41 protein-coding genes and 1 pseudogene (1 of these 42 cut by a window edge) are annotated in these 57,671 nt (G+C 41.6%); 36 read left to right on the top strand and 6 right to left on the bottom strand.

The window, feature by feature from the left end; all coding sequences use genetic code 11:
- Window positions 1–534 precede the first annotated feature (534 nt).
- The 3 genes from ACWATR_RS23995 to ACWATR_RS23985 all read left to right on the top strand — a co-directional run bounded on the left by ACWATR_RS23995 (window position 535) and on the right by ACWATR_RS23985 (window position 6,884).
- The gene (locus ACWATR_RS23995; RefSeq protein ID WP_460338007.1) at window positions 535–1,779 is read left to right on the top strand and encodes a glycosyltransferase; all 1,245 of its coding nucleotides are present in this window, start codon (window positions 535–537) and stop codon (window positions 1,777–1,779) included.
- Window positions 1,780–1,973: 194 nt separating this feature from the next.
- Entirely contained in the window at window positions 1,974–3,848 is a 1,875-nt protein-coding gene (locus tag ACWATR_RS23990) for a glycosyltransferase family 39 protein (RefSeq protein WP_460338004.1), read from the top strand.
- A gap of 507 nt (window positions 3,849–4,355) precedes the next feature.
- Window positions 4,356–6,884 (top strand): sugar phosphate nucleotidyltransferase, encoded by a 2,529-nt coding sequence (locus ACWATR_RS23985; protein WP_460338001.1) that lies wholly within the window; start codon window positions 4,356–4,358, stop codon window positions 6,882–6,884.
- Between the two features lie 72 nt (window positions 6,885–6,956).
- Here the strand turns inward: ACWATR_RS23985 and ACWATR_RS23980 are convergent, their stop codons facing one another.
- Both ACWATR_RS23980 and ACWATR_RS23975 read right to left on the bottom strand, forming a co-directional pair.
- Window positions 6,957–7,259 carry a hypothetical protein gene (locus ACWATR_RS23980; RefSeq protein WP_460337998.1) on the bottom strand — a complete coding sequence of 101 codons (303 nt, stop codon included), beginning with the start codon at window positions 7,257–7,259 and terminating at the stop codon, window positions 6,957–6,959.
- Between the two features lie 477 nt (window positions 7,260–7,736).
- Window positions 7,737–8,081 carry a hypothetical protein gene (locus ACWATR_RS23975; RefSeq protein WP_460337995.1) on the bottom strand — a complete coding sequence of 115 codons (345 nt, stop codon included), beginning with the start codon at window positions 8,079–8,081 and terminating at the stop codon, window positions 7,737–7,739.
- An 18-nt stretch (window positions 8,082–8,099) separates the two neighbouring features.
- Between ACWATR_RS23975 and fldA the strand changes: the two genes are divergently transcribed.
- From fldA to cydB, 4 genes are all read left to right on the top strand, one after another.
- Window positions 8,100–8,612, top strand: coding sequence for a flavodoxin FldA (gene fldA / locus ACWATR_RS23970; RefSeq protein WP_460337992.1), 513 nt, complete (start codon window positions 8,100–8,102; stop codon window positions 8,610–8,612).
- Window positions 8,613–8,838: 226 nt separating this feature from the next.
- Window positions 8,839–9,594, top strand: coding sequence for an alpha/beta fold hydrolase (locus tag ACWATR_RS23965; RefSeq protein ID WP_460337989.1), 756 nt, complete (start codon window positions 8,839–8,841; stop codon window positions 9,592–9,594).
- Window positions 9,595–9,906: 312 nt separating this feature from the next.
- Window positions 9,907–11,349, top strand: a complete 1,443-nt coding sequence (locus ACWATR_RS23960) for a cytochrome ubiquinol oxidase subunit I (protein ID WP_460337986.1) — start codon at window positions 9,907–9,909, stop codon at window positions 11,347–11,349.
- Between the two features lie 281 nt (window positions 11,350–11,630).
- Window positions 11,631–12,644 (top strand): cytochrome d ubiquinol oxidase subunit II, encoded by a 1,014-nt coding sequence (gene cydB / locus ACWATR_RS23955; protein ID WP_460337983.1) that lies wholly within the window; start codon window positions 11,631–11,633, stop codon window positions 12,642–12,644.
- A 182-nt stretch (window positions 12,645–12,826) separates the two neighbouring features.
- Here cydB and ACWATR_RS23950 read toward each other — a convergent pair whose 3' ends face one another.
- A complete protein-coding gene (locus ACWATR_RS23950) occupies window positions 12,827–14,137 on the bottom strand; it encodes an ABC transporter ATP-binding protein (RefSeq protein ID WP_460337980.1) in 1,311 nt (436 codons plus the stop codon).
- A gap of 57 nt (window positions 14,138–14,194) precedes the next feature.
- Between ACWATR_RS23950 and ACWATR_RS23945 the strand changes: the two genes are divergently transcribed.
- The 3 genes from ACWATR_RS23945 to ACWATR_RS23935 all read left to right on the top strand — a co-directional run bounded on the left by ACWATR_RS23945 (window position 14,195) and on the right by ACWATR_RS23935 (window position 16,885).
- On the top strand, window positions 14,195–14,320 hold the full coding sequence (locus ACWATR_RS23945) for a hypothetical protein (RefSeq protein ID WP_460337977.1): 126 nt from the start codon (window positions 14,195–14,197) through the stop codon (window positions 14,318–14,320).
- A gap of 186 nt (window positions 14,321–14,506) precedes the next feature.
- Window positions 14,507–15,763, top strand: coding sequence for an FAD-dependent oxidoreductase (locus ACWATR_RS23940; protein WP_460337974.1), 1,257 nt, complete (start codon window positions 14,507–14,509; stop codon window positions 15,761–15,763).
- Window positions 15,764–16,309: 546 nt separating this feature from the next.
- Window positions 16,310–16,885 carry a single-stranded DNA-binding protein gene (locus tag ACWATR_RS23935; RefSeq protein WP_460337971.1) on the top strand — a complete coding sequence of 192 codons (576 nt, stop codon included), beginning with the start codon at window positions 16,310–16,312 and terminating at the stop codon, window positions 16,883–16,885.
- Between the two features lie 258 nt (window positions 16,886–17,143).
- Here ACWATR_RS23935 and ACWATR_RS23930 read toward each other — a convergent pair whose 3' ends face one another.
- Entirely contained in the window at window positions 17,144–18,028 is an 885-nt protein-coding gene (locus ACWATR_RS23930) for a LysR family transcriptional regulator (protein ID WP_460337968.1), read from the bottom strand.
- A 105-nt stretch (window positions 18,029–18,133) separates the two neighbouring features.
- On the opposite strand from ACWATR_RS23930, the gene ilvD reads away from it, so the two are divergent.
- On the top strand, window positions 18,134–19,825 hold the full coding sequence (gene ilvD / locus ACWATR_RS23925; protein WP_460337965.1) for a dihydroxy-acid dehydratase: 1,692 nt from the start codon (window positions 18,134–18,136) through the stop codon (window positions 19,823–19,825).
- A gap of 125 nt (window positions 19,826–19,950) precedes the next feature.
- On the opposite strand, the gene ACWATR_RS23920 is transcribed toward ilvD, so the two are convergent.
- Complete coding sequence (locus ACWATR_RS23920; protein WP_460337962.1) at window positions 19,951–20,787, bottom strand: glycosyltransferase family 2 protein; 837 nt, start codon at window positions 20,785–20,787, stop codon at window positions 19,951–19,953.
- 17 nt (window positions 20,788–20,804) lie between these two features.
- On the opposite strand from ACWATR_RS23920, the pseudogene ACWATR_RS23915 reads away from it, so the two are divergent.
- Window positions 20,805–20,948 (top strand): annotated as a pseudogene (locus tag ACWATR_RS23915) (ISKra4 family transposase); the annotation flags it as partial.
- Here the strand turns inward: ACWATR_RS23915 and ACWATR_RS23910 are convergent.
- Complete coding sequence (locus ACWATR_RS23910; RefSeq protein WP_460337959.1) at window positions 20,926–21,132, bottom strand: transposase family protein; 207 nt, start codon at window positions 21,130–21,132, stop codon at window positions 20,926–20,928. The pseudogene ACWATR_RS23915 and the gene ACWATR_RS23910 sit on opposite strands and share 23 nt — an antisense overlap.
- A gap of 345 nt (window positions 21,133–21,477) precedes the next feature.
- Between ACWATR_RS23910 and ACWATR_RS23905 the strand changes: the two genes are divergently transcribed.
- The 24 genes from ACWATR_RS23905 to ACWATR_RS23790 form a co-directional block, all read left to right on the top strand.
- Window positions 21,478–30,228 carry an amino acid adenylation domain-containing protein gene (locus tag ACWATR_RS23905; RefSeq protein ID WP_460337956.1) on the top strand — a complete coding sequence of 2,917 codons (8,751 nt, stop codon included), beginning with the start codon at window positions 21,478–21,480 and terminating at the stop codon, window positions 30,226–30,228.
- An 89-nt stretch (window positions 30,229–30,317) separates the two neighbouring features.
- Entirely contained in the window at window positions 30,318–31,142 is an 825-nt protein-coding gene (locus ACWATR_RS23900; protein ID WP_460337953.1) for a hypothetical protein, read from the top strand.
- Between the two features lie 196 nt (window positions 31,143–31,338).
- Complete coding sequence (cysC, locus tag ACWATR_RS23895) at window positions 31,339–31,917, top strand: adenylyl-sulfate kinase (RefSeq protein WP_460337950.1); 579 nt, start codon at window positions 31,339–31,341, stop codon at window positions 31,915–31,917.
- A gap of 22 nt (window positions 31,918–31,939) precedes the next feature.
- The gene (locus ACWATR_RS23890) at window positions 31,940–34,102 is read left to right on the top strand and encodes a Rieske 2Fe-2S domain-containing protein (RefSeq protein ID WP_460337947.1); all 2,163 of its coding nucleotides are present in this window, start codon (window positions 31,940–31,942) and stop codon (window positions 34,100–34,102) included.
- Complete coding sequence (gene fni, locus ACWATR_RS23885; RefSeq protein WP_460337944.1) at window positions 34,099–35,154, top strand: type 2 isopentenyl-diphosphate Delta-isomerase; 1,056 nt, start codon at window positions 34,099–34,101, stop codon at window positions 35,152–35,154. Before ACWATR_RS23890 ends, fni begins: the two co-directional genes overlap by 4 nt.
- A 60-nt stretch (window positions 35,155–35,214) precedes the next feature.
- Window positions 35,215–36,120, top strand: a complete 906-nt coding sequence (locus tag ACWATR_RS23880; RefSeq protein ID WP_460337941.1) for a DMT family transporter — start codon at window positions 35,215–35,217, stop codon at window positions 36,118–36,120.
- A 52-nt stretch (window positions 36,121–36,172) separates the two neighbouring features.
- Complete coding sequence (locus ACWATR_RS23875; protein WP_460337938.1) at window positions 36,173–36,781, top strand: LysR family transcriptional regulator; 609 nt, start codon at window positions 36,173–36,175, stop codon at window positions 36,779–36,781.
- Window positions 36,774–37,481 carry a cupin domain-containing protein gene (locus ACWATR_RS23870; RefSeq protein ID WP_460337935.1) on the top strand — a complete coding sequence of 236 codons (708 nt, stop codon included), beginning with the start codon at window positions 36,774–36,776 and terminating at the stop codon, window positions 37,479–37,481. The genes ACWATR_RS23875 and ACWATR_RS23870 overlap by 8 nt, the downstream gene beginning before the upstream one ends.
- A gap of 13 nt (window positions 37,482–37,494) precedes the next feature.
- Window positions 37,495–38,289 carry an SDR family oxidoreductase gene (locus tag ACWATR_RS23865; protein ID WP_460337932.1) on the top strand — a complete coding sequence of 265 codons (795 nt, stop codon included), beginning with the start codon at window positions 37,495–37,497 and terminating at the stop codon, window positions 38,287–38,289.
- Between the two features lie 82 nt (window positions 38,290–38,371).
- Entirely contained in the window at window positions 38,372–43,219 is a 4,848-nt protein-coding gene (locus ACWATR_RS23860) for an amino acid adenylation domain-containing protein (protein ID WP_460337929.1), read from the top strand.
- A gap of 62 nt (window positions 43,220–43,281) precedes the next feature.
- Entirely contained in the window at window positions 43,282–44,058 is a 777-nt protein-coding gene (locus ACWATR_RS23855; RefSeq protein ID WP_460337926.1) for an SDR family NAD(P)-dependent oxidoreductase, read from the top strand.
- Between the two features lie 32 nt (window positions 44,059–44,090).
- On the top strand, window positions 44,091–45,878 hold the full coding sequence (locus ACWATR_RS23850; RefSeq protein WP_460337923.1) for an ABC transporter substrate-binding protein: 1,788 nt from the start codon (window positions 44,091–44,093) through the stop codon (window positions 45,876–45,878).
- Window positions 45,879–45,957: 79 nt separating this feature from the next.
- On the top strand, window positions 45,958–46,932 hold the full coding sequence (locus ACWATR_RS23845; protein WP_460337920.1) for an isopenicillin N synthase family dioxygenase: 975 nt from the start codon (window positions 45,958–45,960) through the stop codon (window positions 46,930–46,932).
- A 40-nt stretch (window positions 46,933–46,972) separates the two neighbouring features.
- Entirely contained in the window at window positions 46,973–47,962 is a 990-nt protein-coding gene (locus tag ACWATR_RS23840; protein ID WP_460337917.1) for an isopenicillin N synthase family dioxygenase, read from the top strand.
- A gap of 59 nt (window positions 47,963–48,021) precedes the next feature.
- Window positions 48,022–49,203: a hypothetical protein gene (locus ACWATR_RS23835; protein WP_460337914.1), complete on the top strand. Its 1,182-nt coding sequence runs from the start codon at window positions 48,022–48,024 to the stop codon at window positions 49,201–49,203.
- A gap of 59 nt (window positions 49,204–49,262) precedes the next feature.
- Window positions 49,263–50,771 carry an MBOAT family O-acyltransferase gene (locus ACWATR_RS23830; RefSeq protein WP_460337911.1) on the top strand — a complete coding sequence of 503 codons (1,509 nt, stop codon included), beginning with the start codon at window positions 49,263–49,265 and terminating at the stop codon, window positions 50,769–50,771.
- Between the two features lie 30 nt (window positions 50,772–50,801).
- A complete protein-coding gene (locus ACWATR_RS23825) occupies window positions 50,802–51,512 on the top strand; it encodes a class I SAM-dependent methyltransferase (protein WP_460337908.1) in 711 nt (236 codons plus the stop codon).
- 45 nt (window positions 51,513–51,557) lie between these two features.
- Window positions 51,558–53,396: a carbamoyltransferase family protein gene (locus tag ACWATR_RS23820; protein ID WP_460337905.1), complete on the top strand. Its 1,839-nt coding sequence runs from the start codon at window positions 51,558–51,560 to the stop codon at window positions 53,394–53,396.
- Window positions 53,397–53,401: 5 nt separating this feature from the next.
- Entirely contained in the window at window positions 53,402–53,809 is a 408-nt protein-coding gene (locus tag ACWATR_RS23815) for an SxtJ family membrane protein (protein ID WP_460337902.1), read from the top strand.
- Window positions 53,809–53,973, top strand: coding sequence for a DUF5989 family protein (locus ACWATR_RS23810; RefSeq protein ID WP_190233927.1), 165 nt, complete (start codon window positions 53,809–53,811; stop codon window positions 53,971–53,973). The genes ACWATR_RS23815 and ACWATR_RS23810 overlap by 1 nt, the downstream gene beginning before the upstream one ends.
- 10 nt (window positions 53,974–53,983) lie before the next feature.
- Window positions 53,984–55,273, top strand: a complete 1,290-nt coding sequence (locus ACWATR_RS23805) for an SGNH/GDSL hydrolase family protein (protein ID WP_460337898.1) — start codon at window positions 53,984–53,986, stop codon at window positions 55,271–55,273.
- Window positions 55,274–55,358: 85 nt separating this feature from the next.
- A complete protein-coding gene (locus ACWATR_RS23800; RefSeq protein WP_460337895.1) occupies window positions 55,359–56,447 on the top strand; it encodes an SGNH/GDSL hydrolase family protein in 1,089 nt (362 codons plus the stop codon).
- A 64-nt stretch (window positions 56,448–56,511) separates the two neighbouring features.
- Window positions 56,512–57,477 (top strand): PLL family lectin, encoded by a 966-nt coding sequence (locus ACWATR_RS23795; protein ID WP_460337892.1) that lies wholly within the window; start codon window positions 56,512–56,514, stop codon window positions 57,475–57,477.
- Window positions 57,478–57,555: 78 nt separating this feature from the next.
- Window positions 57,556–57,671, top strand: the beginning of a protein-coding gene (locus tag ACWATR_RS23790; RefSeq protein WP_460337889.1) for a PLL family lectin. Its footprint extends 811 nt past the window's final position; only the first 116 of its 927 coding nucleotides appear in the window; the start codon lies at window positions 57,556–57,558; the stop codon falls past the right edge of the window.

The raw sequence follows: 57,671 nt of genomic DNA, 5'->3' as shown, positions 1-57,671 counted from the left end.
CTGTGATCAAAAAAAATATCTCCTAACGAAATTCTTTATTGATAAAATTATTAATAATGATGTACAAGTATATTACCAAATCTTAGGATACTTCATACTCCTTCAAGATTACCCCTAGTACCGCAAGGCTGAATTAAAAATTAAAAATTAAAAATGAATACAGCATAAGGGTTTCGTTGATTTGGAATTATTGGTTTATTTTCGCCGTGTTGTACTAGTAGTACTAAAAATCATCAAAACACGCTTGTTCAACTGTATATTTGCTGACTTAGTTGACTTGATGGTACAGTATACTTTTGTAAAAATCTATATAGTAATACATATATATCATAGTAAGTGGCTAAATGTAAAATTTAGATGAATTTTGAAAAAATACTGTGAATCGAAGTACGGTAATTACTAAACTTTCAGAACAGCTAACTGTAGCAAAAGTATTTCTCAAGTTTTGAGTAACTAGATTCAGTAAATAAAGTCAGCAGATGTTTGGCTCTATTTTCTACGGACTTTAAATATCCTCGTTCTGCAATTTGGAATATGAAGACAAACTCATCCAACTCACTTTTAACAGTACCAACTGGCCCATTAAAGATTTCAGAGTTGCCTCCTAGCCGTGTAGGTACAAGTGGTGAATCTATTCATCTTTCTTTAGTAATTCCTACCTATAAAGAGCGTGACAACATCAAGAATGTAGTCAGGATATTGAGCCAGTTACTGGATGAATCTATTCCAGGAAACTATGAACTAATAGTGGTAGATGATGATAGTCCAGACCGAACTTGGGAAATAGCGGAATCCTTGACGACAGAATACCCTCAGTTGCGGGTGATGCGACGCCAACAGGAACGGGGACTGTCCTCAGCGGTGATTCGTGGGTGGCAAGTAGGTACGGGGAGTGTGTTGGGAGTGATTGATGGAGATTTACAGCATCCACCAGAGGTGCTGATGGAATTGTTGCGTAGTGTTGAGCAGGGAGCAGATTTGGCAGTAGCCAGCCGTCATGTCGAAGGAGGTGGTGTTAGTAGCTGGAGTGTTGTTAGGCGTTTATTGTCTCGTGGCGCTCAGTTGTTAGGCTTGGTAATCTTACCGGGAGTACTGGGAAGAGTTTCCGACCCCATGAGTGGTTATTTTATGGTGCGCCGGAGTGCGATCGCCAATGCAACACTCAATCCAGTCGGATACAAAATTCTCCTAGAAGTAATCGGCCGGGGAAACGTAGGCGAAGTTGCCGAAGTTGGCTATGTCTTCTGCGAACGCAAAGAGGGTGAGAGTAAGGTTACATGGAAGCAATATATAGATTACATCCACCACTTAGTGCGGTTGCGGCTTTCCACAGGACGGGTAGGACGATTGAGTAGAAAAGTCAATTTTCCCTTTGGTCGATTTCTCCGCTTTGGGTTAGTTGGCTTTAGCGGTGTATTTGTCGATATGGGAGTGCTTTACTTGCTCAGTGATCCGACTACCTTGGCTTGGCAACTGACGCGCAGTAAAATAATTGCTGGTGAAATTGCGATTTTAAATAATTTCTTATGGAATGACGCTTGGACATTTGCCGATGTCAGCGCCAGACAGCAAGAATGGCATCAACGCCTAAAACGGTTTTTAAAATTCAACGCCATTTGCCTTGGTGGACTTGTATTGAATGTACTGATATTAAATCTGGTATTCAATTTTCTTATTCCTAACCGTTATATTGCCAACTTTATTGCGATCGCAATTGCTACTATTTGGAATTTCTGGATTAACTTGAAACTTAGCTGGCGTGTCACCGATGTTAAATAATCACAATCAGGGAATAGCAATCTGATTTGATTTCTGAATCACTCGTAGAGGTAAGGGATTGGGGACTGGGGATTGGGAAGAAGGAATAAAGGTGTACTGAGTTTTGTTCAAAAATCAAATATGAGTCCTATAGTTTAGAACGAACTTAAATCTGAAGTGTCAAACCTACAAATCAATTCGTGTGAGATCGGGCAATGAGAGTTTTTTTCCAAGGTGCATTTTATTTTTACAAAAAAATTATCTCGTTGCTACCTATACCTGCCAGCCATTTTCTGTCTTTGACAGACACAACCTCTGGCTCACAACACAAGCATTGGTATAATTGGCAGACTCGCCTCCCTTCTTTCTGGCTTCATCCCTTACTGAACTTGATGTGGTTGATCATCGGTATCAGCTTGCGCCTAGCCAACTTGACTGCAAAGCCTCCTTGGACTGATGAGTTTTCCACCTTGGTGTTTAGCTTAGGGAATACTTTTTTAGCAGTACCTCTAGATCAAGCGATCGCACCTGATATCCTATTGCAACCACTACAACTAAACCCAGCGGCTAGTATTGGTGATGTGGTTCATAACTTAGCTACACAAGATAGTCATCCACCACTGTATTTTGTGTTGGCTCACTTGTGGATGAAATTATTTCCCAGCGACGGAGGATTAGTATCGCTGTTTGCGGCGCGATTGCTACCAGCTATCATCGGCGCTGCCTCAATTCCATGTTTTTACGTATTAGGTAGCGTAGCCTTTCGTTCGCCATTAGTGGGACACTTGACTGCTGCCATGATCGCAGTATCTCCTTACGGCATATTTGTAGCACAAGAAGCACGTCATTACACTTTGGCAATCTTATGGGTAACTGCTTCCCTCACCTGCTTAGTAATTGCCACACGTCATATTCAAAACCGCACACCTTTACCGATATGGGTAGCACTTTTCTGGGTAGGAGTTAATGCTTTAGGTATTGCTACTCATTATTTCTTCACCCTCACCCTCTGCACAGAAGTTGTAGTTTTGATTTTTCTTGCTTGGCTTCAATTGCAGAGTAGCAGCAAATTTTCTCTCCTCTTCTCTCCTCCCTGGCGGCGCATCTATGGCGTTGCTACAGGTACTTTGGTGGCGGGTTTAATTTGGATACCAATCTTATTAGAGAATAGAAACCGTGATAATTTGACCGAGTGGATTCGAGGTTCACGCGTTGGACTAGATTGGTTAAGCCCAATTTTTCAAGCTTTAGGAACATGGATGGCAATGATTTGCCTGTTACCAGTTGAATCTTCACAGCTATTGGTTGTGATTCCTTCTGGACTGGTGACGCTGATTTTCTTTATTTGGGCGGTACCAATCGTGCTGCGGGGGATCAAGATTCAACTACAGCAACCAGAAAGCCGGATTATGATTCAGGTGCTTGGTGGAGTCGTGATCAGTGCGATCGCTTTATTCTTTATTTTTACCTACTTTTTGGGAATCGATCTGACCAGAGGTGCTAGATATAACTTTGTTTACTTTCCCGCGATCGTTGTTTTACTAGGGGCAAGTCTCGCAGTTTGTTGGCATCCTCCCAAGGAATTGATGGGGAGAGAACACGAAAAAAACGGCATAAAAAGCATAGGCAAATGGGGAATCAACGGAAAAAAAGCCGTGATGTTAATTTGGTTAACGGGATTTGTCAGTGCAGTTACAGTATTTTGTAATCTTGGCTATCAAAAATATTATCGCCCTGACCTTTTTGTGCAACTAATCCAACAAGTATCGCCAGTACCAGTACTGATTGCCACCACCCATAAAACTTACATCCACACTGGGGAAATGATGGGTGTAGCGAGAGAGATTAAACTTGCCAATTCACCCCAAAATTTTTTGTTTCTCCTTGCCCATCAAGATCAAGATCCGAATCTTTCCACCATTGCTCTAGAAAATACTTTAAAGAAGTTACCACGACCTTTTGACTTGTGGCTGGTAAACTTTCACGCCCCTGTAGCAGAAGCCGTCAAAACATGCGTGATATCTGATACTAAGTCTTTGCCAAACGTAGATGGCTATGAATATGAACTTTATCATTGCCAGCAGAGTTAATAGGCTAGGGAACTGCGATACGTACAAGTACTGAATGGCACTAAGAAAAGATACAGCCCTTGTTCTGGCTGGTTCCCAGCCTAGAGGCTGGGAATCCATTCTGGGAGGCTCCGCCTCCGGTAGCTTGAATTGAGGCAGAGCCTCTTTTAAATGCATTCCCAGCCTGGAGGCTGGGAACGAGACGACACCACAAGCTTTTGGGCTTTTATTAGTGCCATTCGTAGAAGTACCCCATAACCCAATACGGTTCGGATAAGCACTCTTCACTTGCTTTATGTTCTAGGAAAAGGTTAAGGGGTAAAGGATGTATTTAAAACCTTTCCCCTTTCCCCTTTCACCTTTAACCGAACCATATTGCCTCATAACTAATCCTTAATACCCCAATCCAGATGCATCTTATGGAAGTTCCTCAAATATCGATATCCATAGGAGACTAGAGAAAGAAGAACAAAATATATCTCAATGGTTATTGAAGCAGCGAAGGCTGTAACTAGTTAAGGAGGATTTATGCGTGCAGTACTGATGGCAGGCGGTTCGGGAACGCGGCTTCGCCCGTTAACTTGCGATCTCCCCAAACCGATGGTGCCGATTCTAAATCGACCAATTGCCGAACATATTATCAATCTCCTCAAACGACATCAAATCACAGAAGTTATTGCGACATTGCATTATTTACCTGATGTCTTGCGAGATTATTTTCAAGATGGCAGCGAATTTGGCGTGCAGATGACTTATGCCGTTGAAGAAGATCAGCCTTTGGGTACAGCCGGCTGTGTAAAAAACATAGCCGAACTCCTTGATGAAACCTTTTTAGTCATTAGCGGCGATAGCATAACAGATTTTGACCTCACCGCAGCGATCGCATTTCACAAACAAAATAAGTCAAAAGCGACTTTGATTTTAACCAGGGTTCCTAACCCGATTGAATTTGGAGTGGTGATTACCGATGAGGAAGCACGGATTCGGCGATTTTTAGAAAAACCCTCTAGTAGTGAAATTTTTTCTGATACCGTCAACACTGGTACTTACATTCTCGAACCAGAAGTTTTGGAATATCTGCCAGCAAACGTTGAATGTGACTTTTCCAAAGACTTATTTCCCTTACTACTAGCAAAAGATGAGCCAATGTATGGTTACATTGCTCAAGGTTACTGGTGTGATGTTGGTCACTTAGACGCCTATCGTGAGGCTCAGTATGATGCCTTGGATCGGAAGGTAAATCTCGATTTTGCCTACAAAGAAGTTTCTCATGAGTTATGGGTGGGTCAAAATACTTACATTGACCAGACGGCTATAATTGAAACCCCAGCAGTGATTGGTGACAATTGCCGCATCGGAGCAAGAGTACAAATTGAAGCAGGAACCGTAATTGGTGATAATGTCACTATTGGCGCTGATGCGAATCTCAAACGTCCCATAGTGTGGAATGGGGCATTCATTGGTGATGAAGCACACCTTTCCGCCTGTGTAATTTCCCGTGGCGCTCGTGTAGACCGCCGCGCCCATGTATTAGAAGCTGCTGTTGTAGGTTCGCTTTCCACGGTGGGAGAAGAAGCCCAAATTAGCCCTGGCGTGCGCGTTTGGCCGAGTAAAAAGATTGAGTCAGGGGCAGTTTTAAACATTAACTTGATTTGGGGGAACACCGCCCAACGGAATTTATTCGGTCAACGTGGTGTCCAAGGATTAGCTAATATCGACATCACCCCAGAATTCGCCGTGAAATTGGGATCTGCTTACGGTTCTACTTTAAAACCTGGTTCTAAGGTAACGGTTTCTCGTGACCAGCGTAATATCTCTCGGATGGTGACGCGATCGCTGATTGCTGGTTTAATGTCAGTAGGTATTGATATTCAAAACCTCGATGCTACAGCTATCCCCATCGCCCGCACAGTTATACCCACAATGTCGGTAGCTGGTGGTATCCATGTGCGGGTACACCCCGATCGTCCTGACTACATTCTGATTGAATTCATGGATGCTAAGGGTATTAATATCACCAAAGCCCTGGAAAAGAAAATTGAAGGGGCTTACTTTAAGGAGGATATGCGGCGGGCGCTAATTCATGAAATTGGCGATGTATCTTATCCTAGCCAAGTCATGGAGCGCTACTGCACTGCTTTTGAGAAATTGTTGCATGTTCATACACTCCGCAACAGCCGCGCCAAAGTGGTGATTGACTATGTTTATGCAGTATCGGGGGCAGTTTTACCCCAAATGTTGGATAAATTTGGTGCTGATGCCGTGGTATTGAATGCCAGTGTCAATAAAAGTGCGATGTCAATCACTGATCGCGAAGGACTGCTAACTCAGTTAGGTCATGTAGTGGAGGCATTAAAAGCTAACTTTGGTGTGCAAGTATCCGCTAATGGGGAACAGCTAATTTTAGTTGATGAATCAGGCTACCCAATTCGTGGCGAAACTTTAACAGCACTGATGGTAGACATGATTTTGACGGCTAACCCCAGAGGAACAGTAGTTGTACCAGTTCATGCTTCCAGTGCTATTGAACAAGTCGCCCGTCGCCATGATGGTAGAGTGATTCGCACTAAAGCCAACCCCACAGCTTTAATGGAAGCTTGTCAGAAAAACCCGAATGTGGTACTGGGAGGTAGTGGAGAGACTGGTTTTATTTTCCCGCAACTGCATCCGGGATTTGATTCTATGTTCTGTATTGCCAAGATCATTGAGATGTTGACTATACAGGAGCGATCGCTTGCGGCGGCGCGATCGGAATTGCCCCGCGTAATTCACAAAACTTATACAGTCCGCTGTCCGTGGACAGCCAAGGGTGCTTTGATGCGTTACTTAGTCGAAACTCACCCAGCCCAAAACCTAGAATTAATCGATGGAGTGAAAATTTGTCAACCCTACGATGACAGTTGGCTGTTAGTTTTACCAGATGCCAGCGAACCACTGGTGCATTTGTATGCAAATAGCAACGATCGCGAATGGGTAGATGAGACTGTGAGAAACTACCGCACCCGTGTTCAGTCGTTTGTGGAAAGACAACAAGAATATCAACCCGCAGAAGTGTAATTCGTAATTCGTAATTCGTAATTCGTAATTGAATTTTTTAATTACGAATTACGAATTAGCAATTACGAATTATTAATTAGGGCATTCTGGCAAACTTCTCTCAGCGTAACTGCAATCAAAATAAATTAAAGCTTCCCTACTAGAGGTAAAACTTCTAGTTGTGGTATATGAGTCACTGTTTGGACTTGCTTCATATAGCCAAACTTTCAAATAGTAACTGCTATTATCATCGCTAGACCATAATTCATAACGGTAATCACCTCCTGAACCCTGACTATTTAAGTAGTCGGCTAGTGCTATGTTTGATGCAGACACAAAGCTAAATACAGTCAAAACAGGAATTACAGCTACTTTTAGTATTTGGATTAATTTCATAAATGCACAAAAAACTTACTTCCTCTAGCTTCCTTTACCGAAGTAATTTTTGTAACTAGTAATCATCAGGAACATTTTGTGAGGATATCGTAAGGCACTTAGTCTTTCAAGACGCGATAAATCGCGTCTCTACAAGCGTTATCGATATTTTTAGCAGCGATCGCACTATTTATCAATCAATTTTCTTGATTAAATACCTGAAAACTGCTCTTGCAGAGTGCGTTATTAATATAAAAGTACGGTAATTCGATAAAGTTACTGCACTTGTTTTGTCATTGGATATCACCATATAACTCCACCAAAATCAAGTTTCATCTCGCTATTAGTCTAGTTTTCGGCTTGTTTACTGAAATACTTTACAAAAGTTTATTTGTATTAATGAAAAGAATTTTCAATAAGTCTGATAGGATATTTTCAGGCTTATTGAGATAGATATTCATTAAGCTAATTGTATATCTCAGCGATTTGAAAACTTTCTCAGGAGGTAACGCCATGACAAAGATGGCTGTTCAAACAGCTGTTAATTTTATCGATTTGTTTGTGGCTGTATGGCAACGTGTCATTCCAAGGGCGCAAACCTGCCCAAGGGAAGCTACCGGAAAACCTTAAAACAGCTAAGTCTTGGAGTGAATTCAATGCTGGGTGGACAGTAGGTAGCTGTGGAGGAGCTTTGTTTGCTTTCCTGCTGCTAACTAATAGCAGTTTGTTTTTCTGAGTTGCACGAACTAGGCAAATAAGTATCCTTGCGTCAATTATTGCGATCGCATCTGGCGGGTGCTTTGCACCATCGCGCAGCATCTCCAAAGAAGAATCACACATCATAATATATCAGGTGAAAATATGTCGAAGAAAATTGGTCTGTTTTACGGTACTCAAACTGGCAACACTGAATCTGATGCTGAAAAAATTCGGGATGAGTTTGGTGGTGATCTTGTAACATTACATCCCATTTACGAGGCGGATACTACCACTTTTGATGAGTATGAATTGCTGATTATTGGCTCTCCCACTTGGGATATTGGTCAACTTCAGAGCGATTGGAAAAGCTTTTTGCCTGATCTGGATGAAATAGATTTTAGTGGTAAGTTGGTTGCCTATTTTGGTGATGGAGATCAGTATGGCTATGCCGATAATTTCCAGGATGCAATGGGAATTTTGGAAGAAAAGATTTCCCAGCGGGGTGGTAAAACTGTTGGCTATTGGCCAACTGAGGGATATGACTTTGAGAATTCTAGAGCTTTGAAAAATGGCAAGTTTGTCGGATTGGCACTTGATGAAGGTAGTCAATCTGATTTAACAGATGAGCGAATTAAAACTTGGGTTGCTCAGTTGAAGACAGAATTTGGTTTGTAGAAAGCCTTGGGTGCGGGAGATCCCCGACTTCTTATAGAAGTCGGGGATCTGACAACTAGTGAAATTGCAATACTACTCGGTTAAGCATTTTGAACCCAAAGTTTGGTTTGGGGAAAGGGTTAAAGGGAAAGGGTTAAAGGTTTTTAATTTCCCTTTCCCCCTTCCCCTTTCCCCCTTAACCGACAAGTATTGAGTGAAATTGATAATTTAGAAGTTATAGGTATTTATGTCTAATTCATTTGATGTTCTGTGGTTAAGTGCCAGTCCTGCTTTACAGCGTTTTGATAAACCATTACTTGAATATTTATCTGGGTATATAAGCATCGCCCAGTGGGAATACCAGCAAACCAAAGATGAAGCCAGTTCCATAGATCAAGCTGTGGAGTTGTTGTATGACTTTTTAGAATGGCGCGGCCCCGTGCATTTAGTCGGACATGGGATGGGTGGTGCGATCGCCTTAATCTTTGCTCGTCGATTTCCTAAAAAAGTGCGATCGCTAACTCTGCTAGCTGTAGCTGCTCAACCTGCAAACAATTGGCACGCTCACTATTACTTTCAACGACAACTTTTTAGCATCAGCCGTGAGCTAGTTTTGGCAAGTAGCGTTCGCAGCCTATTTGGAAATCAACCACCTCATACTACTAAAAAATTAGTAGCCGCCTTAGATAAAGATTTAGAACAATCTCCCTCATCCCACTCTTTATTTAAGTTGGTTTATTTACCCAAGGGTGGAGTTTCTATGCCAATGATGGTATGTGGTAGTAAGAGTGATCCGGTAGTCAACTCAACTGTATTACATGACTGGTTGAATTGGTTCAAGCCAGAAGATAAGCTCTGGGAATGCCCACAAGGATATCATTTTTTTCACTACTTCTATCCTCAACAGGTTGGCGAACAGATTTTGAGTTTCTGGCAACACCACCATCCCCATTTACTGGAAGCATCTGCACTATCTTTTAGCACTTCTACAAGTTATTCATGAAGGCAGAAAGCAGAATAACCCACGCTTAAAAAGTAATATTTCCTTAGTAGTTTGAGCGGTGATAGTTAGTATTGTCGCTCCGCTTGCGTTGCCCATTTTTTCTCCAGTTTTAATGATTACATTTTGTGGCGATCGCTGTGTCAAGTAAAGACGCAATGAATCGCGTCTCTACAAATTGTCTTTTTCAAATTGGTATTACCTTAATTAACTTTCGTACTCCTCTTTTCTTTCCCAGTGGTATCTTTAATGCATTCGGCTATAACCCAAAGATGCTGTGCAAGTAAAGATTTAAACGAATTCAGAGGTTAGTTCATGGATTTTCTCTCCGACACCGTTGCCCTCTCACGGATGCAGTTTGCACTGACGGCGATCTTTCACATGCTATGGCCTGTTCTCACCACTGGGATGGGGATTTATCTGGTCATTGTCGAAGGAATGTGGCTCAAAACACGCAATCCCGATTACTACCACCATGCTCGTTTCTGGGCAAAGTTATATGTGTTGAACTTCGGTATTGGTGTAGCATCCGGTTTGCCGATGGAGTTTCAATTTGGCACGAACTGGGCCCCATTTTCCGAAGCGGTAGGTGACTTTTTTGGCAGCATTTTAGGCTTTGAGGCTTCAATGGCATTCATGCTTGAAGCCGGATTTCTGGGGATTATGCTGTTTGGCTGGGAACGAGTAAACCCAGTGATTCACTATTTCGCCACGATTATGGTTGCCTTTGGCGCAAACCTATCTACCTTCTGGATTTTAGCGGCAAATTCTTGGTTACAGACTCCGGCTGGCGGAGAAATGGTGAATGGAAAGTTTGTTGTAGATGATTACTTTCAGGCAATTTTAAATCCTTTCATGCTCAACAGCGTCTCGCACATGTTTTTGGCGACGCTGGAAACTTCGCTGTTTGTGATTGGGGGAATTAGCGCCTGGTATATTCTCAACAAGCGTCATCAGGCTTTCTTTGCGCGATCGCTTAAAATTGTCTTAGCAACTGCGATCGCAGTCACCCCATTACAAATCTATGTAGGACACCTCAGCGCCGAACAAGTAGCTGATTATCAACCTACCAAACTCGCGGCGATGGAAGCCAAATGGGAAACCTCTCCTGCCGGCCAACCCGCGCCCTGGAGTGTGGTGGCATTGCCCAATAACCAGACTGAGCAAAATGATTGGGAAATCTCAATTCCCAACGGCTTAGGCTATATTTTGGAATTTAAAAAGAACCTCTCTAAACCCGTTCTCGGACTGAAACATTGGAAGCCTGAAGATCGCCCCCGGATGGTGGGTTTGATTTATTATTCCTTCCGTATTATGAGCGGTATTGGCTTCTTCTTAGCTGCATTGATGGGACTCAGTGTGATTCAGTGGTTGCGGGGCAAACTCTCACCAGAAGCGATCGCCGAGCAGAAATGGCTACTGCGAATCTGGATTTTGGCGGCTCCATTGGGCTACATCGCCGTCGAATCAGGCTGGATTGTGCGTTGTGTTGGGCGGCAACCTTGGGTGCTTTACGGGCAAATTCGCACCGCAGACGGAGTTTCTCACCTACCTGCTAGTGAGGTGTTAACATCCTTGGTCATTTTTACTGGAATTTATACAACCCTGTTTATTTGTGCTTTATTCTTTGGTAGTCGCATCATTCGTCAAGGCCCGAATCTGGAACTTCCGGTTCCAGGCGTTGACACCGAACCTGGTGTAGAAACTACTCCGGCTGAATTTGTTCCAGATCAACGTCCTGTTGAAGCAGAGCAATGAAATCAATTCGTAATTCGTAATTCGTAATTCGTAATTCGTAATTCGCAATGAGGAGTGCTGAGTAGTGAGAGGATGTTTTAAAAGTCATGATTGATGTATCAAATATTTTTACCCCACCCTAACCCTCCCCTTGTAAAGGGGAGGGAACTGGATTTTCTTGTTTCCCCCCTTTATAAGGGGGGATTAAGGGGGGTAATAATTCGATTCAAATCACGGCTAACTACTTTTAAAATATCCTCTGAGAGGTGCGTGTTGAGTATGGTAAGTCAATAAGTAATTGTATGGACAATCTAGAACACTTTTTAGCGCAGGTTTGGTTTGTCATTTTGGCTCTGTTTTTATTTCTCTACGTCATGTTAGACGGGTTTGATCTAGGCGTAGGCATCTTATCACTAACCAGTTCCAATGACGACCGACGCGACATCTTAATGACGAGTTTGGGTAATGTTTGGGATGCAAATGAAACCTGGTTGGTGTTGATGGGGGGTGCGTTGTTTGGGGCATTTCCTCTAGCTTATGGCACTATTTTAAATGCGCTCTACATTCCTATTTTTGGGATGATCTTTGGCTTGATTTTTCGGGCTGTGGCCTTTGAGTTTCGAGAGCATTCTACAAACAAAGTGTTTTGGAATGTGGCGTTTGGAGTCGGTAGTTTCATGGCGGCGCTATTTCAAGGATTCGCCTTGGGCACTATTTTAGAAGGCATTAAGGTGGATGAAGCGGGTCACTTTATCGGCAGTATGTGGGATTGGTTCGATTGGCGATCGCTCTTGGTTGCCTTGACATTGATTCAGGGTTATGTATTGATTGGCTCCACCTATCTCATCTTAAAAACTGAGGGAGAACTGCAAACGTCCCATTACCGCACAGCCAAACTCGCTGCTTGGACAACGCTCTTAGGTGCAATTTTAATCACGATCGCTACCCCTGTTGTATATGAAAATGCCAGAGCAAAGTTATTTCACCAGCCAGAAGTTTATCTATTTTCAATCATTCCAGTGTTAGGTGTGCTGCTGATTTGGTTATTAATTCAAAGCCTGAACCGCAAAGCAGAAACTACTCCCCTCGTTTGGACAGTGCTGCTTTTTCTACTTAGCTTTGTGGGGTTAGGATTAGTTGTTTTTCCCTATATCATCCCCCCAAGCATTACCATTTATCAGGCAGCGGCAGCACCTAGTGCATTAGTCTTCATGATTATTTTCATTGGATTTCTTATTCCAATTATGTTGTTCTACAACATCTACAATTACATTGTGTTTCGAGGGAAAGTGGCAGGCACACATTATGGAGAGTAGGTGACACAATCAAGACGCGACAAACCATCACAAAGACGCGATAAATCGCCGTCTCTACAAAAGACTGATTATTGTAGAGACGGCGATTCATCGCGTCTCTTGCCTTAACCCAACTCACAAAAAAAATAGTGTCTATCCAAAATTCAAAATTTGGTAAATTTGTGTTTCTCTGTCGATTAATTTTAGGGAAATATTGCTAACTCAGTTTCCGGGTCAAAAAAGTGAATTTTCTCTGGAGTTAGAGATAACCAAAGTTGCTCACCAGGTTGTACAAATCTGTCTGGTGGTATTCGCACTTGTAGGGAATTGGCTGTAGCAGCGGGTTGGGAACCAGGTTCGGCAATCTTAACAGTGAGAAAGGAATCGTTGCCGAGATTCTCTACCAAATCTACCTGCACTGGTAGATTTTTAGTTGCAGGCATACTCAAGTTCAAATGTTCTGGGCGAATGCCTAAAATTAGAGTTTTCCGATCATATTTTTGTAAGGCATTTACCCAGATTTCTGGTAGGGTGAAACGTAACTGGGAATGAGTAATCAACTGTGGAGCATGAAATTCCACAGGAATAAAATTCATCGGTGGTGAACCAATAAACTCTGCTACAAAAAGATTGGCAGGACGGTTGTAGAGTTCTAGAGGAGAAGCAACTTGCTGAATTTTACCCTCAGACATAATTGCAATGCGATCGCCCATTGTCATCGCTTCTGTTTGATCGTGGGTGACGTAAATCGTCGTTGTCCCCAGTTGGCGCTGCAATTTCACAATTTGAGCGCGAGTTTCCGCCCGGAGTTTGGCATCTAAGTTAGAAAGCGGTTCATCCATTAAGAATACTTGGGGGTCACGTGCGATCGCTCGTCCCAATGCAACCCGTTGTCTTTGTCCCCCAGATAGCTGTTTGGGTAAGCGATTCAGCAATGTTTCAATTTGCAACAGTTGAGCAACACTACGCACCTGCTCATTCACCGCTCTTTCTTTATCAGAAGTGTAGCGCAATCCTTTAGGTAACTTTCTGGTCGCTCCCACAAAAAGATTTTCCGCCCATGTCCGAAGATAGGGAGTATTTTCTCCTCTGCTCCTCTGCTCCTCTGCTCCCCTGCTTCCCCTGCGGCGTAACCCAAAGGCGATGTTGTCATACACCGTCATGTGAGGATAGAGGGCGTAATTTTGAAACACCATTGCGATGTCGCGTTCCTTGGGTGGTAAGTCATTGATTAAGCGATCGCCTATCCAAATATTGCCGCCAGTCATCACTTCTAACCCGGCGATTAACCGTAGTAGAGTGCTTTTACCACAACCAGAAGGGCCCACCAGCACCATAAACTCACCATCTGCGATCGTTAGGTTAATCCGCCGCAAGACGTTGACACTTCCCGCACGCTCTTGCGCTGCATCATTCTCCCCAGATGTGAGGGGAGATTGGGCTTGTGAGCTAACACTTTCCCCTTTACGTGGGGAAAAACTTTTATAAACGTTTTCTAAAACAACTTGAGACACAACTAATTTGGGGATTGGGCATGGGGCATTGGACAAAGGACAAATGACTAATGACAAATGACCAATGACACTTTAGCGCCCATCATAATACACGTTCTGTGTAAATACGAAAAGTTAAAAAAACAGCTTGCACTATCAAAAGCAAACTATCCTGAATTTTACGCCTGTCAACATAATTCATAATTGATAATGACGCTTGCGGACTCACTACCGCTACGCTAACGTAATTCGTAGTTACAATCAGTGCTTACTCTGAACCCACCACTGTCTTGTTGACCACCAAATATGCAGATTTTGTGGGGGCTTGTACCCATTTAATTACGAATTACGAATTACGAATTAGTAATTATTTGGTCAGGAGGTGTTGTGATGAATACCGATATACCTAAAAATCTTTCTCAAGATCCAAGTATTAACCTTAGCCATGACATTGTAGACGTACAAACCACAGATTGTTGCATTGTGGGTGGAGGCCCAGCAGGAGCAGTATTAGCGCTGTTGTTAGCGCGTCAAGGTATTTCTGTGATGCTGCTGGAAGCACACAAAGACTTCGATCGCGATTTTCGCGGCGATACGATTCATCCATCGGTGATGGAAATTATGGAAGAATTGGGACTTAGCGATAGCTTGCTAGAACTCCCTCATGCCAAAATGCGCCAAATTAGGGTTAAAACTCCTCAAGATACTGTCACTTTGGCAGATTTTAGTCATCTGAAAACCCACTACCCCTACATTACGATGCTTCCCCAGGTGAAATTTCTGGAGTTCATCACCCAAGAAGCACAAAAATATCCTAGTTTTCATCTGGTGATGGGTGCGAATGTACAAGAATTAATTACCGAAAATGGCACGATTCAAGGTGTCCGCTATCGGGGAGGGGGTGGTTGGCATGAAGTTCGGGCAATACTGACAGTGGGTGCAGATGGTCGCCACTCACGTTTACGCCATCTGGGTGAGTTTGAGTCAATCGAAACCTCACCACCAATGGATATCCTTTGGTTTCGCCTACCGCGTCAGCCAGAAGACCCAGAGGGAGGAATGGGGCGCTTTGGTCAAGGTAAAATCATCGCTATGCTTGACCGTGGTGATGAATGGCAACTTGCTTATGTTATCCCGAAAGGAGGCTATCAAAAATTACGGGCTGAGGGTTTGGAGGAATTAAAAAAATCTGTTGTTGAAGTAGTGCCAGAATTCCAGCAACGCATCCACAATTTACATGATTGGTCACAAATAGCTTTTCTCTCAGTCGAGTCTAGCCGCGTCAAACGCTGGTATCTTCCGGGACTCTTACTCATTGGTGATGCAGCTCATATAATGTCCCCCGTTGGTGGAGTTGGCATTAATTACGCGATTCAAGATGCTGTCGTCGCAGCGAATGTACTCAGCGAACCCCTCAAGAATCGACATGTAGAACCCAGCGACCTAGCAAAAGTACAGCGTCAACGAGAGTTGCCCACACGCATCATTCAGGCGTTTCAAACTTTTATCCAAAAGCGGGTATTTGCCCCCGTTCTCAGCTCAAATCGGAACTTTGTACCACCTGCGTTCTTGCGCTTACCTATCTTGCGCGATCTGCCAGCCAGGTTGATTGCCTTCGGTATTTTTCCCTCTCATGTCAAGACTTAATTTTTTCTATTTGATGAATTAATGGTACAATTATACTACTCTATGCAGAATTGAATGCTCAATTTAGTCAAGCGAGGGTGGCGAACAGTATACTCAATGCTGTTCAAAGCGATCGCTTGGCTTTTATGCTAGAAATAACTAAAAAGAATTCAGCACCCAGGAGTCAGAAGTCAGAATTGATAAGGAGTTTAGTATGATTGGTATATTCATCCATCAAGTGTTCTCCTGACTCCTGTTAGCGTAGCGGGGCGTAGGGCGTGTTTTGAAAGTCTTAGATCCCCCCAACCCCCCTTAAAAAGGGGGGCTAAGAATTTCTTAAAGTCCCCCTTTTTAAGGGGGATTTAGGGGGATCTAAAAAATTAGGAGGGTAAACGAGTAGTTTGAAAACAAGCCCTAGCCCATTCTGACTCATGAATTCTGTTAAAAAATTTGTTCAAATATTATTAAAAAATGCAAAAAATTAAACCTATTTAGATATTAGTTAGCACTACATAGAAAAACCCCCTCTTTTTCAATCAGTACTTTTTGCAGTCAGGAGTAATTTTAATGAACAGCTGCGTTTTGATGGCGGAAATTATTAACGAGCCGCAACTCCGCTATACAGCGGATAATTTGGGAGTCACGGAAATGCTGGTTCAGTTTCCCAATTCCCAGAAACCAGAAGATCCGCCAGCCACTCTGAAAGTTGTCGGCTGGGGAAATTTAGCGACAGAAATTCAGCAAAACTACCACCAAGGCGATCGCGTCATCCTGGTAGGACGTTTAGGTATGACTACTGTTGAGCGTCAAGAAGGTTTTAAAGAAAAACGTGCTGAATTAACAGTCCAACAAATTCAACCTGTTGGAGGTAGTTTTAATACTGATCCATTACCCTCAGCAACCGCAACTCCATCATTCACTGAAACGGCTCCAAGACAAACATCTTCAGCATCTCGTCCTCCACAGAAAGACGTTAGCAGTTACGAGTCACCACGGGGAGCACCTACCCCAGCGACAAATCCTGTTGGCGTTACCCCCCAACCGACAAGTTACGAACCCGTACCCCAACCCACAAATTATGAGCGAACCACTTATCCCGCAGTGAAGGAGGAAGAACCAGATCCAGATGATATTCCGTTCTAAAGTTGGTAGATAAAACTTGGGTTGCAAGCGCTAACTCACATTGACACTCCCCTAGTTGAACAAATCTCGCTGCGCTCTATTTGCTCGAAAAACTAGGGGATTCTTAAGACCAAATTAATGATCTTAATGGCGATATCAAAGCGCCTCTACTGATTCCAGTAAGACCAAAAAAACTGCGGAGTAATTGATGGCTGTTCCCGATAAATTGGGAGCGATAAACTTCAGCCTTAGGCAGGTCTGAGTAGTTCACCTGATTAATTAACCACAGACACTTGTCACAATTTGTAGAAACTCCCGTAAAACAGGTGTCATATCCTCTTGTCGCCACACTACAGCCGTTTCTACTAACGGTGTTTTTTCTTCTAAAGTGCGATAAACTACACCAGCCCTTTGAAGATTTTGCAAAGAAGACGGTACGATCGCAATCCCCATTCCTGCTGATACTAGCCCAATAATTGTCTGCATTTGGATTGCTTCTTGAGTCACTTTTGGACTGAAATTTCCTTGCTGGCAAAGACTTACGATTTGGTCGTAAAGTCCGGGGCCCAAATGGCGAGGGAACATAATAAAATTTTCTCTCAAGAGCGATCGCACTGAAATACTTTCTTGTTTAGCTAAGAAATGAGTTTCTAGCAAAGCTACAATTAGTCCTTCTTGCTGAATGCATTCTTGATTGAAAGTGTTGTCTTCTAAAGGTGGATGGGCAAAACCTACATGGATGCGGTGATTGAATAGCGCTTGTTCTTGCTGAGTTGTCGTTAATTCTTGCAATACTAACTCTACCTCTGGAAACTGTTCTCGAAACTGCCGCAAAATCACAGGCAGCAAATCGTAAGTTACTAAGCTGGTGAAACCTACTTGTAATTGTCCTTTCTCACCCCTACCTGTCCGTTGAGTCAGATCAATTGCCTTGGACAGTTGAGCGAACAATTGATAAGCTTCTTGCAAGAATACTTGTCCGGCTTCCGTTAGCTGCACCTGTCGTTTAGTTTTGCGTTGAAAAAGTTCTACTCCTAGTTCTGCTTCTAGCTGCTGAATTTGCTGGCTTAAGGGTGGTTGAGCGATGTGAAGTCGCTCTGCGGCTTTACTAAAGTGCAGTTCCTCAGCTACAGCAATGAAGTAGCGCAGGTGTCGCAGTTCCATAGTTTTGATATTTTATAAGTCTCAAATATTCATAAATATATATTGGACATGTCAAAAATTGCTACCTATCATACTCATACATGCAAGTCAGAGGATGATGTAACTATGTCAGAGAATTTGAGAAGCCAAGTAGTGACGCAAGGAGTGCAGCGATCGCCAAATCGGGCTATGCTACGTGCAGTTGGTTTTAAAGATGAAGATTTCAACAAAGCCATTGTCGGTATTGCCAACGGTTACAGCACCATTACGCCCTGCAATATGGGGATAAATCAGCTGGCGCAAAGGGCAGAGGTGGGGATAAAAACCGCCGGGGCGATGCCACAAATGTTCGGCACGATTACCATTAGCGACGGGATTTCGATGGGAACAGAAGGGATGAAATATTCCCTAGTGTCGCGGGAAGTCATCGCTGATTCCATTGAAACCGCCTGTACCGGACAAAGTATGGATGGTGTACTAGCCATTGGCGGTTGTGATAAAAATATGCCAGGGGCAATGATTGCAATGGCCCGGATGAATATCCCGGCAATATTTGTCTACGGTGGCACAATTAAACCCGGTCATTACAACGGACGCGATTTAACTGTTGTCAGTTCTTTTGAAGCTGTTGGTCAATACAGTGCTGGAAAAATTGACGAAAAGGAATTATTAGAAGTTGAAGGTCGGGCTTGTCCTGGTGCTGGTTCCTGTGGGGGAATGTTCACAGCTAACACCATGTCTTCAGCATTTGAAGCGTTGGGGATGAGTTTACCCTATTCTTCAACAATGGCAGCCGAAGATGCCGAAAAAGCCGACAGCACGGAAAAATCGGCATCTGTGCTAGTCGAAGCTATCCGTAAACAAATCTTGCCCCGCCAAATTATCACCCGCAAATCTATAGAGAATGCTATCTCTGTGATTATGGCAGTGGGTGGTTCGACGAATGCAGTGCTGCACTTTTTAGCGATCGCTCGTGCCGCTGAGGTAGATTTAACTATAGACGACTTTGAAACAATCCGCGCCCGTGTTCCCGTTTTGTGTGATTTAAAACCAAGTGGTAAATATGTCGCTACAGATTTGCACAAAGCTGGTGGCATTCCCCAAGTAATGAAGATGCTACTTGTGCATGACTTATTACACGGTGATAGCCTGACCATTAGCGGGCAAACCATTGCAGAGATATTAGCAGACATCCCCGAAGAACCATCTGTCAATCAAGATGTGATTCGGACTTGGAATAATCCAATGTATGCTCAAGGACATTTAGCCATCCTCAGAGGTAATCTGGCAACAGAAGGGGCTGTCGCTAAAATTACTGGCGTGAAAAAACCAGTAATTACCGGGCCTGCAAGAGTATTTGAATCCGAAGAAGCCTCTTTAGATGCAATTTTGGCGGGTAAGATTCAAGCTGGTGATATTCTAATCATCCGCTATGAAGGGCCTAAGGGCGGCCCTGGAATGCGAGAAATGTTGGCTCCCACCTCAGCAATTATCGGTGCTGGTTTGGGTGATGCGGTGGGATTAATTACCGACGGACGCTTTTCTGGCGGTACTTACGGCATGGTGGTTGGTCATGTTGCTCCAGAAGCAGCAGTTGGTGGTGCGATCGCGCTTGTAGAAGAAGGCGATAGTATTACTATTGATGCACCCGCTCGTTTATTGCAGTTGAATATATCTGAAGAAGAATTGGCTCGTCGTCGTGCTAACTGGCAACCTCCGGCTCCCCGTTACACTAAAGGCGTGTTGGCGAAATATGCCAAATTAGTATCTTCTAGTAGTCTTGGTGCTGTGACAGATTTGGATTTGTTCAATAACTAGTTATTAAGCCAATAGCCATTTAAGTTTCACTTTTAAAGTTTTGAGGAGTCAGGAGCCAGAATAAAGATGCCTCCTGACTCTCTACTTCCAGCTAGATTCAGCGCTGTTGACAAGCTTCTTTAGATTTAAAGAAGGGCAAATGCTTTTGGCGTTAATGAGATTTTTCCTTTAGTACTATAAGTGTTTACAAGCTGCTCTAAGGATTCAACAGCATTGTCCTGAAGGATGAAATAGTTAGCTTGGTTACTGATAATCAGCGATAGCTCAGTTGCCCATTGCTCATAGTTGGAACTACCAATAATACCGATAGAAGACTGAATATAGTTAACAAGAATGCTGTTATTGAGACCAAAGCCACCTTCACCCCAGATGCAAGCACATTGCAGCAAATACTCGTAGTCCGCGAATACTTGAAACTGGGGGTTCCATCTAGGAGCATTGCTTCGGTAGTGGACGAAACCATTGCTGTCGAATATCTCTTGTTGCCATAGAAGCTGCTGTAAGGAGCAGCAATTGCTAGGCGAAACAAACGGCTTTCCTTGGCGAATAACACTACCATTACGGATGACATCGCGGCGGCGCTGCTGTCTTGCCATGCTGTATCGGACATTGGGATGTTGTTCAAAGTACTGCCGCATTGACGCAACAAATTCAGGAGCAATGCTATTGTCATCGTCCAGGTATGAAACAATGTCACCACCAGCTGCATCTAGTCCCAGGTTACGAGCGTAGCACAAGCCAAAGCCACTGCTCGGTTCAGGGTGTTCCATTTCAATATAACTGATGGGGAAATCAGCTTTTGTCCTAATGCTAGAGATAATATCTTTGGTATCAGGATTAGCGCCATCATTGATGACGATCCACTCGAAATTGCGGTCAGTTTGACTTTGAATGCTTGGCAGTGCAGTAGATGCAAGCTGCATAGGTCTATTGTAGGTTGCAGTGATAATTGATAGTTTCAAAGCTCCATACCTCTAGTTCAATTGGTTCTGGTTCAGTTGAATCTGCCGTTAAGGAGGTTGACCGTCAAACAAAAATTTCCGGGGCACAATGGAAACGAGAAAATGTGCCTCAAGTCCTAGCCCATCGCTGTACTGACCTCAATGGATTATTGTCGGTTTGAGCCACTTTAAAAATTGAGATGCTCCCATTGCAATCACTAAGATATCTCTGAGTTGATGTTTTTTGGTTCGCTCTACTCTTGGGTCTTTGATGTCTTCAAAATGCTTGACTAAACTCTTTTGAATAGCTTCAGAGGCTAAACGCAGCAACAGGTCTACCTCACCTTCATGACTATAGTACCGCAAGGCGGAATTAAAAATTAAAAATTAAAAATTAAAAATGAAGACAGCGTAAGGGTTTTGTTGATTGGGAATGGGTGGTTTATTTACGCCGTGCTGTAATAGCTATATCTGCTTAACTTGCTTAACTTGCTTAACTTGCTTAACTTGCTTAAATGTTTTATTGAATGTCTTCTTAAATGTCTTAACTGGTATTGTGTTTGATTTAAAAAACTGAGATTATCTATTTATTGTATGTATAACTACAAAATATAAATCATTTTTTTAATTTTTTACCTTATTTTAAGACTGGTTGAGATGCTTTTATTAAACATATTTTTTATATAAAAGTAATTAATTAGAATAAGATTTATGACTGAACAAGATTTATTAAAACACATATATAAGCAGAAAATTGTTATCGCGGCAACGTTTACAAGTGAAATAGTTGAGGATTTCCTGTCATATTGGTTCCAAGAAATAGGAATTCCTTATTCAATAGAGTTTGCTCCTTACAATCAGGTATTTCAAGAACTTCTCAATCCAGCCAGTCTTTTGGCTAACAATCAAAATGGAGTCAATGTAGTTTTGGTTAGGTTTGAGGATTGGGAAGGAACCAAGAATCGTCTGCAATTAAGAGTTGACGATTATTTAAAAGAAGAAATTTTTGGCGATCGCTTACGCCACACCTTACCAAATCACTTAGAAATAGCTCACCTTAATCAGTACGAAACCGAGTATCTGTATCAAGAAATTTTTGGCGATCGCGTCTATTTAAAGCATGGAATTGTTTTCAATGAAGATGACTGCATAATTGATGTCGGAGCGAATATTGGTCTATTTACTTTATTTGCCCAACAAAAATCCCCAAAAGGGACTATTTATGCTTTTGAACCTGCACCTCACGCCTTTGACAAGTTACAGACTAATGCCAAGCTATATTGTCAAAATACCCATCTTTTTAACTGTGGATTAGGTGGCGAGTCCAGAGAAGAAACCTTCACTTTCTACCCTCGCTCCTCAGTTTTCTCAAGTTTTGCAGCTGATACAGAGCAAGATGAAAAAGCTATTCGCTCAGTCATTATTAATATGCTGCAACGCGATAATTCTCTGGATGAAAAGTCGTTAGAAAGCCTAGCTGATGAATTTCTCAAGGATAGACTAGAGCAAGAAACTTATCAGGCTCAACTGCGAACTCTTTCAGAAATTATCGAAGAATACAAGATTGAAAAGATTGATTTACTGAAACTAGATGCTGAAAAAAGCGAGTTAGCAATTCTCCAAGGTATTCAAGACAATCACTGGCCACTGATTAAACAGATAGTCATGGAGGTGCATGACCAAGAAGGCAGTACGCTTAAACAGGTCATGCGCTTGCTTGAAGACAAAGGCTTTAATTTTGTTGTCGATGAAGAGTCTCTGCTACACGGTTCAGGACTCTTTAATATTTACGCTACTCGCCTCAACCAGAATCACAACTCAGGATCACAACAACTTGGGAAAGACTTAGCCCAACTAGAGCAAACCGTTAAGGATTTTGGCAGTGCTTTGAAAACTGCAACAACGCGATCGCCAATTCCTTACTTGGTCTGTATCTGTCCTCCCTCTCCAACTAATGAGGCAGCAAGTAACATCTTCCATGAGAAGATGCAAGAATTATTAGCAGATGAACTCAAGAATTTAAGTAATGCATACTTGATAAAAAGCCAAGAATTAACCAGTACCTACCCCGTAAAAGAGTACTATGACCCCTACGGTGACGAACTAGGGCATATTCCTTACACGCCGACCTTTTTCTGTGCCTTGGGGACAATGCTGGCGCGGAAAATCTTTGCTTTGAAAAGCTCTCCTTGCAAGGTGATTGCTCTTGATTGCGACTACACCCTATGGAGTGGTGTTTGTGGAGAGGATGGAGTTGCTGGAGTGAAAATTGATCCGCCATTTCGAGGGCTACAAGAATTTATCGTTGCACAGCAAGCAGCAGGAAAGTTGATATGTTTGTGTAGTAAGAATCAAGAAGAGGATGTGTTTGCAGTCTTTGACCAACATCAAGATATGGTGCTTAAGCGCCATCATCTCGTTAATTGGCGCATTAACTGGCAATCAAAATCGGAGAATCTGAAAGCTTTAGCTGACGAACTGCAACTGAGTTTAGATAGCTTCATCTTCATTGATGACAATCCAGTTGAGTGTGCTGAAGTTAGAGCAAACTGTCCAGAAGTTCTGACATTACAACTTCCAGAACAACCCGATCGCATCCCGCAATTTTTACAGCATATTTGGGCTTTTGACCAACTCCAAACCACCCAAGAAGACCAACAAAGAACTAATCTCTATCAACAGAATGTCCAGCGCCAGCGTTTGCAACAAGATTCTCTCTCCTTTAGCGATTTCCTAGCCCAACTGAATTTAGAAATTGAGATTTCGCCAATGCAAAACGAGCAACTTTCACGGGTTGCTCAACTTACCCAACGCACCAATCAGTTTAACCTCACAACAATCCGACGGTCTGAGGTTGAAATTCAACAACTTTGTAATTTAGAAAGGTTAGAGTGTCGGGTAGTCAAGGTAAAAGACCGCTTTGGAGATTATGGCTTAGTCGGTCTGCTCTTATTTGAATCTCAAGAAAATGCACTATCTGTAGATACATTTTTGCTTAGTTGTCGGGTACTTGGTCGGGGTGTGGAGCATAAAATGCTTGCCTATTTGGGAACTCTTGCTCAAGAAAGAGGATTGGAACGAGTCAAGCTTTTCTATACACCTACGAAGAAGAATCAACCAGCTTGGGATTTTCTGGTTAGTATTGGTAGACAATTTCAGCAGGAGAAAGATGGTGGTTGGTTATTCGAGTTGCCATCTCAAACCGCATCCGAAAGTAATTTATTACATATATCCGATGTAGATACCGTAGTTAAAGAGTCTCATCGAAGTCTAAGAGAAACAGCCTCGTCCGAATCAAATAGAGTACATATATCCGATATAGATATCGTAGTTAAAGAAGCTGTAAAAGCAACCTCGTCCGAATCCGATAAAGTACTTATATCAGACAGATTTACCGTAGATAGAAATCCCAATCAAGAACCAAAATCTGATAGCTCAGTAAAAATAGCCTCCTTTGCAGACTTCTTTGAGCGCATTGCTCGGAATCTCTACAGTCCCGAACTCATCCTCAAAGAGATTGCATCACGACAACAGCGCCAACGTCCTCAGTTAGATATAGAATTTGTTGCTCCTCGCACTCCTATAGAGAAGGCGATCGCACATTTATTCGCAGAAGCCCTCAAACTAGACAAAGTAGGTATTGATGATAACTTCTTTGAACTAGGTGGCGACTCGATTCGAGGAGCGATTCTAATTAATAAACTGCAAGCACAACTAAACGAGATTATTCATTTTGTTGTCCTATTTGATACTAAGACAGTTGCTAAACTAGCAGCTTACATAGAAGAACACTACCCACAAACAGCAGCAAAACTCCTGGGTAAGGAAATAACTGCAATTAGTGAAATACCACAAGAGCGTATTGATGAAGCTAAAGTTTTGCAAATGCGATCGCTTATTCCCTCCATTGCTCCCCCAATAGATGACGACGCAATCAAAAACCCGCCAGCTATCTTTATCCTCTCGCCTCATCGCAGTGGTTCTACCTTACTGCGCGTCATCCTGGGGGGAAATCCGCAGTTGTTCGCGCCTCCAGAATTGGAACTGCTGACGTTCAATACACTTGGGGAACGAAAAGCAGCGTTTTCTGGACGTTACAGCTTTTGGATGGAAGGGACGATTCGGACAATTATGCAAATCCGTGGGTGCAGTCCAGAAGAGGCGATCGCACTTATGGAAGAATTGGAAGCAAAAAATCTTACTACTAAGCAGTTCTACCAACTTATACAGCGATCGCTGGGTGATAAAATCTTGGTAGATAAGACCCCCTCCTACTCCATAGATTTAGAGACCCTCAAACGAGCGGAGATAAACTTCCAAAACCCACTCTACATACACCTTGTGCGTCATCCTTATGCAACGATGCGCTCTTATGAAGAAGCTAGAGTAGAGCAAACATTTCCATATCAACATCCCTTCAATAGGCGAGAACTCGCTGAACTCGTTTGGTTAATTAGCCATCAAAATATTCTCGAATTCTTGCAACAAGTTCCCCAAGAACGCCAGTATCAAGTCAAATTTGAAGACATAGTTAGCCAGCCGCAGACAAGTGTTGAGGGCTTATGTCAATTTTTAGGGGTGGAATTCCATCCTGATATGCTGCAACCATACAAAGAGAAAAAGCAGCGTATGACCGATGGGATTTATGCCCAGTCTAGAATGGTGGGGGATGTGAAATTCCATGAACATCAGAGTATTAATGCTAGCACCGCAGATAGTTGGAAGCAGTATTACAGCACTGACTTCTTAAGTGATGTAGCTTGGCGAGTAGCAGAATCTTTGGGATATCAAAAACAGGGAATAGGGAATAGGGAACAGGGAATAGATAGTAAACGTGCTATTGCGAGAGTTAGTCGGGGAAATCAAACAGAATCTCAGACTTTCCCTGTTTCTTTCGCCCAGCAACGCCTATGGGTTTTGGCACAATTGGAGCCGGACAACCCTTTCTATAATATGTTTAAGGCTGTTCGTCTTAACGGGCGTATAGATATAGAAGTTTTAGAACGCAGCCTCAACGAGATTATCCGCCGGCACGAAATTCTACGGACTACTTTTAGTGCGGTGGAGGGAACGCCTGTACAAGTAATTGCTCCCCACGCAACGATGAAACTCTCGGTTGTAGACTTGCAACAATTGTCAGGACAAGAACAGTCAGAACAATTGCAACTTTTAGCAACCCAAGATCAATTACAACCCTTTGGCCTCACCAAAGGACTGTTGCTGCGAGTCACCTTAGTACAACTCAAGTCAGAGTCTTATGCTTTGTTATTGACCATGCACCATATCATTGGTGATGGTTGGTCAATGGGAGTATTTATCAAAGAATTGTCGAGTTTGTATCAAGGTTTCTTGGTCGGCAAACCTTCTCCCCTCCCACAACTACCGATTCAATACGCAGATTTTACGATTTGGCAACGCCAATGGTTGCAAGGAAAAGCACTACAAACTTCAATCAACTACTGGACGCAACAATTAGCAGACGCACCACCTCTTTTGGAACTACCTACGGATAGGCCTCGTTCTTCTGTACAAACTTTCCGGGGTTGGTGTTTTTCCTTCCAGCTAGATGCAAAACTGACGGCATCGCTGAAAGAACTCAGCCACAGGTCAGGAACTACCTTATTTATGACCTTGATGGCGGCTTATGCGACTCTACTATTCCGTTACAGTGGTCAGCAAGATATTCTGCTAGGAACACCGATCGCTAGCCGCAACCATCAAGAAATAGAAGGGTTAATTGGCTTTTTTGTCAATACCTTGGTGATGCGAACTCGACTAGAAGATAATCCGAGTTTCTCAAAACTACTAACGCAAGTACGTTCTACTTGTATGGATGCCTACGCCAACCAAGACGTACCCTTTGAACAGATTGTTGAAGCTTTGCAAATAGAGCGTAGTCTCAGCCACAGTCCCCTATTTCAGGTGATGTTTGCATTGCAGAATGCGCCAATGGAGCAATTAGAAACGCCTGAATTAGCTGTTACTCCTCTACATCTAGATAACGTTAATGCCAAGTTTGACCTCACATTACAAATGTGGGAACAAGATAACTGCTTACAAGGGTTCTGGCAATATAACACCGATTTATTCGATGAAGATAGAATCGCTCGCATGACTGGTCATTTCCAGACATTATTAGCGGGAATTGTGGCAAATCCTCAAGCATCAGTAGGTACATTGCCATTGCTAACTGAGCGTGAACGTCATCAATTGCTAGTGGAATGGAATGATACTCACATACCATATCCCGACACTAAATGTATCCATCAAGTGTTTGAGGAACAGGTAGAACAAAACAGTAATGCGATCGCTGTGGTGTATGAGGATGAGTCTCTGACATATCGGGAATTGAACGATCGCGCCAATCAATTAGCGCATTATCTACAAAGCTTGGGAGTTGGAACAGAAATACTGGTAGGGATTTGCGTTGAGCGATCGCTACAGATGATTATCGGAATGCTGGCAATTCTCAAAGCGGGTGGTGCTTATGTTCCTCTAGACTCCAGCTATCCTGAAGAACGCTTGGCTGATATGCTGAATGATTCTCAGGTATCAATACTACTGACTCAAGAACAGTTATTAGCACAGATGCCGAAAACTAACGCTAAAGTAGTATATTTAGATACTGATTGGGATGAGTTAATTAGCAAATATAGTCCAGATAATCCCACCAGTAAGATATCGAATCATAATCTTGCTTATGTAATTTATACCTCTGGTTCTACAGGAAAGCCGAAAGGCATAGGCGTTACTCATCAAGCTGTGAATCGGTTAGTTTGTAACACTAACTACGTGAAGTTAACAGCTAATCACCGAGTTGCTCAAGCCTCGAATGCAGCTTTTGATGCTGCTACCTTTGAAATTTGGGGAGCTTTGCTTAATGGAGCTAGGCTAGTAGGTATTACTAAAGAAGTCCTGCTTTCGCCGCCACAACTAGCTACACAACTGCAAAACCAGCAGATTGACTTTTTGTTTGTTACTACAGCTTTATTCAACCAGTTGGTAAGTCAAGTACCGGGAATCTTTAAAAATCTCCAAACTGTTCTATTTGGTGGAGAAGCAGTAGAACCAAACTGGGTGCGGACAGTACTGCAAAATCAGCCTCCAAAGCGACTGCTTCACGTTTACGGCCCAACAGAAAATACTACTTTCTCTTCCTGGTATTTAGTCCAGGAAGTACCAGAAGGCGCAACAAATTTGCCAATTGGGAAACCAATTGCTAATACGCAAATCTATATTCTGGATCGTCATCTCCAACCTGTACCGATTGGCGTTCCTGGTGAACTATGTATTGGAGGTGATGGTTTAGCCAGAGGTTATCTCAACCGCCCAGATTTAACCGAGGAAAAGTTTATCTCAAATCCCATTGCTGAAGCACAATTAACTTCTAGCAAAAAGTTGTACAGAACAGGAGACTTAGCGCGTTACTTACCTGATGGAAATATTGAGTTTATTGGTCGCATTGATAACCAAGTTAAAATCCGTGGTTTCCGAATTGAGCTTGCTGAAATTGAGGTGATTTTAACTCAACATCCCCAAGTAGGAGATGCGATTGTCATTGCTAGGGAAGATAAACCAGGAATTAAAAATTTGGCAGCATACTTGATCCCCGAAGGAAAACAGCCAATTAGTAGCGAGTTGCGATCGTTCCTCAAAGAAAAGCTCCCCGACTACATGGTTCCTGCATCCTTCACAGTTCTGGAGGTATTGCCAATTACCCCCAATGGTAAAGTAGACCGTCGTGCCTTACCAGTACCAGAGTTGGAGTTAAATGACTCAACTGGCTTTGTCTCTCCCCGTACCGACGTTGAAAAAATCTTGGTAAAAATTTGGCAAGATGTTTTACGATTAAAACAAGTTTGTATTCACAACAACTTTTTTGAATTGGGTGGGGATTCCATTATTGGAATCCAAATTATCGCCAAAGCAAATCTTGCTGGATTAAAACTAACTCCAAAACAGCTATTTCAGCACCAAACCATTGCTGAATTAGCTGCTGTAGCTGTGACAACTACCTCTAAGGAGGCAGAACAGGGCTTAGTTAAGGGCATTGTTCCCCTAACACCAATTCAGCATTGGTTCTTTGAGCGAAATTTACCCGAACCCCATCACTTTAACCAATCTGTTCTGCTAGAAGTTCCGCCAAACATACAAGCGGAATTATTAGAGCAAGCATTACAAAAGCTGGTGTACCATCACGATGCTTTACGGCTGCGATTTTTGCAGCAAGCAGCGCAATGGCAACAGTACAACAGTGATGTGTGCAATGCAATATCCTTAGTCAAGGATGATTTATCCAACCTGACTCAAGCAGAACAATCAAAAGCCATTGAGTTAAAGGCAGATGAAATACAGCGATCGCTAAATTTAACAGATGGGTCGTTGCTACGGATTGTACTATTTAACTTAGGCAAATCTTCCCCTGGACGGTTGCTCATCGTTATCCATCACTTGGCTGTAGATGGGATTTCCTGGCGGATTTTGCTGGAAGATTTAGCTGGGGCATACAAACAGTTAGATAGTGGGAACAACATCCAACTCCCTGCAAAAACAACTTCCTTCAAAGATTGGGCAATCAAATTGCAGGATTATGCCAGTACTCAAGGACTGCACTCAGAGCTAGATTACTGGCTGCACTCAAGGTCATTCGCAGTTGCTCCTTTACCGTTAGATTACCCTGCTGTTGCCTCAGCAAACACTGTCGGTTCAAGTCGTGTTGTTTCTGTATCACTGAGCAGAGAACAGACTCGCACCCTGTTACAGGATGTCCCTGGAGCCTACAATACCCAGATTAACGATGTACTCTTGACCGCATTAGTACAAAGTTTTGCTGGATGGACAGGCTATGACTCCCTACTGATTGAATTAGAAGGTCACGGACGGGAGGACTTGTTTGAGGATATAGATTTGTCCCGGACAGTAGGCTGGTTTACCAGTTTATTCCCCGTTTGCTTAAAACTTGGAAACCTTCACCATCCTGGAGAGGCTCTCAAGTCGGTTAAGGAGCAACTGCGAGGTATCCCCAACCGAGGTATTGGCTATGGCATCCTACGGTATCTGAGCAACGATGCAACCATACACAAGCAACTTGGGCTACTCCCTCAAGCTCAAGTTAGCTTCAACTACTTGGGTCAATTCGACCAAACGCACCTAGCGCCCCTTGGTTGGAAATATGCCCAAGAGTCTAGCGGCTCTATTCACAGCCCCAAAGGACAACGCCGCCATTTGTTGAATGTGAATGGATTAGTCATTGAAGGTAGATTGCAGCTGGAGTGGAAATATAGCGAAGCTTTCCATCACCAGGCTACTGTAGAAAATTTGGCTAACAACTATGTGAAAGTCTTAGAAGCTATTATTGACCACTGCTTATCCCCAGAAGCAGGAGGTTATACCCCTTCAGATTTCCCAGAAGTTGGTTTAAGCCAAGAAGCGTTGGACGAACTGCTAGCAGAAATTGAATGAAGTTATTGACAACTCATCTCTATTAAGAGAAGACGTTTCCTCACTTTGTCCTTTGTTTGAATTTTTCACACCAACCATATTCATTATTTATGACAATCTCGAAAGCTACACTCACAACCGCGCGTGATTCAGGAGTTTTAGTTAATAAACTTGCTTCCAAAATCTCCTGCATTTCTTATCAAAGTATGCGTCGGTCTAGCAGAGTATTGAGAGAATTTGTACTTTATTATTTTCCCATTTATAACCTCTCAATGAATGACTTCTTTCGGTTTTATCCCATCTTAGGTTTTATTGAAGCTCTGGTTTATCAAACCGATGATGAAGTTGAAAAACTTCAAGGTGAAGGCTATGGAACACTACAACACTCTCCTTGGCGTTCTAAGCAAGAAATGATCTTGGCTGTTTTAGAAGAGTATAATCTCAAGCATTGTCAGGTTGAATTGTATATGCAGAAGTTGGAAGAATATTTTGAATTAGAAACTCAACTATTAGCAGCCTCTCATGTCACTCATGGAATGATTAAAAAAGCGGCTGAATTACGTTCTTCTGATTATCGGATTTTACATTGTACTTTGTTAAAAATGTTAGGTTTAAATTACCCAGAAGATGAATTAAATGAAGAATTAAGGCTGATGTGGCCTCTGGAAGTTTTAAATGACATTGAAGATGACCTGATGTTTTATTCAGATGATGTAGCAGCTAAACATTATAATACCTACAGAATGTTCGTGAAAGTTTATGGAGAAAAAGCCCCTTATTTCTTAAAGAAAGAGTTAGATTTTTATGAAAGTCTATTTCATAAACAGTTAGGACGATTTTCTGGCATGAAGCGAGATTCTTTCCTCAAACCCTGGAATGCCTATCGTCTAGACCATCCAGTACCAGTCATTCCTGAACCAATTCTGGAAAATTAATATTCACTATTGCTAATGACTAATAGTTAATTGCTAATTATTAATTTATCTATACTATTAGTTATTAGCAGCTTCTTCAGGACGCTTGAAAAATAGATGAGCTTCTTGCTGATGTATACTATTTTGAAAAAGGAGGATTAAAACTCGGAAAACACACTTTTTTAGGCCAGCAGTTTAGTAAAAATGTCAGGGTAGAATGGTGGAACAACAGCGTGGTGTAACAATATGGCTAACTGGTTTGAGTGGTGCTGGTAAAACTACCATCTGTCAATTTTTGGAGACAGAACTGCGATCGCAAGGATATAAAATTGAAGTACTAGACGGCGATGTAGTTCGCCAAAAGTTAAGTAAAGGATTAACTTTCAGCAAGGAGGATCGAGACGAAAATATTCGGCGAATTGGTTTTGTAGCTAACCTGCTAACTAGAAATAATGTGATAGTATTGGTTTCTGTTATCTCGCCATATCGAGCAATTCGAGAAGAAGTTAAAAAACAGATTGGGGATTTTATTGAAGTATACGTCAATGCCCCATTAGAAGTTTGTGAACAACGAGATGTCAAAGGTTTGTATAAAAGAGCCAGGGCTGGCGAAATCAAAAATTTCACTGGAATTGATGATTTATATGAAATACCTCTTGAACCTGATGTTGAATGCAAAACTAATCAAGAAAGTATTTCCCAAAGCGCAAATAAAATTTTGACTAAATTAGAAGATTTAGGGTACATCAATTCTTTATTGTTGCCACAATTCCATAACAATTACTCCCGAATATGATGATCGATTAGGAAAAGCTGAAATGACTTTAGTGAAAGAAAAGGAACTGTGTAAACTTTTTGTTGAAGTGGGACGACAACAATATTTGCTTGTTGCTGTGGGAAATAATCTTGCAAAGAATAATGAGGTAGGATGGACTAGTTTTATCACCGATTTATTATCAGCAAAAGGCAATCCTACTGTTGAAGATATTTATAAATATTTAGTAAATGGAGTTACTGAATATAACCAACAAAATCAGTCAGAAGTCAATATTAAAACTGTTTATAATTACTTTACTGCTAAAATTATTCGTTCAATCTTTGTTGAACCATCGGAACTAGAGAAAAACTGGTATTTTATTTGTGGCGCGGCAGAAATTCCCAAGCCTGGAGATTTTATTACTATTCAGGTTTTTCAGGAACCGTTAGTGGCTGTACGCCAAGCAGATGGAAGGATTCGCGTTTTCCTCAATGTCTGCACTCATCGCCAAGCACCAGTCTTTGAAGGTCACGGTTGTGTAAATGTAGATAAATCGGTTCTTTGTCCTTATCATGGATGGGCTTATGGTATAGATGGTCATTGCAAGAATGCACCAGGGGCAAATAGAGGAGAGTTTGGTGCTGATTTTGATTTGACAAACTACAGTTTGCAGGAGTTTGAGGTCAAAATTGATGAAAATCAGGGGATTTTTGCCAAGCTTTCAGAAAATAGTCATCTCAAGCAAGAATCACAACCTGAAAGCCATCAAAATATCGGGGTAGAAATTATAAATCTGCTTAATTCTGTGAGTCCAGGCTATGCAGATGGAGAAAGCGCCACACTTCCAGAACAAATCCGCCTCTGGTTGAGAATTGGTTATTTAGAAGAGAATATAAAACAGCTAATTGTAGAGATTACCTCAGAAGGAAGAAGCGATCGCCACCAATTAATATTAGAGTCATTGATTGCGGAACTCAAACACGTTATCCTGACTGTTGATAGTGATGGGTCAACCCCAGAACTAAATGAAGTGCTGCAACGAGTTTACAGCAATGACGATCAAAAGCAAATCATTGGAAAGTCTATTGAGTATTCCAAAATTGATGCTGATGACATAGAATATCCCGAATCATCTGAAAGAAGGCAAGCATTGCCAATCTGGATTTATGGCGATGCAGCATTGTTTGCGCTGGAAGTTGAGCATTTAATTAAACCAACTTGGCAATTTGTTTGCCATATCAACGAAGTTCCACAACCGGGAAACTTCACTTGGCTGGATATTGTTGGTGAACGAGCCTACGTCATCCGCACTGCAAGCGGTGAATTGTTCGCTGGCAAACTTCAGGATGTCACACAACGGGGAAGCTATCCAAAATTTGGTTTACCCAACTACGGTTTAGAACCCATCGATATTGACATTTTTTATGGATTTATTTTCATTCGCTTTAGTTGGGAAGGCTCAAGATTAGCCGATAGTTGGTATTTACCTGGGTTATTAGAACCCTACCAATTGGAAGATATGCAGCCGATTGGTGGAGTTGGTCGCTATGACATTAATGTTGAGGTGGATTACAAACTGTTGTGGGAAAACTTCTTAGAAGATTACCACTTTCCCATGATGCACAAAGGTTTAACTCGTCGGTTTGGAGTGTCGAGTGATTGTGAAGGCATCAACGGCATGATTATTCCGATGCGCGATCCGGCTTCACCCAGCTTAACCCCAATCGAGCGACAATATTATGATTGCGCCAAAGCGATCGCTCGGCATTCTTGGGAGCGTGAGCAGGAATTACAAGATTTTGCTGCTGAAAACGATTCTTTGCCCGAAACGCTATGTTTTTCAGCCTTCTGCTCAATGTCAGCGCAAGAAGAAATCCCAATGCCTTTTTCTTTGAGCGTATTTCCCGAACACGTCCAAACTTTTTCCTTAGTTCCCGCCGGGCCAAGAGAGTGCCGTTTTCATGTTCGCAGTTATGGTCATGTTCTTGACCCAAACGATCCTCACAGTAAAGCCATTGAAGAGGCGCGGCTAGCGAACATCCAACTGCTTTTGGAATCGTTACATGAGGACATTCGCGTTAACTACATCTGTCAAGACAGCGTTTCCTCGCGGCTGTTTGAAAAAATCGGAGTATTTAGTATTGCCGAATTTGATGTTGCTAAGTTTCAGGAGGCTATTTACACCAAACTACCAATAACCCGTCGTCAACGGAAACCATTATGACTACCACTATCCCATCAGTCAATGCTGTAACTGAAATTGAGACTCGCAAAGCCGACCATCTACGTGTCTGCTTAGAAGAAGATGTCCAATGTCAGCACGTAACTAATGGATTTGAGTGCTATCGCTTTACTCATGATTGTCTGCCGGAAATTAACCGCAGTGACATTAATCTGCAAACTACCTTCCTGGGGAAAAATCTTGGCGCTCCCCTACTGATTTCTTCCATGACAGGGGGAACCGAATTGGCGCAGCTAGTCAACACTCGTTTAGCAACTGTTGCTCAACGCTACCGATTAGCAATGGGAGTTGGTTCGCAACGAATTGTGATTGAACAGCCTCATTTAGCTTCTACCTTTGCCGTGCGCTCCTTTGCTCCTGACATTTTGTTGTTAGCGAACTTGGGGGCTGTGCAACTAAATTATGGATGTGGACTTGATGATTGCTTACGCCTTGTAGATTCTCTGGAAGCGGATGCACTAATTTTGCATCTCAACCCCCTGCAAGAATGTGTGCAATCACGGGGAGATACAAATTTCCGGGGGCTATTGGGTAAAATTGCCCAACTTTGTCAGCAACTACCTGTTCCGGTTGTTGTCAAAGAAGTGGGAAATGGAATTTCTGCGGCGATGGCACAAAAGTTAATTGATGCAGGAGTTTCAGCTATTGATGTCGCCGGCGCAGGTGGAACTTCATGGGCAAAAGTAGAAAGCCAACGCGCCAAAGATAACAAGCAGCGCCGTTTGGGACAAACTTTTGCTGATTGGGGTTTACCAACCGTCGAGTGCATCAATTCCATCCGGGAGAACGCGCCGACAATTCCCTTGATTGCTTCTGGCGGGTTAATCAATGGATTGGATGTTGCCAAAGCGATCGCTTTAGGAGCCGATTTAGCAGGTTTAGCCCGACCTTTTTTAGAAGCAGCCGTCAAATCGGAAGCCGCCGTTGATGAGTTGGTCGAAGTTCTGATTGCTGAACTCGAAACAGCTTTATTTTGTACTGGCAATGCCAACTTAGCAGAACTAAGAAGTTCTGGAGCATTGCAACGTATATGAATAGGGAATAGGGAATAGGGAAGCAATGTGTGTAATTAATTCTGTTTAGGTACTTTTAACATGAAACTAGATGACTGCAATCAATCAACGCAAAACGCCCTCCACATTCGGGGCATAATTGCGATCGCGATCGTCAGTCTAATATGGGCGACAACCTTCCCACTGACCAAAGATGCAGTCACTAGCTTTTCACCAGCTGTACTCACCGCCAGCCGTTTTACTGTTGCAGCCGCAATATTTACCCCATACTTACGCTCTTTAAACGTTCAAATATTACGTGATGGCACAGTTTTAGGACTTCTACTTTTCGCCTGCTTCGCCTTCCAAGCGATCGGGCTGGAAACTGCCAATGCCAACCGGGGAGGATTCATTTTCAGCCTAAATGTAATTATTGTACCTCTATTGGCAGCGTTATTCGGTCAGCCCTTGCTGATTAAAACTCTACTCGCCGCCGGAGTTGCCCTCACAGGCATTGGTATTATGTGCTGGGAAAATGGCTCTTTAGGCATGGGTGACTTGTTTTTGTTTGCTGAAACCTTCATTTACGGGGTTTATATGCTGGTGCTTCAGGAAACGGCACAACGCCACTCAACCCTATCCCTCACTGCCATCCAACTGTGGATTGTAGCAGTATTAAGTATCGTCTGGGCAGCGCCAGAGATGACCGAGCAATTTGAGACCCTGAACAATAACTATGGCATTGTCCTCTACCTCGCTTTGGTAGGGACTGCTGGTACTACCTGGCTAGAAACAATAGGTCAGCAATGGATTTCAGCTTCCGAGGCGGCGCTATTGTGTACCCTCGATCCGGTACTCACGTCCGTTTTTTCCTTTTGGCTACTTGGTGAGAAGTTTGGAGTACGCGGTTTGATTGGTACGGCTTTGGTACTAACTGCATTGATTTTGAGTCAAAGTAAGTCTCAATATATAGATCGAAAATTAATATTTGGCGCAGAACGTGTTTAAAAATTAGTAATTTTAACTTGATTTTTTCTACTATACGACCTTGATTAAAACGATGCTAAAGTTTTCGATTGAATTTCGACCTCCTATTCCTCCTACAAAAAGTTTGATTATCGGTACATTGGGGCCTAGCGGTACTAGTAGCGACTATGCTTCTAACTATATAATCAAACAATTAGAGTCAGAAGAATTAACTGGAGAAATTCAGTTATTTGATGGTTTTCCAGATGTCAAAGAAGCTTTGCTGCAAGACAAGATTGATCTAGCTCTGGTTCCTCATGCTTACCAAATGATTAATGAGTTTTATATGGAGCCAAGTTTTGATTTAGGTTTCATTTTTATCTATCCTACTCCAGTTTATGGATTAGCTAAGAAGAAAAATACAGAGGTAGTTTTTAAAGGAGCTAGACTTGTTACCCATCCTGCACCTTTACCTTTGTTGTCAAGACTTTTACCAGACTCCGAAGACCAATCAGAAATTCAGGTTGATTTGTCTCCTTCTACTAGCGATGCGGCAATTCAAGTACAAAAGGGTTTAGCTACTCTAGCTATTACTAATAAAAATGCTGTTGATGCTTATGATTTGGAGTTTATTTCCACCTATGGAAAAATCCCTATGAGTTGGTCAATTTTTTATAAAAAATTAGCAGAAAGTCATGTCTAAATTTTTCCCAACTCCCAAAATTACAAAAATTGGTTCAGATGTAGAATTAATAGCATTTGAATGTCAAGACACACTTGTTCAACTAGTGTATCTTGCTCCTGGAGCTAATTTTGCACTACATGAACATCTAGAAAGTCAGATGGGGATGATAATTTCTGGTCGTTTAGAAATGAACGTCAACGGAACTAAAGAAATTATTGAACCGCTACAACAAGCTTACATTGCCAATGCTTATGTTCCTCACGGTTCTGTAAATATTTTTCCAGAAACAGCAATAGTATTCGATGTAAAACGGATCGTAAATTCCTTACCATCAGAAAAAGCAGACGAAGTGTTTCTCAAGGTATCGCCTAAAAAAGATGAAATTACTGGTTTACCATGTCAATCTATTGTTGCTTCTTGGTTTGAGATTGTGATTACTGAAATTCCCCCCGGAGGAATTATCCCAATACAACAATCTGCTAGCGAACAAATGGGAATAATCTTGAATGGACAGTTGATGATGTCTGTGGAAGACGAACAGCAAAGACTAGAATATGGTAGTATTTATTATGCTCCGGTTAATGTGTTTTGTGGAGGATATAATTCCTCTGATGAAGCAGTAACTTTGATTAAAATTTTGATTCAATCTAGTTCTCTTTTATCTTACAAAGAAGTTTCTTTAAGTGAAATAACCGCGCGATCGCTAACTGCTTCTTAAAGGAATATTCATCATGGATTTAGGATTAACACAGAAAGTAGCTTTAGTGACAGGAGCAAGTGCTGGTATTGGTTATAGCGTTGCCCAAAAGCTGGCAGCAGAAGGTTGTCAGTTAATAATTTGTGGGAGAAATTCTGAGCGTTTAGAACAAGCTTATCAAGGTTTGGTTAGTTCTCAAGCAAAAGTTATCCCCATTGTTGCTGATGTTCAAAATGCAAGTGATTCTCAAAAACTAGTACAAGAAGCTCTCAAGCAATTTGGCAAAATTGATATCTTGGTCAATAATTCTCAGGGAGCTACATTTTCTAATGAAGCAGTAGAAAATCTATCTGATGAAGATTGGTCAACTGTTTTTGAAGGCAAGTTAATGGGCTATATTCGCATGACGAATCTGGTGCTACCGACGATGAAAAATCAGCAATGGGGGCGCATTATCAATATTGTTGGCACATCAGGAAAAGAACCTTCTAGTCGTCTTGTTAAATCGGGAGTGTGCAATGCTGCATTAATCAACTTTACTAAAACTGTTGCCACAGAAGTTGCTAAGTGGAATGTTTTAGTTACCTGTGTCAATCCTGGTCTGATTGATACTCCAAGGCATAGAGAATATTTAGAAGTATTCGCCCAAAAGGAAGACCGAAATATTGAGGCGATTATAGAAGGAATAGATAACACAATTCCTATAGGTCGTCGTGGTCTTTCTAGTGAGGTTGCTAATTTAGTTGCTTTTTTAAGTTCGGAATGCGCTAGTTATATAACAGGTGTAACTATTGCAGTAGATGGCGGGTTATCTACAGCAGCTTTTTAAGTAATTTAATTGCATTTCTCTCTCTGCGCTCTCTGCGCCTCTGCGGTTAATTAAAAATATATATTTTATAAAAAATCTAACAATGGTAGCTATACAAAATCAAAATAAAACAAAAGATATCGAAGCCATCTACCCCCTTTCGCCAATGCAGCAGGGGATGCTATTTCATACTCTCTATCAGCCAGAATCAAGAATATACTTTGAGCAGTTTCGCTTTACTATTCATGGCGATTTAAACAAGAGTGCGTTTGAGCAAGCTTGGCAACAAGTAGTACAGAGACACGCAGCGTTACGAACTCTTTTTGTTTGGAAGAACCGCAAACAGCCAGTCCAAGTAGTGCGTAAACAGGTTAATTTAACTTGGATTAACAGGGATTTGCATTTACTATCAACCGAGGAACAACAAAAACAAATTATTTCTTTCTTAAATATAGATAAAGAGCAAAGTTTTGAACTTGACAAAGCTCCCTTGATGCGGTTTGTTTTATTTCGGTTAGCAAACGAAACTTATCATTTTGTCTGGAGCTTTCATCATATATTGCTCGATGGTTGGAGTTGGCCGATTCTCTTTAAAGAAATATTTGCTTTTTACGAGTCCATTACCAATAATCAACCATTATATTTAGCTCCAACTCGCTCTTACCGAGATTACATTAATTGGTTACAGCAGCAAGACTTATCTAGTGCAGAGGAATTTTGGCGGCGAACTCTTGATGGTTTTACTGCTGCTACCCCTTTGGTTGTGGAACAAGCTGGAGGGCAAATTGCTCACCAGCAAACCATTTATATTCGACACCAACATCTATCAGCCGAGGCAACTGCTACTTTAAAATCTTTTGCCCAACAACATCATCTGACCCTTTCTACCTTGATACAGGCAGCTTGGGCATTGTTACTTAGTCGTTACAGTGGTGAGTCTGATGTGGTATTTGGGGCTACAGTGTCCGGTCGTCCTCATAATTTATCTGGCGTAGAGTCGATGGTGGGGTTGTTTATTAATACCCTACCTGTACGGGTAAAAATCCCTGAAACAGCTGATTTATTGCCTTGGTTAGTGCAATTGCAACAAGAACATATAGAACGGGAGCAGTATTCTTACACCTCACTGGTAGATATTCAAGGCGTGAGTGAGATTCCTCGGAATCAACCTTTGTTTGAAAGCATTGTGGTGTTTGAGAACTATCCTGTCAACTTAACCTTGCAAGCACTTCCAGGGAATTTAAAAATAGCCGATCGCCAAGCCCTCGGAGAAACGAATTATCCCTTAACGGTGGTGGCAATTCCCAGCGATGAACTGGTAATCAAAATCAACTACGATCGCGATCGCTTTGACGCAGATACAATTGACCGGATGATTGGTCATTTGCTCACACTGTTGCAGGAAATTGTGACTAATCCTCATCGCAGTCCAGGCGAATTACCGCTACTCACACCAGCAGAGCAAGATTTACTGCTAGTACAGTGGAACGCTACCCAAGCAGCCCAACCCATCCATGATTGCATCCATCAATTATTTGAGCAGCAAGTTGAAAAAACACCCGAATCTGTGGCGGTGGTGTATGAAAATCAACAATTGACCTACCAAGAGTTAAATCAACGCGCTAATCAACTAGCACATCATCTGCAACATTTGGGTATTAAACCAGATGCACCTGTAGGGATTTGTCTAGAACGCTCTCTAGAAGCGGCAATTGCCATATTAGCAACCCTCAAAGCTGGCGGTGCTTGCATTCCCCTTGACCCTACCTATCCTCCAGAACGGTTAGCATTCATGTTGGCGGATACTGGTGCAACCGTTGTCTTAACTCAAGCTAGTTTAAAGCCATTGCTGGAAGGACATTTCCATCATCATCTAATTTTGGTAGATGAGAGATGGGATGCGATCGCCAAAGAATCTGATATCAATCTTCAGACAGATACAGAAGCAGATAATTTAGCGTATGTAATTTATACTTCTGGGTCTACAGGAACTCCTAAAGGTACTCTTGTGCCCCATCGATCGCTAACCAATTTAATAGAACACCATCAAGCGAAGATGACAACAGGTGTAGGTGTTCTTCAGTTTGCTTCCCTTAGTTTTGATGTCAGCTATCACGAAATGTTTGCGGCATGGGGTTTGGGTGGCACACTATATATGATTGGCGAAAGCGATCGCAAGGATTTAGATAAATTAATTCAGTTACTTGCTAAAGAACAAATTGCCAAAGTCTTCCTTCCTGTCACTCTCTGGCAACAATTAGCAGAAATATACGGAGAGGAAGAACATTTATTTAAGAACATTAGAGAAGCGATCGCTTGTGGCGAACAACTCCAGATTACTCAACCAATGATTAAGCTGTTCCAACGTCTGGAGAATTGTAGACTCTACAATTTATACGGCCCCACAGAAGCAGATTTAGTTACAGCTTATACCTTTAGCCAAGAGCCAGATAAATGGCCAATTTATCCACCAATTGGTAAGCCTGCTGTCAACGTGCAAGTTTATCTATTAGACCGCAATCTTCAACCCGTGCCGATTGGCGTTCCTGGGGAACTCTACGTTAGCGGTGATGGTTTGGCTCGTGGCTACCTCAACCGCCCAGATTTGACAGAGCAAAAATTTGTTCCAAATCCGTTTGACAATTCAAAATTATATAAGACTGGAGATTTGGCACGTTACCTCAGCGATGGCAACATTGAATTTTTGGGACGCATAGACGATTTAGTAAAAGTCCGGGGTTTTCGGGTTGAACTTGGTGAAGTTGAAGCGGTTTTGAGCAAACATCCCCAAATTAACCAAGCAGTGGCTAAGGTGTTTGGGCAAAGTGCTAGGGAAAAATATTTAGTCGCTTACTTTGTACCAATTCAAGGACAGACTCTCACCATCGAACAGTTGCGTAATTTTATTCAAGACCAGTTGCCAGAATACATGATTCCATCAGCTTTTGTGCAGATGGAGTCCTTTCCCTTGACTCCTAATGGTAAAGTTAACCGTCGCGCTTTGAGCGAACCGACGACCAGCAGACCAGAATTAGCTCAAACTTTTGTTGCACCCCGGACTCCCACCGAAGAAATTTTGGCGGGTATTTGGAGGGATGTTTTGGGGGTAGAACAAGTTGGAATTTACGACAACTTCTTTAATTTAGGAGGACATTCATTACTTGCTACTCAAGTTATTTCTCTGACACGCAAAACATTTAAGGTAGAATTATCTCTGCGAAGTTTATTTGAATCTCCAGCGATCGCAACTTTAGCGAAAACCGTCGAAACGGCTTCACAACAAGAAACTTTGCCGGAAATTGTACCCTTGCGATCGCCAAATGCAACACAGCCAATCTCCTTAACTCAGCTAGAGTTTTGGTTTTTCGAGCAATTCTATCCTGGTAATCCTGTTTACAATCTGCCGCTAGTCTATCGCGTCACAGGTTCGCTGGATGTGAAAGCATTAGAGGAGAGTTTAAGAGAAATTGTCCGCCGACACGAAACCTTACGAACCACTTTTAAAGTTGAAAACGGACAAGTTGTTTATGTAATTTCCCCCGAACCTGTATTTGATTTTGTTGTCATAGACGTACAAAACATATCGGAAGCGAAACGACAAGCCGAGAAAGATATTAAGCAGCCTTTCGATTTGGCGCGGGGGCCGTTATTGCGAAGTAAGCTTTGGCGTTTAAGTGAAACCGAGCATTTACTTGTTGTCACTACACACCATATTGTCGCTGATGGTTGGTCTTTTAGCGTGTTAACCCAAGAAATGGCAACCCTTTACGAAGCTTTTTCTCAAGGTAAACCCTCCCCACTAACAAAGTTACCCATTCAATATGCAGACTTTGCACATTGGCAAAGACAATTATTGCAGGGGCAAACCTTAGACTCACAAATGCAATTCTGGAAACAACATCTAGGTGTTCATCCTCCAGTCTTAAAACTACCAACCGATTATCCACGCCCAGATGTGCGAACCTTCACAGGTGCGCGTCAACCTTTGGTGATTTCTTCAGACTTAACCAAAGCACTCAAAATCTTGAGTCAGCAGGAAGGCGTAACTTTATTTATGACCTTGTTAGCAGCACTCAAAATATTACTTTTCTGCTACACAGGACAACCAGACATCATTGTGAGTACAACAGTTGCCAATCGTACCCGTCCCGAAACAGAAGGACTGATTGGTTTCTTTGTTCATTTACTGCCATTCTGCACCAACTTAGAAGGCAATCCCAGCTTCCGCGAACTATTGCGGCGAGTGCGAGAAGTGTCTTTAGGAGTGTATGCACATCAAGAAATGCCCTTCATCAAACTAGTAGAACAAGTGCAACCGATGAGAGACTCTAGTCACACACTACTAGCGCAGGTGATGTTTGTTTTCCAAAACACTCCAGAAGATGATTTAAAACTAGCAAATTTGACTTTAAAGGAGGAATTCATTGCCACAGATACCAAAGATACAGCCGAATTTGATTTAAATCTCACACTCCAAGAAACAACAGAGGGAATTGAAGGCGCTTTAGTCTACAGAACGGATTTGTTTACACCTGCTACTATCGCCAGAATGGTAACAGTCTTTCAAAACTTACTTGAATACATAGTTACTAATCCTGACCAACGTCTGAGAGAACTTCCCTTTTTAAATGAAGGTGAAAGTTTACCAATTCAAAATAACAAATTACCAATAGCGAATAACTTTCAGAATGAATTTACTGAACCCAGTAACTCTATTGAAGAAACCATATTAGCTATTTGGAAAGAACTTTTATGGTTAGAACATATCAGCACACAAGATAACTTCTTTGACCTAGGAGGACATTCTGCTCTGGTTCTACAACTCACATATAAATTACAAAAAGCTTGGCAAATAGAATTACCCTTAGTTTCCTTATTTGAGAAAACCACCATAGTTGAGCAAGCAGAAACTATCCGCAATTTACAAAGAAAGGCAGAAATAGAGAATTAGTCTCTTATCAATAAAAAATGACAAATGACAAATGACAACCCTTACTAATTGACTAAAAAACCGTGAAACCTTCCCTTTTTGACCTAACAGGAAAAGTCGCCATTATTACCGGATCTGCAAGAGGTATCGGTAAATCCATAGCTCAAGGATTAGCAGCTGTAGGTACAAAGGTTGTAGTTGCTGATATTAAAGCAACCGAAGCAGAAAAAACCGCACAAATAATTCAAGCGGCTGGAGGCGAAGCGATCGCAATTCCTACCGATGTTAGAAATCGCCAAGATTGTTTACGCCTGATTGAGCAAACCTTGGCGCACTATCACAGGCTTGACATTATGGTGTGTAATGCCGGCATTGACATCATCAAATCGGCGGCTGACTTAGAAGAATTAGAGTGGGATAACATCATCAACGTCAATTTGAAGGGATACTTCAACTGCGCCCAACTAGCTGCAAAACAAATGATTGAGCAAGGGATAGGCGGCTCAATTATCATGAACTCTTCTATTGGCGGTGTAGTGGGAATTAGTGGTTCGGCGGCTTATACAGCATCGAAAGGAGGGGTAAATTTACTAGTGCGATCGCTAGCACTGGAATGGGCAAATCACCAGATTCGAGTTAATGCTTTTGCGCCTGGCTATATCGACAACATTATGGAAGGTACTGAAACATTTCGGCGATCGCCACAAGATGATCAGCAACATCTAAGTGCTGTGATTCCTATGCAACGACGCGGAAAACCAGAGGAACTCATCGGCCCAGTGATATTTCTCGCGTCTGAAGCGGCTTCTTATGTGACGGGGGAAATTTTGATGGTGGATGGGGGATACAGCGCCATGTAGGGTAGGTAAAAGAAGTTTCCGAGAGTACAGCTATGCGAAGATTGATCACACTTACTGCTATGCGCCGTCGGCGATCGCCAGTTCTACTAGGATTTATCCTGGCGTTTGTCCTAGTTAGTTGCGTCCAAACTAACTTGATCAACAAAGCAGTAGCTGGATCTCAAATCATTCTTAGTAGTTCTGCCGAACCCAACACCTTTAACCCTCAGTTGATGGAGCAGGGAGTCGGAATTTTGACTTTCCTCTATGAAGGACTGATTCGTGAAAATGGTCGAGGAGAAATTAAACCAGCATTAGCGCGATCGTGGCAAACTTCTGAAGACCAAAAGCGCATTATTTTTACACTGAGAAAAGGACTGAAATGGTCAGATGGTAAACCACTAACTGCTGATGATGTGGTGTTTACTTATAAAGATATTTACACGAATCCGGCTATTCCTTCTTATGCCAAAGATTTTTTACAAATAGGCAAAAATCGCAGTTTTCCTACAGTGAAAAAATTGGATAACTTGCGTGTTGAATTTACCCTTCCAGAACCTTTTGCTCCTTTTATTCGCACAACAAAACTAGAAATTTTACCTGCTCATATTCTGCGCTCCAGCATCACCACAAAAGACTCCGCAGGTAGACCGCTATTTCTCTCAATCTGGGGAACAGATACTCCACCCAATCAAATTGTGAGCAACGGTGCATATAAATTAGAATCATACATTTTAGGTGAGCGGATAACTTTTCGCAAAAATCCCTATTACTGGCGTAAAGATCCTCAAAATCATACTCAACCCTATATCGATCGCATTGTTTTAAATACGGTTAGCAATAATGATACAGCATTAATTCAATTTCGTTCTGGAGGGCTTGATTTTATTGACGTAAATCCTAATTATTTTTCATTATTGAAACGAGAAGAAAAAAGGGGAGAATTCACAATTTATAACGGTGGTTCTCAAACAGGAACCACAGCGATGATGTTTAATTTGAATACAGGGCTAAGAAATGGTCAGCCTTTAATTAATCCGATTAAATCTCGCTGGTTCAATACAGTAGCATTCCGCCAAGCCGTTGCTTATAGCATGAATCGCCCGCGTATGGTCAACAACCTATTTGCAGGCGTAGGAGCGCTACAAAATTCACCAATCGCAGTGCAAAGTCCTTACTATCTTTCTCAGCAAGCAGGTTTACCAGTCTACAACTATAACCAAGAGAAGGCAAAAGCATTACTTCTCAAAGCAGGTTTTCGATACAACAATCAAGGTGAGTTATTCGATAGCAATGGGAATCGAGTCAGATTTACGCTTACCGCTAATGTTGGTAATAAGGTGTTGCAAAACATGGCTCCTTTAATTCAAGAGGATTTGAGCCAGATAGGAATTCAGGTAGATTTGAATTTGATTGGAGTGGGATTGGTTGTAGACAAATTAGCAAATCGTCTGGATTGGGATTGTCAGATTATTGATGGTTTCCCAATGACAGTAGAACCCAACGAAGCAATAAATATTTGGTCTACTAAAGGGAACTGGCATTTTTTTAACCGCCAACCCCAAGCCGGACAAATACCGATTACTAAACAACAGGTAGCAGATTGGGAACAAAAGATTGATGATCTCTACATTCAAGGTGCAGCCGCAAATGAAGCACAACGAAAACAAATTTATGCAGAAACTCAAAAGTTGAGTCAGGAATATTTGCCGTTTATTTATCTAGTAAATTCCTTATCAATGGTGTCTATGCGAAATCGCATTCAGGGCGTAAAACACTCTGCTTTGCAAGGAACATTTTGGAATATTTATGAATTGAAAAGTAATCCTATCAATAATTAAAAAATATTAGATCCCCGACTTCTTAAAGAAGTCGGGGATCTGGATACCGCGCAAAATTACAAAAAGGAGTTTTTTACCAATGAACCCAATCAAAGAACGTGAACCCCAATTAATTATTTCTACACCGATTCCCGTTATTGATTTCCATCCATTTATGGTTGGTGATATTGCTGCTAAAGAAACAGTTGCCAATCAAATCTCGTGTGCTATTCAAGAAATTGGCTGTTTTTACCTCGAAAATTGTGTACCTCAGACCTTGGTTGAGCAAGTCTTTGCCCAAGCGCAGAGTTTTTTCGCATTACCACAGGAGGAGAAAAATCAAGTAAAACTTGCTCCAGGAACTAGTCGAGGCTATGTTGCTCGTGGGAAAGAGAGGGTATTGCTAGAAGCATTCAATTTTGGTTTAGACGTTGCGCCAGCAGAAGCGGGTATAACTCATCAGCAGTTTGGTGAACCGAATCAATGGCCTCAAGATCAAAAAGAGTTTCGCCAAGTGCTATTGGAATTTTTTACAAATTGTCGTGATGCGTCTTTTAGTATTTTACAAGCGTTGGCGATCGCCTTAAAACTACCAAAGTCCTACTTCACCGATTTCCATCAAGAACGCAACTTCAACACCTCCATCAATCACTATCCATCTCTACAGCAACCCCCCTCCCCCGGCGAGACGCGGTTTGCTGAACATACAGATTACGGCAGTATCACCTTAATATTTCAAGATGAGACAGCTGGATTAGAAGTTTGCAACGATGCTGAAGAATGGATTGCAGCCCCCTTCGTCCCTGGTAAAGTGCTAGTTATCCTTGCAGATTTAATGCAGCGCTGGACAAACGATAAGTTTCCCGCCACCAAACATCGAGTTCCTCTACCTGCCAAATTCCCTAGTAAACCCAGGTACTCGATTATCTATTTTGAGTCTCCCGATTACGATGCCGAAATTACTTGCTTAGAAAATTGCGTCAAGGCAAATGCAACTCCCAACTATCCACCAATTCGCACTCATGAATATATCAATCAAGTCGCTACAGGAAGCTATACATCGGAAAAAAAATAGATTTTTCTGTTTTTACTGATAACTTTACTTATTTTTAACGATGAACTCAACTAAAGAATTTTCAAAAGAATTAATTGTTTCAACACCGATTCCAGTCATTGACTTCGAGATATTCTTAGTAGGTGACACGATTGCTAAAGAATTAATTGCTCATCAAATCGCCAGTGCTTTACAGGAAATAGGATGTTTCTACCTAAAAAATCATGATGTTCCCAAAACTTTAATCGCTCAAGCATTTGCTCAAGCCAAGAGTTTTTTTGCACTGCCGTTAGAAGAGAAGAAACAGATAGCTTTAACAGAAAAATGTCATCGAGGATATATCCCTGTGGGGATGTCAAGCATACTCAGCGAACAATTTTACTTTGGTAGAGAAATGAATCCAGAGGAATTAGATCGGCTAGATCATCCTTTTCATCAACCGAACCAATGGCTACAAAATCAACCAGAGTTTCAAGAAGTGATGTTGCAATTCTTCGCAGCTTGTCACGCAAGTACGCTGAAAGTTCTTGAAGCTCTAGCTATTGCTTTGAAACTGCCAAAGTCTTATTTTACTGAATTGCATTCTGAGCAAAATCATGCTGTGGGGTTACATCACTATCCAGGTGCATCTCAACTCTCGCAAGCTCAAAATATTCGCCTGGGAGAACATACAGATGGCAACACTATTACTTATGTGTTTCAGCATGAGGTAGAAGGTTTAGAAATTTGCACAAAAACTGGAGAGCGAGTTCCAGTTCCTTTGATTCCTGATACGGTTGTCGTCATGGCAGGAGAAATTTTGCAACGATGGACAAACGATAAAGTTTATGCCACAAAACACCAAGTTGCAATACCATTTGCATCCCAATCTATTCAACCAAGATACTCATTTGCATTTTTTGCGTCTCCTAATAACGATGCCGAAATCTCCTGTCCTGAAAGTTGTTTAGGTGCAAATGAAACTGCAAAATATCCACCCATTCTCACAAGCGATTTTTACATCCAAAGAAATAATAATAATACATCAATTTTAACTTCCTCTAAAAAATAGACTTCCTTCTCTATGAACATTTGCGTGAATTAAAATAATTTATTCTTCAAAAACCGACAATGAATATAGATATTCTGAAAAAAATAGTACCAAGACCAATAATTATGTTTTTTTATAGCATAATTTTTCTGCTTGCTTTGATTTCAACCTCTGGATTAATTAATATAGTTTTACCCTCTTCTGTTACTCCTGAAAATCTTGGTGACATCAGTACTAAGTTCCAATATTTTGCTAAACACAAAGATGATTATGATGTTATTTTTTTAGGGCCTAGTACCACATATCAAGGAGTTATCCCCAAAGTATTTGATGAAACTATGACATCTAATGGTAAAAGTATCAAATCTTTTAACTTTGGAATCATGGCAGCCAATGCAGTTGAGATGGATTTTTATTTGCAAAAGATTTTAGCTTTAAAGCCAGCAAATTTAAAATGGATATTTTTAGACTGTTTAGTTGACTTTTTCATGGAGGAAGCACCAACTGCGACTAAAAATGTCTACTGGCATACTCCTGTTAAAACGATAGAAAATTTTCAACTAATTTCTGAATCAACCTCTACTTTAAAAGAGAAGATTAGCGGTTTTTACGCAAATTCAGTAAGCTTTCTATATCGATGGCTAGGTATTGGTTATTTTTCTACTTTTTGGCAGCAACAATCTGAAGTATTACCAAAAGGAATATCTGCTGAAAAATTAATACAAGAAGCTGGATATTATGCAATGGACTGGTTGGAAAATAGTGATAAACGGAGAGAATTTTTTATATCAAATTACTTGGACAGTTATCAAGAACAACTAAAGCAATCAAAATCAGGAATTTTTGTTAGAGGAAATATATCTACATATCCAATTAATTCCTCTATAATTAAAATCATTCAAAATATAGCTTCTAGAGTTGAAAGCCAAGAGAAAACTGGTCAAATTAAAGTTAAACCTATTTTCTTCATTCCTCCAGTTCTAAATACTGATTTCAATAATTCTGCTATTACAACAGCTTACAATGTAGGATATATTCCGACTTTATTTGCTTTTAATAAGCCTAATACTTTCACCACGTTATATGAAGTCGATCGCCGGGCTGATGCGAGGCATTTAAATCAACAAGGCGCTCAAGAATTCACCCGCACTTTGGCAGGAGAGTTTTCTAAATATCTAAATTCATCTCCAAACGATCCATATAATCAATCCCTTATATCTAGAAGTCAGTTAATCATAGGAAAATCCCAAAATAAAACATGAAAATAGAATATTTTTTACTCTTTAGCCTCTGTTTTAGTTAATTCAACCTGAGAATAAACATGGTTTTTACAGAATTTCGTTTTATCTTTTTCTTTATTATTATTTTCTGTGTCTACTGGACTTTACAGAAACACAATCATCGTAAATCATGGTTGCTAGTCTGTAGTTATATTTTCTATGGTGCTTGGGATTGGCGCTTTCTTTCCTTGCTTTTACTTTCGACAGTCGTTGATTACTTTGTTGGTTTGATGCTGTCTAGACCACAGTCTGATAGTTCAATAGTAGGGCAAGAAATTCAAACAAGCGAGGCAGTACAACACAAATTTTCTTGGGATGTGCTGCTGAATAAACCAATAAATCAGCAGCAGCGCCAAGGATGGTTGGCACTCAGTTTAATTGTAAATTTAGGTTTATTAGGATTTTTTAAGTACTATAATTTTTTCGTTGACTCTGCCTCAAACTTATTAATTTTTTTGGGTCTATCTGTTAGTATTAATACTCTTCAAATCATTCTGCCAGCAGGAATTAGTTTTTACACATTTCAAACTCTGAGCTATTCAATTGATGCCTATCTGGGTAAACTCAAACCTATTAGAAGTTTTTGGGATTTTTCTCTATTTGTGTCTTTTTTCCCTCAATTAGTTGCAGGGCCGATTGTCCGCGCATCTACTTTTTTGCCTCAACTACTAACTCCAAAAACTTTAAACAAGGTTGATTTTCAGGGATGCTTAACACTTTTTCTGGTGGGATATTTCAAGAAAGCTTGTATTTCGGATAATCTTTCTCCCTTGGTAGACCAGTATTTCACGAATCCAGAAGTGTATACCGCCTTGAGTTGCTGGATTGCTGTGATTTCTTTCGCTATACAAATATACTGCGACTTTTCTGGCTATTCTGATATGGCGATCGCCTGTGCAGGTTTACTTGGATATAAGCTACCTCTCAACTTTAATTTTCCCTACTTTTCTGCAAATGTCACTCAGTTGTGGCAACGTTGGCACATTACGCTTTTCACCTGGCTGCGAGACTATATTTATAGTCCTTTGATGAAAATGCGGCCAAAAGAAGAACGCACAAAAATCTTTAGTTCTAGAAATCTTCTGATTCTGATGCTTACCTCTGGATTTTGGCATGGTGCAGCTTGGCATTTTGTCGTTTGGGGGGGATTGAATGGCATTGCTTTAATTGTTCACAAAGAATGGTCATCCTGGATTACTCCCTATAAGCGATTCCAGACCCTTAGAAATATCTTAGGTATTCCCCTCACGTTTTACTGGTTTTGTGCGTCTGCAATCTTCTTTCGGAGTAACAATATCATCAGTGCTGTGCAAGTGGAGAAAAGCTTTTTATTCTTTAATTCTCTTGGATCTCAAAACTTAAACATTCAAGTTGGATGGGTTTTTATACCTTTAGTTATTATGCACTGGGCAGCTTATAAAGGTTGGTTCGCGGACTGGTGGCAAAAAATTCCTAAATGGAGTTTTGCCGTTTTCTATGGAATGTTAGTTTCAATAACACTTCGATTTGCAGCAATCAATCCTCAACCCTTTGTCTACTTTCAGTTTTAGTTAACTTTAGAATTTTTCTTATAAAAAAATATGAGTAAGAATACAATTTTACATCCCATCAAATCTTTCTTTGATTATCTCTCATTTAATTTGCAATATGAATTAATGCTTTTATCGTTTCGGGGTAAAAACAGAAAAGAAGTTTTTAATGATATATATTATCGTAATAGGTGGGGTGATCGCGAATCTATTTCTGGCAGAGGATCTAATCTCCAACAAACATCGGTCATTATAAAAAAAATACCAGTTCTACTGGAGAAACTTAATGTCAAAACCATGCTCGATGCTCCCTGTGGAGATTTTTATTGGCTAAAAGAAGCACAACTGAATATAAACAAATATATTGGATGTGATATTGTTGCTGATTTAATTACCGACAATCAACGTCGTTACGCCAATGAAGCCAGAGAATTTATTAATCTTGACTTAGCAACAGATCCACTGCCACAAGTCGATTTAATTTTCTGTAGAGATTGTCTAGTACATCTCTCATTTAAAGATGCGATCGCTGTAATTAAAAATTTCAAAAAAAGCAATTCTACATATCTTTTAACTACAATTTATCCGGGGATACCTGAAAATAAAGATATTGTTACGGGTGATTGGCGAGCAATCGATTTACAATTACCTCCTTACAACTTTCCCGATATGTTGGAAATCATTGATGAAGAAACAACGGAAAGAAAAGACTACCCACAAAAGAGTTTGGGTCTATGGAAATTGAGCGATATAGGGTTATAGAACAGGGAATAAAGAATAAATAAAAATAGGAGTTTTATATAAAAAATGCGTATTTTAGGAATTTCAGCTTATTATCACGATAGTGCCGCCGCCTTAGTTGTGGATGGTGATATTGTTGCCGCCGCACAAGAGGAGCGTTTTTCCCGCAAAAAACATGATGCGAGATTTCCTAAAGGTGCGATCGCCTATTGTCTCAAACAAGCAGGTATTGGATTATCAGAAGTAGACCAAATCGTTTTCTACGATAAGCCATTGGTCAAATTTGAGCGACTCTTAGAAACCTATCTCGCCTACGCACCCAAGGGATTAGGTTCTTTTATTGCAGCAATGCCAGTTTGGTTAAAGGAAAAGCTTTACCTCAAAACGCTGTTAAAAAAGGAACTGGCGACCCTCGGAAATTGCAAAAAAGCACAATTGCCCCAACTTTTATTTACCGAACATCACCAAGCACACGCTGCTTCTGCCTTTTTCCCCAGTCCCTTTGAAAAGGCGGCGGTGCTGTGCCTCGATGGAGTCGGAGAATGGGCAACTACCTCGGTTTGGTTAGGAGAAGACCACCAACTAACTCCCCAATGGGAAATTGATTTTCCCCATTCTTTAGGGCTACTTTATTCTGCCTTCACCTACTACACGGGTTTCAAGGTCAACTCTGGGGAATACAAACTCATGGGTTTAGCGCCCTACGGTGAACCCAAATATGTAGACCATATCCTCAACCATCTTTTGGATCTCAAGGAAGATGGCACATTTCGGTTGAATATGGACTACTTCAACTACACCACGGGGTTGACCATGACTACCCCGAAATTTCATCAATTGTTTGGTGGTGAACCACGCCAAAGCGAGGGTAAACTCACCCAGCGAGAAATGGATATAGCTTGTTCTATCCAACACGTTACCGAAGAAGTCGTTTTGCGTTTGGCAAGAACGGTTAAGAAGGAACTGAACACAGACTATCTTTGTTTAGCCGGTGGAGTCGCCCTGAATTGCGTCGCCAATGGACGCATTTTGCGAGAAACAGATTTTCGAGATATTTGGATTCAACCAGCAGCCGGAGATGCAGGGGGAGCAGTTGGGGCAGCATTAGCTATTTGGCATCAGTATCATGAAAAGCCGCGCATTCCTCACGATGGGGATGCCATGCAAGGCGGCTATCTAGGCCCTTGCTTTGGGGAAACAGAGATTCAAGACTATCTCCAGTCTGTGAATGCACCTTACCAATACCTAGAAGATGACAAACTCATGCCTGAACTTGCTGAAATTTTAGAGCAAGGGAATGTTGTGGGTTGGTTCTCTGGCAGGATGGAGTTTGGCCCGCGAGCTTTGGGAGGTCGTTCGATCGTCGGCGATCCTCGCAGTCCCAAAATGCAATCGGTGATGAACCTGAAAATTAAATACCGTGAATCCTTCCGTCCCTTTGCCCCTTCTGTTTTAGCAGAACAGGTTTCTAACTACTTTGAGCTTGACCGTCCCAGCCCTTATATGCTTTTAGTTGCACCAATCAACAGCGAACTGCGGATTTCCATGACACCAGAACAGGAAGAGTTGTTTGGCATTGATAAGTTAAACGTGAAGCGATCGCACATTCCCGCTATAACTCATGTAGATTATTCCGCGCGGATTCAAACGGTTCATCAGCAAACCAATCCTCGCTACTATGAACTGCTGCGACATTTTCAGGCAAAAACGGGCTGTGCAGTTTTGGTAAACACATCATTTAATGTCCGGGGTGAACCAATTGTGTGTACCCCAGAAGATGCCTATCGCTGTTTTATGAGAACCGAGATGGATTATTTAGTATTGGAGAACTTTCTCCTCGCCAAATCGAACCAACCCCAGGTACAGAAAGATGAGTCTTGGAAAACAGAATTTGAATTAGATTAACGCCGATGAACGAAATACAACAACTCGATCGGAAAGGACTACGGGATTTTGGACTGCTTGGCGGTGCGATCGCGGCAGGCTTATTTGGTAGTCTATTACCCTTGCTCCATCACGAACCCTTACCCATTTTACCGTGGGCGATCGCTAGCATCCTTTGGGTTTGGGCGCTGATTGCCCCCACTACACTCAATGGTATTTACCAAATTTGGATGAGAATTGGACTGGTTTTAGGTTGGATTAATACGCGGATAATTCTCAGTATTATTTTCTATACCTTAATCACGCCAATCGGTCTAGTAATGCGAGGCGTGTTTCATCATGATGCGATGGCCAGAAAGCTAGATGCTGACGTAAAAACTTATCGCATTATCAATCAAGTTAAACCTATAAACAAAATGGAGAAACCCTTCTAATGCTTGAAACAACACAAGACTTGCTGAAAGATTTATGGGGATTGCTGAAAGAACGCCGCAAATTCTTCCTGCTACCACTCATCGTCACACTGTTACTCTTAGGTATCTTGATTGTGTTCGCCCAGTCATCCGTACTTGCACCTTTTATTTACACACTATTTTGAGGAATGTGAGGTGGTAACATCGGCATTATCATTAAAGCGGTGGGTAGCGGTGATGCTGACTCTAGCTTTATTATTAGGCGGAATTGTCTTAGGGCTGGCAGTCGTAGAAATTGGCTTACGCATTGCTGGCGTTGAATACAAGACATTTTATACCTTTGATGAACATAGAGGTTGGGCAGGACGACCTTATGCGGCTGGGTGGGTGCATGACGAAGGGGAAGCCTATATCCAATACAACAGTGAGGGCTTTCGCGATCGAGAACATTCCCAGGTTAAGCCAGAGAATACTCTCCGTATTGCCTTGCTGGGAGATTCTTTTACAGAAGCACGCCAACTGCCACAACCACAAGGAATCGCCGCCGTCATCGAACGTGAACTGAAAAATTGTCCCACTCTAGCAGGTCGTGACGTAGAAGTGATGAACTTCGGAGTCAATGGTTATGGAACCGATCAAGAACTGATCGCCTTGCAACAAAAGGTCTGGAACTATTCACCAGACCTCGTACTTCTGAATTTTTATCCTGGCAATGATGTCATCAATAACTCCCGCAGTCTCACCGAAAAAATGGTGAGTCAGACTGCTATGGATAATAGCGCCCTCATGAAACCCTATTTTGTTGATCGAGATGATAATTGGGTGCTTGATGACTCGTTTGTAAATATGGATATTTATCGTTCACAAAAGTCATGGTGGCATCAGGCTTATCTCCAAGTTCAAGATCGTTTACGGATTTTACAGCTTTTAAAACAAGCAAAATACGCTTTACCACTTCCTCACCAAGATCAGAAAAAACAAGACCCCCAGTTAGCAAACCAACCTGCAACACTTTCTCCCTATACTGACCCTGAATGGCAGAATTTCTTAAAGCAAACAGAATGGCTTGTATACAACACTGCAACTGATCCTGAATGGCAAAAAGCATGGCAACAAACAGAAAGACTAATTAGTTTAATACATAATGAAACAATTACTAAAAAAGCGAATTTTGCTGTAGTAACGCTAACAACTCCCCTGCAAGTTAATCCCGATCCTGTCGTGCGTCATCATCAGGAAGTGTCAGGGTTAACAGATTGGTTTTACCCAGAAAAGCGGATTGCAGCATTAGGAGAGCGTGAAGGTTTTACTACTATTAATCTAGGAGAATCTTTTCAGGCTTATGCCGAGCAGAATAATGTCTGCTTACATGGGTTTGATAATACTTTTCGCTGCGAAGGACATTGGAATGCTTTGGGACATCAGTTAGCAGGGGAGATTGTTGCTAAAACACTGTGTCAACAATTCGTAATTCGTAATTCGTAATTCGTAATTCGTAATTAAATGCAAAACTCTCTCAAACTCTCATGACTTTGCTTCATTTTACTTTTCAGTAAAGAGTTCATAATTGATGCGAAAAATAAAGCCTTGGCTACAAAATTTATTGCTCATGCTGGCTGGAGTTATGGTTGGGCTGTTAATCATCGAAACTTTTGCCATTACTACTGGAGTTGCTGCCCCACAAAAGTCCAAGGCGCAAATTTTTTATCAATTTATTCAACCGGATGCTCAATTAGGCTACAAACCTAAATCAAACCTGAAAGACTTCAAAACTGTTTGGCAAGAAGCAAAAGTTGCAGAAGTTGCTAATACCGATAGTTATGCATTTCGCAATATAGGGAGAGATTACACAAAATCTAATTTGTATTTTATTGGAGATTCATTTACATGGGGTCAATGGGTCAGTGAAGAAAAAATATTTCCCAGGTTGGTAGAATCAGAGTTGCACCAGCCAGTAATTAATTTAGGTGTTCCCGGTTATTCTTTTGCTCAATATGAAACATTATTTAATGAATGGATCGCCAAATATAAACCTCAGACAGCCATCTTATCTATAGTTGCTAATGATTTGACTAATTATTCATCGGATATTGGTCAAAAGATATATGATACACTCAAAGAAAGAAGTTTTTCGCCTTGGTATGAAAAAACCTTTTTCTACCAGTTGGTTTTTAAAAATAGTAAAAAAAGCTTGCCAGTAAAAACTGGAAATTCTATTTTTAAAGAAGCAAAGAATGGTTTAACTCTATTTAATTTATCGCTGGCAGCACCTGAGTCAGGAGTAGGTGTAGATAGCGATTATTTGACATCTGATGGAGTTATCAAAGTAGAAGCGGCATTATCACGAATCATTCGTTTGACTAAAGAAAATCGAGTTAAGCTGTTTGTTTTTCTCGTACCTTCAAAAGAATCAACTTATATCAAAGATTATGTCCAGTTATTTCCTGAGAATGTAGATTTGCTCAAAAATGAAGAGATTGGCTATCAACGTTTATGTAATATTGTGAAATTACAAAATGTAACTTGTGTCAATCTAACTGATGATTTTAGAAAAAATAGCAATCAAGAAAAGCTTTACTTTGATATTGATGGTCATTGGAATCCTGCGGGACATAAACTAGCTGCCAAGGTAATTTTAAATACTCTAGGTAATTCGTAATTCGTAATTCGTAATTAATTCAGCTTCCAAGTTATTAACTTAGTTTTGAAAAAATTAAAAGCAAATGACAACAAGCCAAACAACCGCAGAGGAAATATCTAACGAGATGCCACCGCTTGAAATGGAACTTCAAGACGCTTCTGTACGTATGCCTTATCCTCCACCAACCCCATACCCGATGATGGGGGCTGCTTCGTTAGGAGATATGCCATCCTTTGCAATGGATGGTGAAAATCTTGGTGGGTATTCTCAGTACGGTGTAGCTGCCACTTCTGGGGCAGAAAATCGGCTGGATGTCTTTAGCATTGGCAAGGATAGCGCTATGTACCACAAAAAGTGGAATAGCTCAGTCTGGAGTGATTGGGAAAGGCTGGGAGGCTACTGTGTTTCTGCACCAGCTGCGATCGCCAGAGGAGACAATCGGATTGATACCTTTGTGATTGGAGGCGATCGCTCTGTGTATCATAAAAGCTGGAATGGTTCAACCTGGAGCGATTGGCTAAATCTTGGTGGATATTCTCAGTACGGTGTCGCGGCTGCTTCTTGGGGAGATCGGCTGGATCTGTTTATCGTCAACTGGGATGGAGCCATATACCAAAAGTGTTGGGATGGCTCAATCTGGGGTGATTGGGAAAGGCTGGGGGGCTACTGTATTTCTACACCAGCTGCGGTTTCTTGGGGATTAAACCGGATTGATATCTTTGCTTTAGGGAGCGATCGCGCCATCTATCAAAAGTACTGGGATGGCTCAAGCTGGAGTGGTTGGGAAAAACTTGGTGGTTATTCTCAGTATGGTGTGGCGGCTGCTTCGGGAATGGAAAATCGCCTAGATATTTATATCATTGCTCGTAACGGTGCAGTGTACCAGAAGTATTGGGACGGTTCTAATTGGGTTGGGTGGAATAATCTCGGCGGCTATTCTATTGCTGCGCCGGCTGCGGTTGCTTCTGCGCCAAAGCGTGTTGATACTTTTGTGTTGGGTAGCGATCGCGCAGTTTACCACAAGTGTTATGCAATAAGGGTCAGTTAAGGCTTAACTCTTTCTCAAAGTCAGTTTTTTTAACGAACCGCAAAGAACGCGAAGAACGCAAAGGAAGAAAAGAGGCCAATGACAACCAGTTATCCAACTACAGCAGCAATTTCTCAGGATCGGGGTATGCCATTTCCGGCGATGAGTCCCGCCTCTAAAGAAGATATGCCAATATTTTCTACTGATGGAGAATA

Source organism: Nostoc sp. UIC 10890 (assembly GCF_054786515.1).
The sequence above is the reverse complement of the archived record's forward strand: the minus strand, read 5'-3'. Positions and strand labels throughout refer to the sequence as shown.

What these genes read in the sequence shown, in the direction of transcription:
- ACWATR_RS23935 (WP_460337971.1), top strand. Translation starts at nt 16,310, where the DNA reads ATGAACAGCTGCGTTTTGATGGCGGAAATTATTAACGAGCCGCAACTC.
- ACWATR_RS23975 (WP_460337995.1), bottom strand. Translation starts at nt 8,081, where the DNA reads ATGATGTGTGATTCTTCTTTGGAGATGCTGCGCGATGGTGCAAAGCAC.
- ACWATR_RS23795 (WP_460337892.1), top strand. Translation starts at nt 56,512, where the DNA reads ATGACAACAAGCCAAACAACCGCAGAGGAAATATCTAACGAGATGCCA.
- ACWATR_RS23865 (WP_460337932.1), top strand. Translation starts at nt 37,495, where the DNA reads ATGGATTTAGGATTAACACAGAAAGTAGCTTTAGTGACAGGAGCAAGT.
- ACWATR_RS23905 (WP_460337956.1), top strand. Translation starts at nt 21,478, where the DNA reads ATGACTGAACAAGATTTATTAAAACACATATATAAGCAGAAAATTGTT.
- ACWATR_RS23850 (WP_460337923.1), top strand. Translation starts at nt 44,091, where the DNA reads ATGCGAAGATTGATCACACTTACTGCTATGCGCCGTCGGCGATCGCCA.
- fldA (WP_460337992.1), top strand. Translation starts at nt 8,100, where the DNA reads ATGTCGAAGAAAATTGGTCTGTTTTACGGTACTCAAACTGGCAACACT.
- ACWATR_RS23930 (WP_460337968.1), bottom strand. Translation starts at nt 18,028, where the DNA reads ATGGAACTGCGACACCTGCGCTACTTCATTGCTGTAGCTGAGGAACTG.
- ACWATR_RS23985 (WP_460338001.1), top strand. Translation starts at nt 4,356, where the DNA reads ATGCGTGCAGTACTGATGGCAGGCGGTTCGGGAACGCGGCTTCGCCCG.
- ACWATR_RS23830 (WP_460337911.1), top strand. Translation starts at nt 49,263, where the DNA reads ATGGTTTTTACAGAATTTCGTTTTATCTTTTTCTTTATTATTATTTTC.
- fni (WP_460337944.1), top strand. Translation starts at nt 34,099, where the DNA reads ATGACTACCACTATCCCATCAGTCAATGCTGTAACTGAAATTGAGACT.
- ACWATR_RS23875 (WP_460337938.1), top strand. Translation starts at nt 36,173, where the DNA reads ATGCTAAAGTTTTCGATTGAATTTCGACCTCCTATTCCTCCTACAAAA.
- ACWATR_RS23900 (WP_460337953.1), top strand. Translation starts at nt 30,318, where the DNA reads ATGACAATCTCGAAAGCTACACTCACAACCGCGCGTGATTCAGGAGTT.
- ACWATR_RS23860 (WP_460337929.1), top strand. Translation starts at nt 38,372, where the DNA reads ATGGTAGCTATACAAAATCAAAATAAAACAAAAGATATCGAAGCCATC.
- ACWATR_RS23820 (WP_460337905.1), top strand. Translation starts at nt 51,558, where the DNA reads ATGCGTATTTTAGGAATTTCAGCTTATTATCACGATAGTGCCGCCGCC.
- ACWATR_RS23815 (WP_460337902.1), top strand. Translation starts at nt 53,402, where the DNA reads ATGAACGAAATACAACAACTCGATCGGAAAGGACTACGGGATTTTGGA.
- ACWATR_RS23800 (WP_460337895.1), top strand. Translation starts at nt 55,359, where the DNA reads ATGCGAAAAATAAAGCCTTGGCTACAAAATTTATTGCTCATGCTGGCT.
- ACWATR_RS23940 (WP_460337974.1), top strand. Translation starts at nt 14,507, where the DNA reads ATGAATACCGATATACCTAAAAATCTTTCTCAAGATCCAAGTATTAAC.
- ACWATR_RS23990 (WP_460338004.1), top strand. Translation starts at nt 1,974, where the DNA reads ATGAGAGTTTTTTTCCAAGGTGCATTTTATTTTTACAAAAAAATTATC.
- ACWATR_RS23880 (WP_460337941.1), top strand. Translation starts at nt 35,215, where the DNA reads ATGAAACTAGATGACTGCAATCAATCAACGCAAAACGCCCTCCACATT.
- ACWATR_RS23835 (WP_460337914.1), top strand. Translation starts at nt 48,022, where the DNA reads ATGAATATAGATATTCTGAAAAAAATAGTACCAAGACCAATAATTATG.
- ACWATR_RS23960 (WP_460337986.1), top strand. Translation starts at nt 9,907, where the DNA reads ATGGATTTTCTCTCCGACACCGTTGCCCTCTCACGGATGCAGTTTGCA.
- ACWATR_RS23845 (WP_460337920.1), top strand. Translation starts at nt 45,958, where the DNA reads ATGAACCCAATCAAAGAACGTGAACCCCAATTAATTATTTCTACACCG.
- ACWATR_RS23825 (WP_460337908.1), top strand. Translation starts at nt 50,802, where the DNA reads ATGAGTAAGAATACAATTTTACATCCCATCAAATCTTTCTTTGATTAT.
- cydB (WP_460337983.1), top strand. Translation starts at nt 11,631, where the DNA reads ATGGACAATCTAGAACACTTTTTAGCGCAGGTTTGGTTTGTCATTTTG.
- ACWATR_RS23840 (WP_460337917.1), top strand. Translation starts at nt 46,973, where the DNA reads ATGAACTCAACTAAAGAATTTTCAAAAGAATTAATTGTTTCAACACCG.
- ACWATR_RS23890 (WP_460337947.1), top strand. Translation starts at nt 31,940, where the DNA reads ATGACTTTAGTGAAAGAAAAGGAACTGTGTAAACTTTTTGTTGAAGTG.
- ACWATR_RS23965 (WP_460337989.1), top strand. Translation starts at nt 8,839, where the DNA reads ATGTCTAATTCATTTGATGTTCTGTGGTTAAGTGCCAGTCCTGCTTTA.
- ilvD (WP_460337965.1), top strand. Translation starts at nt 18,134, where the DNA reads ATGTCAGAGAATTTGAGAAGCCAAGTAGTGACGCAAGGAGTGCAGCGA.
- ACWATR_RS23945 (WP_460337977.1), top strand. Translation starts at nt 14,195, where the DNA reads ATGACCAATGACACTTTAGCGCCCATCATAATACACGTTCTGTGTAAA.
- ACWATR_RS23870 (WP_460337935.1), top strand. Translation starts at nt 36,774, where the DNA reads ATGTCTAAATTTTTCCCAACTCCCAAAATTACAAAAATTGGTTCAGAT.
- ACWATR_RS23810 (WP_190233927.1), top strand. Translation starts at nt 53,809, where the DNA reads ATGCTTGAAACAACACAAGACTTGCTGAAAGATTTATGGGGATTGCTG.
- ACWATR_RS23995 (WP_460338007.1), top strand. Translation starts at nt 535, where the DNA reads ATGAAGACAAACTCATCCAACTCACTTTTAACAGTACCAACTGGCCCA.
- cysC (WP_460337950.1), top strand. Translation starts at nt 31,339, where the DNA reads ATGGTGGAACAACAGCGTGGTGTAACAATATGGCTAACTGGTTTGAGT.
- ACWATR_RS23980 (WP_460337998.1), bottom strand. Translation starts at nt 7,259, where the DNA reads ATGAAATTAATCCAAATACTAAAAGTAGCTGTAATTCCTGTTTTGACT.